We start from the raw sequence: 57,671 nt of genomic DNA, 5'->3' as shown, positions 1-57,671 counted from the left end.
TAGGATCCGGCATGTGTTCCCACACATATTGTTTTATGGCCATAGAAGGCCCCATATTGTCATTATTCATCAGTATAGGCCAGTGCGTGCTAAGGCAGGCAGCTTCTCCAAAAACAGCCGGGTATTCGCATATTGCGTAAATTGAAATTAACCCTCCCATAGAACTACCACAAATGGCTGTATTAGGGGCATCGGCCAGCGTGCGGTATTTACTGTCTATGTAAGGTTTTAGTTCTTTTACCAAAAACTCCAGGTATTCGTCGCCCAGAAGCTTTTCATCTTTAACCCCAAATTGCTTCATTGCCTTACTAAGGGCATCTTTATCGGCAGGGCTAAAATTAGCGGCAGCCTTTTCCGGGAAATACTCGTTTACCCTGGTATCTTCACCGTTCCATATTGCCACAATAATCATTGGTTTTACTGCTTTCTGCCCTATCAGCTTATCAGCAGTGGCATCGGCTTCCCAGGCTATATGGTTCATAGATGTTTCGGGGTTAAACACGTTTTGCCCGTCGTTCATGTAAAGCACCGGAAACTTTTGCTTTGGGTTAGCAAAATAAGCCGCCGGAAGGTACACCTCTACATTGCGCTTCTTTACATATTTCGATTTAAAATTATCTATCTTCTCTACTTTGCCCTGAGCAAAGGCAGTAAAGCTTATGACCAGCGAGAAAAGTAAAGCCGTTATCTTTTTCATAAAACAATGCGTTTTTTGGTTCAAAGCACTAAGATAATCTTTTTGGGATAAGTAATACTTAAATAAAATAACAAGCGGAAACCAATTCGTTATTTAAACCCAAATGAAATATTTACTCCATATTCATATTGTATGCATACGTAAAAAAGGGACGCAAACGTTTTAACAAAAATCAAAACCCAGAAGAAGCTTATATTTTACTTAAATTCAAATATTTAACATAAACCTGTAGCCAAATTCGGCTTTATTTGCTGTAAATTTGTCTTCCCATGAAAATAAAAATACTACACTTTACTCTTATCATAATCATTTCTGCGGGCTTTTCAGCTTCCGCACAAAATGTTGTTGTAGACAACACATATACAGCACAACAGCTTGTAGATGTGCTTACTGCAAATTCATGTGCACAGATTAGTAATATATCTGTAAAAGGTGCTCCGGGCAGCTCTCCCAGCTATGGGTATTTTAATGCAGGTACTTCATCGTTTCCTTTTAATGCAGGTATTGTACTCAGTTCGGGATTTGCTTCCTCAGTGCCGGGTCCTAATAATCAAAACCTTAGCGACACCACTAACAACTGGGATGGCGATAACGATCTGGAAAATGCATTAAACACTAATAACACTCAAAATGCCACTGTGTTAGAGTTTGACTTTGTGCCTATTACTAATAATATCAGCTTTGATTATATTTTTGCCTCAGAAGAATACATAGAGAATCCGCCAACACCTGCCTGGTGTAACTTTAGCGATGGTTTCGCCTTTCTTATAAAACCGGCAGGTTCTGCACAGCCTTACCAAAACCTTGCAGTAGTACCGGGAACCACTACCCCTGTAAAAGTAACCTCGGTACGTGGCCAGGGCGGCTGCACCGCCGCTAACGAAGAGTATTTTAACGGTTATAATGGTTTTACCAGCCCTACCGATTTTAACGGGCAAACCGTAATACTTACAGCATCTACTACAGTAGTTGCCGGAACAACCTACCACATAAAACTGGTAATTGCCGATCAGGGGGACACACAGTTTGACTCGGCTATTTTTCTGGGCGCAGGCACTTTTGCTGCAACGATAGATTTAGGAGCTGACAGGCTGTTAGCAAACGACAACCCGCTGTGTAATGGGGAGAGCCTACAGCTTGATGCCACCACACCTAATGCCGTAGCATACCAGTGGTATAAAGACGGGGATATATTAACCGGTGAAACAAGCGCTTTTTTAACCGTTACAACACCCGGCAGGTACAGCGCCGAAATACAACTAACAGGTACCTGCACCGCCCACGGGGAAATTACCCTGGAATATGCCGCGCCCATAAGCACCGCACCATATACATACTACCAATGCGATGAAAACAATGACGGACTTACGGCATATTACCTGCCGCAGGTTTCGGAACAAATAGCCGAAAACAACACAGGGATTAGTGTAGTGTCTTACCACAGCAGCCTTGCCGATGCCAACGCAGATATTAATAGTATACCTGCCTCTAACGACACACCTTTTTACAATACCGTAGCGGATGAAACCATATATGCACGTGTAAGGAATGAATACAGCTGTATAGTAAGTATGCCTGTAGTACTTTCTGTTCCGGTATTTGCAACATTACCGGTTACTCCTATCGGACTTTGTGATGACGATGGTACCGATGATGGTTATACAGCATTCAGCCTTGATAGTATTTCGGCATCAATACTTACCGGCTACCCTACCGGCACCACACTGTCATTTTTTACCACCGAAACAGAAGCAATTGCAAATATTAGCCCATTGGGTAGCAGTTTTATAAACACCACAAAAAACACACAAACATTGTATGCCCGGCTTGGCAATGCCCAGGGTTGTGCCGCCACAATACAGGTTCCGCTGATAGTATATAGTTTTGGCAATGCTATACTGCCTGAATCGGTTATTTTATGCGACAGCCACCCCTTAACGCTTGATGCCGGTACAGGCTATGTTTCGTATACATGGGATACTCTTCCGGTTCAGACTGGGCAAACCCTTACCGTAACTACTCCCGGAGACTATACCGTAACTTTTGTAAATACCCAGGGATGCCAGGGCAGTAAAACTTTTACTGTAGAACAATCAGGGGCGGCAGCAGATGTTACCTATGAAGTAAACGACTTTAGGGGTAGCCACAACAGCCTTATAGTAACTGCTGGTGGTTATGGAACCTACGAATACTCGCTTGATGGTGTAAACTGGCAGGATAGCAACGTGTTTGATGAGCTTGAAACCGGTCATTATACATTCTATGTACGCGATATAAATGGCTGTAGCCCCGTATATAGCAAATCTCTTTACATACTGGACTACCCTAAATACTTTACCCCAAATGCCGATGGCACGCAAGATACGTGGCGCATACGCTACTTAACCACTCGCCCGGGGGTATCGGTAAACATATTCGACCGTTTTGGAAAACTGATTACAAATATTGGCTACCGCTCTGAAGGCTGGGATGGTACGCTAAACGGTAAGCCCTTACCGGCTACTGATTACTGGTTTGTAATTAACCTGGAAAACGGCGATAATGTAAAAGGACACTTTGCCCTAATACGTTAGTCAAAATCTACCGAATATCATTTTAAAAACCTTTTTAGTACATCTTATAAAGATTAGCATCACTATCTACACTACAAAATGTAATTAATTGTAAGATAAACGTTAAAATAAACGTTTATTACACAAAAATATAACAGGTAGGTTATCTTTGCCGCTACAATGGACAAACGTAGATTACACCTCTTTTTTACTGCATTATCTGTACTTGTAAGTATTTCGGCTACAGCCCAAAACATACAGGTAGACGATACCTATACAGGAACGCAACTTATACAGAATGTATTGGTTCAAAACCAATGTATTTCGGTAAGCAATGTATCGGTTTCAGGAGGCTTCTTTGATGACGGCACCCACAGCTATGGTTATTTTAACAGTAATGGCAGTATTTTTCCGTTACAGGAAGGTGTAATACTAAGTACCGGACGTGCTATTAAAGCCATAGGCCCTAATACTACCCTACAGGATGACGGAGGCGGACTTAACTGGGGCGGCGATACCGACTTGCAGCAATCATTAGGCATTAACAACTCAGTAAACGCTACGGTACTTGAATTTGACTTTATTCCGCTGGCAAACAACATACATTTTAGCTACCTGCTGGCCAGTGAAGAATACCACGATACCGCCCCCTGTACCTATTCCGACGGTTTTGCCTTTTTATTAAAGGAAGCCGGCAGTGCAGCCCCCTATCAAAACCTGGCTATAGTTCCCGGTACTGATATTCCCGTAAAGGTTACATCGGTACACCCGAATATTCCCGGAGCCTGCCCGGCACAGAATGAACAATATTTTGATGCTTTTAACGGCACCGACTACCCTACTAACTTTAACGGGCAAACTAAGGTAATGGATGCCACAGCAACAGTGGTTCCGGGTACACAATACCATATAAAACTGGTTATTGCCGATGAGGGCAATTACCGTTATGATTCTGCCATATTTTTAGGCGGGGGCAGTTTTAACTCGCAAGCCGATTTAGGCCCCGACAGGCTTTTTGCAACCAATAATCCATTGTGTAACGGTGAAGCTTTTGTTATCGACGGTACAACACCAAGTGCTACGGGTTACCAGTGGTACAAAGACGGGGCTGCACTTAGTGGAGCTACATCGGCCACGTATACTGCCACTTCTACCGGAACATACAAAGTAGAAATAAGCTTTACCCCCAGCTGTGCTATAGAGGGAGAAATTACACTGGAATATAGTGCTCCCCTAACACTGGGCAGCTATACGCTACTACAATGTGATGATGATACCGACGGACTTTCTGCTTATAATCTGGAACAAGCCGGACAGGTAGCTGCAAACGGCAACACAAATTATCAGGCAGTGGGGTATTTCCTTACACAAAATGATGCCGATAATAATACCAATGCCATTGCTAACCCTTCATTATTTTATAACTCCACCTCGCTTCAGCCCATATATGTACGTATTCAGGATCAGTATGGTTGCCACGGTGTAGCTGTGGTTACGCTGGACACATCTAACAATACCCTTGCTACTCCAGCCCCTATGGAGGCCTGCGATACAGATGAAGACGGTTATTATACATTTGACCTCACTACACAAAACAGTGCAATTTTAAACGGGTTGCCATCCGGTGTTCAGCTTAAGTATTACCCATCGTATAACGATGCCCTGGTACTCAGTAATCCCATTACTACCCCGGAAGCGTACACAAATACCATAGTAAACAACCAAACCGTATATGCCCGCCTAACCCAGGGCAACGACTGTTATGGCATGGTACCGGTGCAGCTTATTGTATATACCTTTGGCAGTGCCATAGCGAATGAAGATATTACCCTATGCCAGGGCGACACCGTAACGCTCGATGCCGGTAGCGGTTTTACGTCGTACCTATGGGACACCACGCCTGCGCAAACCACGCAAACAATTTCTACAGCCGCGGCAGGTACTTATAAAGTTACGCTTACCAATATTCATGGATGCGTGGGTACAAAAACCTTTACCGTAAACGAATCGGGTATTGCCACGTCTATAAGCCTTGAAGTAAACGACTTTAACGGCGGCTATAACAGTATTAAGGTACTGGCACAGGGCCCCGGAGATTATGTATATTCTACAGACGGGATACAATGGCAAAACAGTAATGCGTTTACCGGGCTGGAAAGTGGTGAGTATACCATTTTTGTAAAAGATGAAAACGGTTGTGGTATAAAAACTAAAACCGCTTTTATACTTGATTACCCAAATTATTTCACCCCTAACGGCGACAGTGTACACGACACTTGGTACATCCGTCACCTTAACACCCGCCCTAATGTAACGGTAAAAATATTTGACCGTTACGGTAAGCTTTTATACGGATTCTTTGGTAATTCTACCGGGTGGGATGGGACACTAAACGGAAATCCGTTACCAGCATCAGACTACTGGTTTACCATAACTTTAGAGAATGGCAGGATTGTACGCGGGCATTTTTCACTTATCAGATAAGCAAAAACCTACTAAATTTTCTATAGTTTATAGTGTTTTAAAAAACATTTTCGGCTTTTCTTCTTTGGGCGAGTAAAAAATATTTAAAAATGTAAACTTTTGATTGTTAATATTTTATATCTTTACATTTCTAACAGGAAAACGACTACTGTATAAGAAAACCTTATCGTAACATTTGTTTTTATAGGGTTTTACCTATTTACTTTTGTACTTTAAGTTAGTAACTTTGTAATTACAATGCCCCCAAGAAGATGAAAAAAATAGTACTCCCCCTTACTATTGTGTGTCTGCTGTGCAGTTGTACTGCTGAAGACACCAACACTATTAGTGCTAAAACGTCTTATTATCAGTTTAATGATGACGACGTATTAAAATTAATTCCTACAAATTGCTACAATCCCGGCGATACCATTACTTATGTAAATGAGGATTTGGAAACATTACAATTTGTAGTCCGCCTTAATGAAATTACAAAACATTCTGAAGCTGAAAATACCAACTCTCAGGATTTTGTCAATTTTTATTATGACGAGCAATATATAGAAATGTATTCTACCTTATTTCGCAAAGAAGCTTATTTAGGAGAATCTTCCTTTTTTATCAGGCAGAAAAAATGGCCTACGTCTTTCAGCGGCATAAATGCAATACCATCTGATGATTCAGATTTTACAGTATCTATAGGACTAAAACCTTTTTCTGAGAAAATCCCCGAAACCGGTATCGATCTTTCTAAAAAAGAATATACGCTGCAAGCCCAGAATACAACCTACACCGGTGTTATTCGTACAACCATTAATGAAACCGGAGCGTCTGCTCAATGGCCTTTACCCACACTTAAGTACGTTTATTTTGTACAGGGAAAAGGCATAATGGGCTTTGACGACCTTGACGGACATACATGGCGAAGAAAATAATATTAAAATAGTCCCGCAAAACAAATGCCCACCCCAAAAAGGGTGGGCATTTGTTTTATATTACATACAATTACTTTACCTGCATTGTATTATCAGCCGGGGTAGTATCCATAAAAATACCGCCATTTATTTCTATTGAAGTGACTTTCTTTTTGGCACTAACGGTTACATTAACCTTGCCACTACCCGATTCCCATACAGAAGGTGTAAAATGCGTTTTCTCTTTAGAACCGTCCTCAAGGGTGGCAACTACATCAAACGGCACTGCAAAGCCTCCCATATTATCCAAACTAATATTTATATTGCTACCGTTAGCCGTGGCGGCAGTAACTTTCAGGTCAATATAGTTATTGCTAAAAAACCAGTTGTTCCAAAACCAGTTCAGGTCTTTCCCAGAACCGGTATTCATGCTATAAAAGAAATCCCATGGTATAGGGTGCTTGCCATTCCAGTTGTCCATATAATGGTGCAGCGCCTTTTTAAACAAAGCATCGCCCAGGTAATCTTTAAGGGCAAGGTACGCTAATGATGGCTTGGTATAGGCATTAAAGCCATAACCCGAGCCATTAACCTGGCTGCTCATACTTATTATGGGCTGGTCTACCTCGGTCATTACTAACTTAGAGTAACGGTCTACACGGAAGTTTTTATAAAACTGTTCGGCTTTTTCTATGCCATTTTCGTCAATTCCAATCAAGTATTCCAGTGTGGTGGCCCAGCCTTCGTCCATAAAGGCATAGCGGGTTTCGTTTATCCCCATATAAAACGGAAAGTACGTATGTGCTATTTCGTGGTCGGCAGTAAGGCGCGCATCCTGAAAATCATTAGGTATACTGCTGTCGTTAATCATCATAGGGTATTCCATATCTGCAAAACCCTGTATGGCAGTCATTACCGGATAAGGGTACTCTACACCCGGCCAATTATCAGTATACCACTTAAGGCTGTAGCGCATCCATCCGGTGTATTGTTCAAAATCCTTGGCACCGTTGTTATAGGCAGCCTGCACACTGGCACGTTTTGTTTTTAGCTGCACACTGGCGGCATCCCAAACGTAATGGTTGCTCAGGGCAAAACAGAAATCGGTAATATTATCAGCCTTAAACTTCCAGGTATTCCAGTCGGACTGTTTAGTAACCTTACCGGCTTTCATTTCGGCTTCAGTAGCCACGTGTACAATCTTGTCTTCTTTAAGCGACTTTTTAAAGCGCTTCAGGTGTTCGGGCTGCAATACGTCTTCCGGGTTCAGGAAATCGCCCGTAGCCCAAACCACGTAGTTTTTTGGTGCCGAAATTTCGAAATTATAATCGTTAAAGTCGTTATAAAACTCCTGCCCGTCAGTATGTGGCAACATATCCCAACCGTTGTAATCGTCATACACCGACACACGCGGATAAGAATAAGCTACATAAAACGTTTCGGGGTCCAGCTGCCCTTCCCTGCCGCTTTCTTTAGACAAAGGGTATTCCCATGAAATAGTAATCGTTGCAACAGATTTCGCTGACAGGGCTTTGTTCAGGCGCACGCCGCCTACAGTACCCCAGTTTTCGCTTTTTGCATCAATTTTCTCACCATTCACAGACAGTGCCGTAATCTTGAGCCCGGTGGTAAGAAAATCATCACTTGCATAATTGCTGCGCGGTGCATTGGGTTTATGTATGTTATTTACAAAACGGATGATAAGCCCACGCATTTCATCGGGGCTGTTGTTTGTATAAGCTATGGTTTCGGTGCCGGTAACCAATTTGGTTTTATCATCTACCTGCACCTTAACGTTGTATACACCTTTGTTTTGCCAGTAGTTAGGCCCCGGTGCACCCGTAATACTGCGCGTGCCATTGGCATAAGCTTGTTTTATATTACGCGGCATGTACAGCTCCTGCCCCTGTAGCTGGAATGCCATACCGGCAAGGGCTATACTAAAAAGTATTTTTTTCATGATGACGTTGTGTTTACGGCAAAAATAGCTAAAAACAATGATTGTGCATTAGTTCATTTTAACCCTCAACAAGCTATCCATTCACAATATCCCTTGCATCACTCATGTAAATCGTATCAGTACCGGAACGCATTACAAGCACGGTACCATATTCAGCCGGCAGCCCTACATCTTCCGCCTGTTTCCATTCGCCCAAACCTGCTACGGTTACCCTTTCGCCTTGTTCAAGTATGCCTTCTTTATATCGTATACTTTTATTAAAACCTAAAACACCTACGCTTTCGTGGCCACGATCGTTAAGATAAGCTTCTAACTGAGGGGTGGCATCATTAAAAGTACCGGAACTGTAATCCCTGTCCTGCACAATATAACTTTTAAGATTAGCATGCTTCATCAGTGCATAATGGTTACCATCCTGCAGTACCACTGTACCGGTAATTTCTTCTTCTACAAGGGTATTCCAACTATTGCTTTTACCCCCCGAACTTTCTTCGATATGCACATAGTAATGGCAGCATTCCCTACCGGATAAAGGAGCTTCAAGAATTTTGCCTGCATAAATTATCGTTCCTGTAATCCTTCCTCGTTCTCCTTCTTTAAAATTACCAATGCGTGTTACAGGAAATTTTTTAAGGCTACGCTTTACGACCGCTTTTTTGCTAAAAAAAAACTGATATATAATAATAGCGATAAAAACAATTCCGAAAAGTATAAACTGAAAAAAACCTTTGACCATAAATAGTTAGTTGATTAAAATGTGCTAAGATAAATATTTGGTTATTGCCTTATTGCCTGCATTAAACAAAAAACTCCCGCCAAGTGGCAGGAGTTTCATATATCACAGTGATAGTGCAGGCTAACAACTGTTAACCAACAACCATCAACTAACTAAGCAATTTTAAAACGCTTACGGTCGTTCTCGTTAAGGTAGATTTTACGCAGGCGAAGGCTCTTAGGCGTTACCTCTACGTACTCATCTTTCTGGATGTACTCCAGTGCCTCTTCAAGTGAGAATTTAATAGCAGGGATAATCCTTGCCTTATCATCTGCACCAGACGAACGAACGTTAGTAAGTTTTTTAGTTTTGGTTACGTTTACAACCATATCATCGCCACGGCTGTTTTCACCAATTACCTGGCCTTCGTAGATGTCCTCGTTAGGGTCTACAAAGAATTTACCACGTTCCTGTAGTTTGTCAATTGAGTAAGGGATAGCCTTACCGTTTTCCATAGAAATAAGCGATCCGCTAAGACGTCCTGGAATTTCACCTTTAAACGGCTGGTATTCAAGGAAACGGTGAGCCATAATAGCCTCACCTGCAGTAGCAGTAAGTAGCTGGTTCCTAAGACCGATGATACCACGAGAAGGAATATTGAACTGTATAATCATACGCTCACCTTTTGGCTCCATGCTTAGCATTTCACCTTTACGAAGCGTTACAAATTCTACTGCACGGCCCGATAGGTTTTCAGGTAGGTCAATTGTAAGCTCTTCGATTGGCTCACATTTAACACCGTCAATTTCTTTGATGATAACCTGCGGCTGACCGATTTGAAGTTCGTAACCTTCACGACGCATTGTTTCGATAAGTACAGACAAGTGAAGTACACCACGGCCGAAAACCATGAATTTATCAGCACTGTCCGTTTCGTTTACACGTAGGGCAAGGTTTTTTTCAAGCTCTTTTGTTAACCTGTCTTTAATGTGGCGAGAGGTAACAAATTTACCTTCTTTACCAAAGAAAGGAGAATCATTAATGGTGAAAAGCATACTCATTGTAGGCTCATCAATAGCAATTGTAGCAAGTGCTTCAGGGTTTTCAAAATCAGCAACAGTATCACCAATTTCAAAACCTTCAAGACCTACAATAGCACAGATATCACCAGCCTGAACTTCATCAGTTTTTCTACGGCCAATACCTTCAAAAACGTGAAGTTCTTTTATTTTAGTCTTTATTACTTTACCATCGCGCTTAACAAGGCTTACGTTTTGGCCTTCTTTAAGCGTACCACGCTGAAGACGACCAATAGCTATACGGCCTGTAAAGCTACTAAAGTCTAGAGACGTGATAAGCAGCTGCGGCGTACCTTCAGATACTTTTGGTTCCGGTATGTGCTCCAGTACCATATCCAGTAGCGGCTCTATGTTTTCAGTTTTAATTTTGTGGTCTACGCTCATCCAGTTCTGCTTAGCCGAACCGTATACAGCAGGGAAATCAAGCTGCCACTCCTCTGCACCAAGCTCAAACATAAGGTCGAATACTTTTTCGTGTACTTCTTCAGGTGTACAGTTTTCCTTATCTACCTTGTTTATAACCACACATGGCTTAAGGCCAAGCGCAATTGCTTTTTGAAGTACAAAACGCGTTTGAGGCATTGGGCCTTCAAAAGCATCTACAAGTAGTAGTACACCGTCGGCCATGTTTAGTACACGCTCTACCTCGCCACCAAAGTCGGCGTGGCCCGGAGTATCTATAATGTTGATTTTTGTGCCTTTGTAAGTTACCGATACGTTTTTAGATGTAATGGTAATACCGCGTTCGCGCTCCAGGTCGTTGTTGTCCAGGATAAGGTCGCCTGTGTTCTCGTTATCACGGAACAGTTGGCAGTGGTACATAATTTTGTCTACCAGGGTAGTCTTACCGTGGTCAACGTGGGCAATAATTGCAATGTTTCTGATAGCAGCCATCTTCCTTTTTTTTGAAGGTGCAAAGGTACACTTTATTTTGACAAAAAAAACATTAGTTATGAGCATGTTAGCCCCAATGCATTAAAATTTACACCTGCATAACACCTGCTTAAGGATTATAGTACAATTACGGGCTATAAACTCCTGTCATTCTACTGCACCATATTACCTATACTGTTAATAACTATCCGGTTATTAGTTAAAATTTAAGAACTGTTTAAGCAAGAAGACAAATTGTTTAACCTAAATTTGTTTAACGTTTTTACAAAAAACATGAACAAAATAAAAAACACCTTTACAATAAAAGACCTTGAAAACCTTAGCGGTATTAAAGCGCATACCATAAGGATTTGGGAAAAACGCTATGGCGTATTGCAGCCCATGCGTACCGATACTAACGTAAGGGTGTATGACACGCGTAACCTTCAAAAGTTACTTAACATAAACACGCTGAACAACTTTGGCTACAAAATAAGCAACATAGCCAAACTGCCCGAAGAGCGCATACCGGAAATGGTAAAAGAAATTATTACCAGCAAAACGGTAAACGACCACGTATTGCGCAACTTTAAGTTTTCTATGATGAACTTTGACACCAAGCTGTTCCTGGATACCTATAACGAACTGCTTGCGTCGCGCCCGTTCAGGGAAATATTTTACAACTGTTTTATACCCCTGCTGGAAGAAGTGGGCAACCTGTGGCAAACCGATACCATAACTCCTGCGCACGAGCATTTTATAAGCAACCTGGTAAAACAGAAAATAATGGTAAACATAGAACCATTACAACAGGGTAAACCACTTAAGGGCGAACGCACGTATGTATTGTATCTGCCTGAAGGCGAAATACACGAAATAGGCCTGATGCTTATTAACTATGAATTACTATACAATGGCTATCATACTGTTTACCTGGGCGAAAGCGTGCCTATGGAGGATTTAGGGGAGATAAAAAAATTGTTTGACAACATATCGTTTATAACCTATATGACTGTAGAACCCCGCCCGGGCGGGACAAACGATTATGTCTCCGAAACAAAAAAACAATTGTTAAAGGATTCCCAAAACGAATTTATACTCTGTGGGCGCTGTGCCGGCTTTGTAGACAGCAAGCAGTTGCAAAACAATATAAAAACGTACCGGTCTGTAAAGGAGTTTGCCGATACGATGCAGTAATTTCAAAGAGAGGCTTTATTAAACAAACTCACCAATAAAAGGTAACTGAACAAAATGCAAAAAGATATAAAAATAATAGGCTCAGGGTTTTCGTCGTTAGCGGCAGCCTGCTACTTGGCACAAGAAGGCCATAAGGTTACCGTATACGAAAAAAACGCCACTCCCGGTGGGCGTGCCCGCAGGCTCGTAAAAGATGGTTTTACCTTTGATATGGGACCTACCTGGTACTGGATGCCCGACGTTTTTGAGCGCTTTTTTGCAGACTTTGGGAAGAAACCTTCTGACTACTATAGCATAGAAAAGCTATCTCCGGCATATAGGGTATATTTCGGGGAAAATGATTTTGTAGACATAGCCGATAACCTTACAGATATAGCCAAAACTTTTGATGCCATAGAACCCGGTAGCGGCAAAGAGCTACTTGATTTTATGGCCGAAGCCCGCAGTAATTATGACATTGCCATAAAAAACCTGGTGTACCGTCCGGGCGAATCACCTCTGGAACTAGTAACCCCACAAACCATTACGCGTTTGTCTCAGTTTATAGGCAACATATCTCGAGATATACGCAAGCGGTTTAAAAACCCTAAACTGGTACAGATACTGGAATTCCCGGTGCTGTTCCTGGGTGCCAAGCCAAGCGACACACCATCGTTTTACAGCTTTATGAACTTTGCCGATTTTGGATTGGGCACCTGGCATCCTAAAAATGGTATGTACAGCGTAATTGAAGGTATGGTAAAACTGGCTACCGAACTGGGCGTAACCATAGTTACAAATTCTCCTGTAAATAAAATAGGTGTAGAAAACGCAGAGGCAAGCTATCTTGAAATTAACGGTAGCCGTTTTAGCGCCGATACCATAATATGTGGTGCCGATTATCATCATGGTGAAACCCTGCTGGAACCACACTACCGCAAGTACAGCGAAAAGTACTGGGATACCCGCACCTTTGCCCCTTCTTCCCTCCTATTTTATGTAGGGTTTGATAAGAAAATACAGAATGTACAGCACCACACGCTGTTTTTTGATACCGACTTTGATGTACATGCCAAGGATATATATGACAATCCACGCTGGCCCGATGAACCTTTGTTTTATGCAAGTTTTACTTCGAAAACCGATAAAAGCGCAGCCCCAGAGGGTAAAGAAGCAGGAACATTCTTAATACCTCTGGCACCGGGTATTGAAGATACACAGGAACTTCGCAATAAGTATTTTGACATGATTATAACCCGACTGGAAAACCTTACAGGGCAATTAGTGCGAGAAAACATACTATTTGCAGAGTCATTTTGCCTGAACGATTTTATAAACGATTATAACTCTTACAAAGGTAACGCGTACGGCCTGGCCAATACGCTATGGCAAACCGCCTTTTTGCGCCCCAAACTCCGCAGCCCCAAAGTACAACACCTATACTTTACCGGGCAGCTTACTGTACCGGGACCAGGTGTACCCCCTGCCCTGATTTCGGGTAAGCTGGTAGCCGATCTTGTAAAAAAACAACTTGCTAAACATACAACAGAAACCTCACCCACATGAAAAGTATATTCGACAACGTATCATTTGCCTGTGCACGCATCATTACCCGTGCCTACAGCACGTCGTTTTCTACGGCGGTAAAAATGCTTGCCCCAAGCATACGGCAAGACATTTATAATATTTATGGCTTTGTGCGCCTTGCCGACGAAATTGTAGACAGCTTTCACGACTACAATAAAGAGATCCTGTTTGCCCGTTTTGAACAGGATCTTGAAAACGCACTTACCGATGGCATTAGCCTTAATCCGGTACTGAATGGTTTTCAGCATACTGTAAAGAAGTATGAAATACCACACCACCTGATTGATGCTTTTATGAAAAGTATGAAACAGGATTTGGTTAAAAAAGATTACACGTCTTTCGCCGAATATAATGAGTACATTTACGGTAGCGCCGATGTGGTAGGGCTTATGTGCCTGAAAGTGTTTGTAAACAAAAACGACGCCCGTTATGAAGAATTAAAACCAAGTGCCATGAGGCTGGGTTCGGCGTTCCAGAAGGTAAACTTTCTGCGCGACCTTAAAGCCGATACCGAGGAGCTGGACAGAAGTTACTTTCCTTCGTTGAACCTTAACGACATGACCGATGCTACCAAACAGGCCATTATAAACGAAATAGAAGCCGACCTGGCGGCAGGTTACGCCGGCATAGTACAACTGCCTAAAGAAGCGCGTTTTGGTGTATATACCGCTTATGTATATTACAGAAAACTGCTTACCAAACTGAAAAATACACCACCGCTGGAAATTAAAAACCGACGCATCCGTGTACCTGATTACCAAAAAATTACACTGCTGGCACGCTGCTACGTAAACTATAGGCTAAACATTCTTTAAAACGCACATTATGGCTATCTGGATATACATACTGGTTTTTTTCCTCACCTTTGGCATTATGGAATTTATGGCGTGGTTTACACACAAATACGTAATGCATGGCTTTTTGTGGAGCCTGCACAAAGACCATCATCACAAAGACCACGAATCGTGGTTTGAACGAAACGACACCTTTTTTGTCTTCTATGCATTGGTAAGCATAGGCTTCTTCCTGCTTTGGCGAAACGGCATCCTGGAAATAGGCCTTGCCATAGGGCTAGGAATTTTTGCTTATGGATTTGCTTACTTTATGGTACATGATATTTTTATCCACCAGCGGTTTAAACTGTTCCGAAAAGCAGAAAGCCGATATGGGAAAGCGGTACGCCGCGCCCACAAAATGCACCACAAGCATCTGGGTAAAGAACACGGCGAATGTTTTGGGATGTTACTGTTTCCGTTTAAATATTGGCGGGAAGCAAAATAGTTTTATTTTGAAAATACTTTACTACCCAAGCTCCACTTTCCTAAACCTGTTTATCTTATCCAGGTACAATATGGTTTTACTTTGGTCATCGTTTTCATCGTACATCATTTCAAATTTAGCACCGTAAACCACCTCGTCAAAGGTATAACTGGTGCTTATGGCTACGGTATTGCTGTACAGGTCGTCAAATGCCTTAACGTACAATATTAACTCCCCTTCTATCAAGCCAAAATCGTCTTCGGTAAAACCGTGTAACGGGCTGTTTTCATCTATGGGGTGAACCAGCGTCCAGCTCAGCGACATGGAACTAATTTTACTCATTTCCAGCGGTAACTGATAAAACTTATTTACCGGTATACCGTTTTCCTCTAATACTATACCCAGGGTTACACGTACTTCGGCATCGAGCAGGTTAGTGTTTTTGTGCGATGCTAAACGCATCATAAGTCCTCTCCCTCCTTTATACGGAGCAACCAGTGCATTGTGCGAAAATATAAGGTGTGCCTTTGGCCTGCTGAAACGTCCGTAAAACAAACCGGTAGCAATAGCAAAGCTAAGCAGCCCCGTAAGGGCTTCGGTAGCAGCCACAGCACTGGTAATAACACCCGATGGGCTTATGTGCCCATACCCTACCGTAGTAAAGGTTTGCGCACTGAAAAAATAAGCTTTGCCAAACTTTACCCACTCCGAACCTGTATCGCCTATACCACTAAGGTTTTCTACCCCAATGATATAATACAGCAACGCAAAAATGAAGTTGATAACAGCATAGAACAGAAAAATGATACCCAGAAACTTCCACCCGGACATGTTTACCAGTGTATGAAACCAACTGATGCGCCCAAAAAATGAAAGACCTCGTTTTTCTATATTAGCCGACCCGTCTTTGTTTATAAAACGCCCGCCATAGCTCCCTGCGTTAGAACCAAAACCCGTTGTAGTACTGGCTTCGGCATTTTTATTGATGTTTTTAAAAAGATTCATTTACAGTCCCTGATTTACTGTCTCAAAAGTATCAATAATACAGCAACAAAAAAAGGCTGCGCTCAACTGTGAGGCAGCCTTTCTTAAACAAATGTATTTTTCTTTTTATTGTTTTATTATCTTATGGCTTACAGCCCCTGCATCATTTTTTAGTTTAAGCAGGTATACCCCCGAAGAAAGTTTGGCTATACTTACACTAAATGCAGAGGTATTAGTATTCCCCTTAAACATAAGGGCTCCGTATATATTGTATACTTCATAGCTGCTTATCACTTCGTTAGAGCGCACATTCAACACCTCAGTGGCAGGGTTAGGATACACTGTAACACTTGCCAAAACCTGATGGTTTTCTGTAGAAAGAGCGGCATCACTTACTGCTTCCCAGCTTACTGCAAGGCTGTTATCTGAGGCATCGTTAATAAGTGAAAGATAGTTGCCGTTACCATCGGCATCGGGCCATGGGCTGCTGTCTGAATATTCTACCGTGTCTATTATATTCCCCATACCATCGGCAAGTACGATTTTTTGGGTACTGTTAGACAGCGTACGTTGAAATTCGCCAAACGGGGCAAAACCGTATTTCTGGGTAAACACAGCGGTATTACCTGCTATATAGTATGTAGCTCCTGCTGCTATGGTACTATTAGCCGGGAACTGGTAAGAAACACCCAGCTCGCGCAGGTATACACCTGTTAAATCTACTGTAGTAGTACCGGTATTTTTTACTGCAAAAAACTCCTGGTCATCAGATACAGGGAAGGCATCGGTTTCTCCGGGGTGGTAATTTATTTTTGTAATAACCAATGAAGGCAAAACCGGATCCTGGCACGCAGCATAAGAACCTGCGTGGTTTGTAATCCACGCAATGCGCTGCGAAAGCCAGTTTTTCATATTATAAATATCCCCTTCAAAATTAGGTACAGTACCCCAACGTTGCTGTTCCCTTACCGATGCATCATAAATAAGATCTACGGTTTGGTTTATAAAATCCACTATAGAATCATAACTAAGCGGTTGCCCGGGCTGTGTTAGCTCATTCCACCTGCGTGAAAAGTAGCATTTAAATTCGGGGCTGCTAAACAGGTCTTTCCAAAACTTAGGACCATTATTATCACTATTATCAAACTGCCACACATCGGTATGGCTTCGGTCAAAGCCGTACATAAAAAGGTCGTTACCATAGGTAAGGTTAAAATCCCAAATAGGTCCCGCTCTCAGCTTACCGCCAATATCCTTATGGAAAAATGTACTCACCTGATAAGAGTCGACATTACTGGTAAGCTCGCCCATTATCATAAAATCTACAAACGTAGGAATGTCAATTATGGCGGGATAGCCTGTAGCAAAATCCGTATTATTAATATGTGAAGTAATAGCAAGGCTATTAAACTTCTGGTGTATGTAATCGTTTTGCGCCGTAGTAATATCATCAGGTTTAGGCAACTCATGTATAAAATCTGTTGTACCGGAATAAGAAGACATACTCCATGCCACAGGGTCGCCACCGGTAGTTTTATCAGCTTTGGTAATATAACCGCCTGTTAAAGCCATGCCTTCCGATGCATTTTCGTCTATGGCTTCTATATTTATGCGATTGGCATCGTCTTTTAATTTTTCCTGTAAAATATACAGGCCTTTATAATCGCCGTTAATTACAAGTTCACAATATTGTGTACGTGTGGTATAAAAACCTATCTGGCGCGAAAGGTTGTAAGAAATATAATCGCGAATAAGAGACGAGTCAAAAGCAAGACCATTTAAAATCCAGTCGTTTTGCTTAGGCATCCCCATTATACTCACTTTCTTTTTAGTAGTATTATCATTTTCATAGGTTGTCCACCCGTATTGCTTTTTAGGCAAATCCTGAGATGTAGAGCCACGCAGCTCTATTTTTATACGCCCATTATAATTAAGTAACGATGGGGTATCCTGGTCGGCTACATAATTTGTACCACCGTCTGTATGATAAATAATTTTCATACTTGCAGGAATTTTAGGATCATCCGGAATCTCGGCGTTATTATCGGTAGTGATAATAACAATAGGCAGGTTACTCTCCGTAAAATCAACCTGAGCAAAACCGGAGTACCCGATTAACAGCAGCAGGATAAGCCTAAAATGGCTTACGGTTTTTGTTAGTGGTTTCATAGTGTGGGTTATCGTGTTTACCGCAAACATATAACATTAATTTAACACAAAGAGCCTAAACACAGTTATGAAGCACGGAAAAAAGGTGACATTTAAGCAAAAATAGCTTTTACACTACATTTACCCTAAAAACAGCAACCCCCGCAGAGTATGCAGGGGTTGACAAAGATATAAAAGATACAAGTACTTACTTGCTAAGATACATTTTACGACGGCTGTATAGTTCGTAGAACTGGTCGTCTTTAAGGTCGTCTATAAACAGGATGCTTTCACCTGTCGATTTCATTTCTGGCCCCAGTTTTTTGTTCACCTTAGGGAACTTGTTAAACGAGAACACCGGTTGTTTTATAGCAAAACCTTTTAGTTGCGGGTTAAAGGTAAAGTCTTTAATCTTCTTCTCTCCCAGCATTACTTTGGTAGCAAAGTTTACATAAGGCTCACCATACGCTTTTGCTATGAATGGTACAGTACGGCTCGCCCTTGGGTTTGCCTCAATAATGTATACGGTATCATCTTTTATTGCAAACTGTATGTTTATAAGACCTACCGTTTTTAGCGCAAGTGCTATCTTTTTGGTATGGTCTTTTATTTGCTGCATTACAAACTCACCCAGGTTAAACGGTGGCAGTGTAGCATTACTATCACCACTGTGTACACCACATGGCTCTATGTGCTCCATAATACCGATGATGTAAACATCCTCACCATCGCATATTGCATCGGCCTCAGCCTCTATGGCGCCATCAAGGTAGTGGTCCAGCAATAGTTTGTTGCCCGGGATACTCTTAAGCAGGTCTATAACGTGCTCTTCAAGCTCCTGCTTGTTGATTACAATTTTCATACCCTGGCCACCCAGTACATAACTTGGCCTTACCAATAGTGGGAAATCAAGGGTTTCTGCAAGCTTACTGGCTTCATCAGCGCTTTCTGCAATACCGAATTTAGGGAATGGAATGCCCAGGTCTGTAAGCAGGTCTGAGAAACGTCCGCGGTCTTCCGCAAGATCCAGCGCATCAAAGCTGGTACCTATGATTTTTATTCCGTAACGGTCTAGCTTTTCAGCAAGCTTAAGCGCTGTTTGTCCGCCAAGCTGAACGATAACACCCTCAGGCTTCTCGTGGCGGATAATGTCGTATATATGTTCCCAAAACACCGGTTCAAAGTACAGCTTATCAGCCGTATCAAAGTCTGTTGAAACCGTTTCAGGGTTACAGTTTATCATAATGGTTTCATAACCACACTCGGCAGCAGCAAGTACACCGTGCACACAAGAGTAGTCAAACTCTATACCCTGACCGATACGGTTAGGACCAGAACCAAGAACAATAACCTTCTTCTTGTCTGTTACTATACTTTCGTTATGAACGTACTTAGTACCGTCTGCCTTTTCTATCTCAGCCTCAAATGTTGAGTAGTAGTAAGGCGTTTTAGCTGTAAACTCGGCCGCACAGGTATCTACCAGTTTGTAAACACGTTTTACACCCAGCTCATCACGCTTGTTGTACACATCACTTTCTTTACAGCCCAGCATATGCGCTATCTGCCTGTCGGCAAAACCTTTTTGTTTGGCTTCAAGCAGCAGGTCTTTAGGAAGCGTATCTATTGTAGAAGTAGAAATCTCTTTTTCCAACAGGTACAGTTCCTCGTATTGTTTAAGGAACCACATGTCTATCTGGGTAATTTCGTGAATGCGGCTTAGTGGTATACCCATTTGTATAGCATCATAAATCACAAACACCCTATCCCAACTGGCATGTGTAAGTTTTTCAATGATTTGCTCATAGTTGGTATAACCTTTACCATCAGCACCAAGGCCATTACGCTTAATTTCAAGCGATTGTGTAGCCTTATGTAGCGCCTCCTGGAATGAACGGCCTATACCCATAACCTCACCTACTGATTTCATCTGTAGGCCAAGGGTGCGGTCTGCGCCTTCAAACTTGTCAAAGTTCCAGCGTGGTATTTTCACTATTACGTAGTCAAGGGTCGGTTCGAATAGCGCCGAAGTCGACTTGGTAATCTGGTTTTGTAATTCGTCTAGGTGATAACCCAGTGCCAGTTTGGCAGCAATTTTAGCAATTGGGTAACCGGTAGCTTTAGAAGCCAGTGCCGATGAACGCGATACCCTTGGGTTAATTTCAATAGCAACTATATCTTCTTTTTCGTCAGGGCTTACAGCAAACTGTACGTTACAACCACCGGCAAAGTTACCAATGCTGCGCATCATCAGTATGGCCATATCCCTCATTTTCTGGAAGGTAGTATCACTTAGCGTCATTGCAGGCGCTACAGTAATACTATCACCCGTATGGATACCCATAGGGTCCATGTTTTCTATAGAACAGATAATAACTACGTTATCATTCTTATCCCTAAGCAGCTCCAGCTCGTATTCTTTCCAGCCGAAAAGCGCTTTATCTATAAGTACTTCGTGTATTGGCGAAGCCTCAAGGCCACGTGTAAGCAGCTCATCAAAATCTTCTTTTTTGTGTACAAAAGCAGCCCCTGTACCACCCAGCGTAAACGACGGGCGTATTACAAGCGGAAAACCAAATTCCTGAGCTATTTCTTTACCTTTAAGGAAAGAGTTAGCCGTTTTGGCCGGTGCAGCAGGTATACCTATTTTTTCAAGTAGTTGTTTAAACTGCTCGCGGTCTTCGGTAACATTAATAGCATTTACATCAACCCCTATAAGGCGCACATTAAAATCGGCCCATATACCTTTCTCCTCAGCCTCAAGACAAAGGTTAAGTGCGGTTTGCCCACCCATAGTAGGTAGTACGGCATCGATATTCGGGTGTGCTTTTAAAATCTCTATGATCGACTTGGTAGTAAGCGGCTTCAGGTAGATATGATCGGCCATAGAAGGGTCGGTCATAATCGTTGCCGGGTTAGAGTTAATAAGGATAACTTCTATCCCTTCTTCCTTCAGCGAGCGCGCCGACTGCGAACCCGAGTAGTCAAACTCACAGGCCTGGCCGATGATGATGGGACCAGAACCAATGATCAGTACAGATTTAATAGAATTGTCTTTTGGCATTGTGTGTTGTTGTTGTGTTTTAGTATTAGCCGGTACGGCTGTACAAAATTATGCAATATTTCAATTAGGCTTCCCTTTTTAGCAAACTACTTTATCAACAGTGTTTTAAAGCAGTACGGCTCGTTAGGGTATAAAAAAAGGCGTTACCAAAAAAAAGTAACACCTTTATGTATGTTTAATACAAACATTATTTCTTATGCCTTGGTTCGCTAGACACAGTTAGTTTATGACGGCCTTTAGCCCTTCTGCGAGCAAGCACTTTTCTACCGTTGGCAGATGCCATTCTTTCCATAAAACCGTGCTTGTTTCTCCTTTTTCTTTGTGATGGTTGAAAAGTTCTCTTACTCATTGTTTTGTATCTTTAAAATCTTTGAAATATCTTTATTCGGGACTCCGGAATGCTTTTTCCAAAACCGAGTGCAAATATACAAAGGTTTTTTTTTCTCACAAGTGCTTTTATAAAAATTATTTAAATCCAAAATTATTACCTTTGCCACCGCAAATTTATACTATAATATATGTTCAATAAAAATATAAAGCTGGTTATTGCCGGCCTTATCCTTGCAACAGCCGTATGGCAGTTTACCGAGAACAATATAGGCAACGGTATTTTCCTTATACTTATTGCGGCTTTGGTAGTAGTTACCTACTTCCGCAACGAGGTAATTATTATGGCATTTTTTAAGCTTAGGAAACAAGACCTGGACGGTGCCGATAAAATACTGGATAAAATAAAAGACCCACACGGCGCACTGGTACGTAAGCAGGAAGGCTACTATAACTACCTTAAAGGTATTATTACCAGCCAAACAAACCTTAATACTGCCGAAAAGTACCTGCGCAAGGCTATAGAACTGGGTCTTAACATGGATCAGGACCTGGCTATGGCAAAACTACAGCTGGCAGGTATATCGTTTACTAAAAACAAAAAGATAGAAGCAGAAAAGCTACTTGCTGATGCTAAAAAACTGGACAAGCAAGGCATGCTAAAGGACCAGATAGCAATGATGAAAGCCAATATGAAAAAGGCTCCGGCGCAACAAATGAGGAGATATTAATTTTCATATACTAATAATATTAACCGCCTTTAGGCGGTTTTTTTGTATCTCTTGCTGTCAAACCAAGACGGTTTATAGCTTTAGTCTGAATATTTATTTTTTAAATAAAACTCTAAAAAGCTTCATTAAACAGACTACTGTTCAATCATATTTTTACTACAAAATTTCATTTTAAGAAGATTTTATGGTTAAAATGCCTTTAAAGCACTTTTTAGGGTATTTATAAAATGTAAGAAATACGGCAGTTTCATTAAAACACGGCATAAAATCATTGGCAATACTGACAAAAAGCAAAAATCAGCCTATTGTGTTAAAATTAATTTTCTCAAACGTTTTCAACAGATTTAAATACTCCAGAAAACAAATTTTAACATTTCATCAAGGTTTAACCCCATAACCTTAAAAAAACGCAAGAACACGCCTCACTATCAATATCTTAATATCTGCAAAAATCACAACATACTCATAATCAGTGATATTTATATGTAATTTTACTATACCCCAAGAATGAAACAAAAAGATGAAAGGTTTAGTAAAATATATTATTCTGTTTTTATTTCCACTGATGGTTTCAGCGCAAGTTGATACCACCTCTTTTTCCAATGCCCTACGTATTAAATTCAAAAAATACCAAACCATTGCCGAGCATGCTTACCGCACCGGCGATGCCGAAAGGGGCGACTATCTTTTTGATTCTTTAGTCCAGTACAGATTAAGGTCTACCACTTTTGATGATTATACCTTTAAAAAAGTAAACGGGGGTAAACTAGAGCTCTCAAAAATTAAAAAGCCTATTGTACTTATTACATTTTCATCGAGTATGGTTACAGGCCTGGGAGAAATTCCTGCTATAAACAAGCTGGCACATAAGTATCGTAAGGATGTACAATACGTAGCACTGTTTTGGGACCGCAGGCATAACATGAAAAAAATAGCAGCCAAATTCAATAGCAATGTAATAGTATGCTACGCGCACGAATCATACAAAAACGATGCGCCTATTGTAGCAACCATGAAGCATAAAATAGGCTACCTGGCATCTTATTATCTTGATGAAAACCGCAAGGTAATAGATATAAAACGTTGTTTTGTAAAAGCTCCTATAAAGAAAAACCAATATCAACGGGGTTTTGCTTTGTACTACAACAATTACCTGAAGCAGCTTCACGGTTTAATTGTGAACTTTGAGCTTAAAAAAGAAATGCTGGCAGTAAAATAAATTTATTTGTGGATTTGTTTATTGGTTAATTTAGGAATGCAATCCGCAAATAAATGCTGCCAGTTTTTTATACCAACAAATTCAGCAAATAAGGCTGGTTGTTCAGGTAATCTACAAAAAAACCACGCTCTTTCATATTGGTAATCAAGCTCTCAAACTCGGCAGCCTGTTTTAGCTCTATACCCACTACAGCTGTTCCTTTTTCTTTGCTGTTCTTTTTGGTGTATTCAAAATGGGTAATATCGTCAGTTGGCCCAAGTACGTTCATTACAAATTCACGCAGGGCACCCGGCCTTTGCGGGAATTTCACCAGGAAATAATGCTTTAAGCCCGCATATAACAATGCGCGCTCCTTTATTTCCTCCATACGGGTAATGTCGTTATTGCTGCCCGATATCACGCATACCACATTTTTACCCTCAATTTCTTTGGCATAATAACCCAGTGCCGCCACCGATAAGGCTCCGGCGGGCTCCACTACTATAGCATCTTTATTATACAGGCTAAGGATAACCTGGCATATACGGCCTTCGTCTACCGTATGCATATCGTGCAGGGTTTGCTTGCAAATATCAAACGTATATTCGCCCACGCGCTGTACAGCGGCTCCATCTACAAACTTATTAATACGTTCCAGCAACACGGTCTCCCCTTTTTCAAGGGCTTTTTTCATACTTGGTGCGCCTGCAGGCTCCACCCCTATTATTTTGGTTTCGGGTGAAAGCTGTTGCAATACGCTACTCAACCCTGAGGCAAGTCCGCCACCACCTATGGGCACAAACACATAGTCTATCTTTTCGGGCAACTGTTCCAATAGCTCCAATCCTATAGTTGCCTGACCTTCTATAATTTGCGGATCATCAAACGGGTGTATAAACATAGCCCCTCTTGATGCACAAAAATCAAGTGCGGCGTCTTTGGCTTCGTCAAACGTATCACCTGCCAAAACCACATTTACAAACTCGCCCCCAAACATACGTACCTGTTCCAGCTTTTGTCCCGGTGTGGGTGTGGGCATAAAAATAGTACCGCGAACTTCCATCTTATTACACGCAAAAGCTACGCCCTGTGCATGGTTACCCGCACTGGCACACACTACACCTTTGGCAAGTTCATCAGTGCTTAGTGTAGCCATTTTGTTATAAGCTCCGCGCAACTTGTACGAACGTACGGGCTGTAAATCTTCTCGCTTAAAATAAATATTAGCGCCATACATTTCGCTTGCAGTACGGTTTAATGTAAGCGGTGTACGGTTTACCACGCCTTGCAGGCGCTGTGCAGCCTGCTGCACACTTTCTATAGATGGGAAGTAAGTAGTATGAGTATTCATGGTGTTTTTTACTCCTGCAAGGTTTTAGTAACCTTGTAGGTATTTGCGTTAAAAATACCGTTCGTCATTGCGAGCGCAGAGAAACGGAGCGTGGCAATCTAAAAACAGATTGCTTCGTCGTACCTCCTCGCAATGACAGAACGGTTTTAAGCTATTCTAGTGAAATGATTAGTTGTTTTCAGGGCGTAAACCACGTACAGTTTTACCTGCCTGCCACATTTCGCTGTTACGTAGTTCGGCAAGTTCTTCTTCAAGCTTCACGCGGTAATCCGGCTTACTGTTGCTTGATATAGAGTATCCTGCTTCTTTACCGGTTTCTACACTTTCGTAAAGCTCTTCAAATACCGGCTTGGTAGCATCGCGGAATTTCTTCCACCAGTCCAGCGCACCACGTTGTGCAGTTGTAGAACAGTTGGCATACATCCAGTCCATACCGTTTTCGGCTACAAGTGGCATAAGCGATTGTGTAAGTTCTTCTACGGTTTCGTTAAACGCCTCACTTGGAGTGTGACCTTTAGAACGAAGCACCTCGTACTGAGCCGCAAAAATACCCTGAATAGCCCCCATAAGCGTACCGCGCTCTCCGGTAAGGTCGCTGAATACTTCACGTTGGAAATCCGTTTCAAACAGGTAGCCCGAACCGATAGCGATACCCAATGATACCACACGCTCCCAAGCCTTTCCTGTAGCATCCTGGAAAATAGCGAAACTACTGTTTAGTCCGCGGTTTTGCAGGAACATACGGCGTAATGATGTACCTGAACCTTTAGGAGCTACAAGGAACACGTCTACATTTTCCGGCGGAACAATGCCTGTTTGCTCATTAAACGTTACACCAAAACCGTGTGAAAAATATAATGCTTTGCCTGCGGTTAGGTTTTCCTTAACCTTAGGCCATACTTCAATCTGGGCTGCATCACTAAGCAGGTAGCAAATGATTGTTCCTTTTTCAAGGGCTTCTTCAATATCAAAAAGGGTTTCGCCGGGTACAAAACCATCGGCAACAGCCTTATCCCATGATGCTGAGTTTTGACGCTGCCCTACAATAACGCTGATACCGTTATCGCGCAGGTTTAGCGCCTGGCCTGGGCCTTGTACACCGTAGCCTATAACTGCTACTACTTCATCTTTTAATACCTGTTGTGCTTTTTGTAACGGGAATTCGTCGCGGGTTACCACGTTTTCTTCAACCCCGCCAAAATTTAATTTTGCCATTTTCTTCTGTTTGTTTATTATTTTAAGTTTCTTAGCTACTGAGCCGCTGGGCTTCATAGACAGCCACTCTCAGTCATAATTATTTTGATTTTAAAATTGATTTGTTCCAACATTCCTAAGCCTCTTTACCATCTGAGTGGCAACTTTAAACCTGAAACTTGAAACAAAAAATATTACATACTAAACACTCCGTCCCTTTTATCAAGGAATTCATTTTCTACAGCCGGTTCACTGGGCTGTTCTGCTTCAAATTCCAGTGTAGCGTCGTGTATGCCCTCACTGGCTTTTATAATTGCTACACGGGCACTACGCACAAATTCGATTAGCCCCCACGGTTGCAGGGCTTCTGCCAAAGCATCAATTTCTTCGCGATGCCCTGTGGTTTCGAACACTGTGTAGTCGTTACGTATCACTACCGTATTTGCACCATACTGACGCAACAGGCGTTCTACCTTTACCTGTTCGGCAATGACTTTGGTAGGCACTTTGTACATTGCCATTTCCTGCCAAACGATTTCATCATCGGTGTTGTAAAATACTTTAAGTACCTCAACCTGCTTCTCCAACTGGCGGGCTACTTTTTGTACCACATCTTCCGATTCTTCTATGACAATGGTAAAACGGCTGATACCCTTTACCTCGGTAGGGCCTACGTTAATACTCTCGATATTGATTTTCCTTCTCGAAAAAACAATCGCTATGCGGGTCATCAGACCCACATGGTTTTCGGTATACACCGTTATGGTAAACTCCTGTTTCATTTTTTTTAAGTTTCTGAGCTGCTTAGCAACTGAGTTTCAGGGTTTAGCTTCACTCTGTTTTGTTTAGGCCTGAGTGAAGCTATTCCCCTCTTGAGAGGGGTTAGGGGTGTGTCCCTTCAAATTCTATTATATATTGTTCAATAGCCCTAATAACATTCTCAATATCATTCATTACCTGATAATCTGAAAATCTTAATACTGCTATACCAAATTCATTCATCTTGGCTTCTTTAACTACATCTTTATTATAGACCTCTAAAAATTCATGCGAATATCCATCTACCTCTATACCCAACATTAATTCGTAACAGAAAAAGTCAAGTATGTAATTGTCAATTGGTTTTTGCCTGTGAAAATCATATCCATACATCTGCTTATTTTTAAGCTTTTGCCAAAGGGTTACCTCAGACTTTGTACTTCCGTTACGAAGCTGCCTCGCTAACTCCTTAAGTGCAGGATTATATGGAATTATTATTCTTTTCATTTTTTGACACACCCCTAGCCCCTCTCAAGAGGGGAATAGCTTCACTCAAACCTTTGTACGCAAGAGTGGCGACTTTATGACTTTACAAACTTTCGACTTTTGACTAAATCACATTTCGTCCCTTCCTAATACAATTTCGCTTACACTCTTACCTTGCGGCACCATAGGGAATACGTTGTTTTCCTTGCCGGTCATTACCTCAAGCAGGTAGCTACCATCATGTTGCAGCATGGTTTGCAGTGCATCCTTAAGGTTTTCGCGTTGGTTAACGCTTTGTCCCGGTATGCCGTAAGCACTGGCCAACTTTACAAAATCCGGACTCTGTATGTCTACAAATGAATAACGCTTTTCGTGGAACAGCTGCTGCCACTGGCGTACCATCCCCAAGAATGAGTTGTTCAGTATCAGTATTTTTACATTGGGTTTAAACTGCATAATAGTGCCCAGTTCCTGTAATGTCATCTGAAAACCGCCATCGCCTATAACCGCTACTGTGGTACGTGTAGGGTCGCCATACGCAGCACCAATTGCCGCCGGAAGCGCAAAGCCCATAGTACCAAGTCCACCGCTGGTTATATTACTTTTGCTATGGTTATATTCGGCATAGCGGCAGGCTACCATTTGGTGCTGCCCTACATCGGTTACTATAATAGCATTACCCTCAGTAAGTTCATTTACCAGACGGATAACCTCACCCATAGTTAGTACCTCATCAGTAGGATATACTTCAGGGGTAATGACTTTCTTCTGCTCGCGCTCGTTACATTCTTTAAACTTTTGGTGCCAATCGGTATGTTTACGTTCGTTAATAGCTGCGGTAAGTAGTGGTAATGTTTCCTTACAATCACCCCACACCGGCACATCGGCTTTTACGTTTTTGTCAATCTCAGCCGGGTCTATATCCAGGTGGATTACTTTGGCCTGTTTGGCATACATGTCCAGCCTGCCTGTAACCCGGTCGTCAAAACGCATACCGATAGCAATAAGTACATCGCATTCGTTAGTGAGCTTATTAGGACCGTAATTACCGTGCATACCCACCATACCCACACCCAGCGGATGGTTTGTAGGAATGGCGCTCATCCCCATAATGGTCCATGCCGCAGGTACTCCTGATTTCTCAAGAAAGGCTTTAAACTCGGCTTCAGCCTTACCAAGAATAACACCCTGCCCGAACACTATAAACGGACGCTCCGCCTTGTTTATCAGTTCGGCTGCCTGTTGTATATATTCGGTACGTACCAAAGGTTTTGGCCTGTAACTACGAATGAAATCGCATTTTTCATACCCTTTAAAAGCAATCTTTTGCAATTGGGCGTTTTTGGTAATATCTACCAAAACAGGCCCCGGCCTACCCGAGCCTGCTATATAAAAGGCTTTTGCCAATACCGCAGGAAGCTCCTCGGCATCGGTAACCTGATAATTCCATTTGGTAACGGGAGTGGTAATATTAATTACGTCTGTTTCCTGAAAGGCATCGGTACCCAAAAGGTGCGCAAACACCTGCCCCGTGATAGCCACCAGCGGCGTGCTGTCTATCATGGCATCGGCAAGTCCGGTAACAAGGTTAGTAGCCCCCGGGCCACTGGTAGCAAACACTACCCCGGTTTTACCCGAAGCACGTGCAAAGCCCTGCGCAGCGTGTATACCGCCCTGTTCATGGCGTACCAGTATGTGCTTCAGCTTATCGTTATAATGATACAACTCATCATAAATAGGCATTATAGCCCCACCGGGATAACCAAAAATGGTGGTTACCCCTTCGGCAAGCAACGCTTCAAGCACTACCTGCCCCCCACTGTGGGTTTTGGGTTCGTCTGCCGTTTGGGTAGCAGCCGATTTTTCAATTGTCTTTTCCATACAATTAAATTTATTTTTTTCCAATGAACTGGCTATTTTCTGCTAAAAAGAATAATTCCCACCCCGGCTTTCAGCCACCCCTCCGGAGGAGGGGAATACCACTCTGCTTATTTGACATCACTATTCCCCTCCTCCGGAGGGGTGCCCGTAGGGCGGGGTGGATAACTAATCCCTTTACTTATTCTTTATCAAATTATCAAAACTCATCGGTAACACAGCCTTCAGCAGCTGATGAAACCGTACGGGCATATTTGTATAATAATCCGCTTTTCACTTTCAGTTCGGGTTGTTGCCATGCAGCTCTGCGCTTGGCTAACTCCTCCTCACTGACCAGCAGGTTTAGCGTGTTGTTTACTGCGTCAATCTCTATCAGGTCGTCATTCTCCACAAGGGCAATGGTGCCACCTTCATAAGATTCTGGGGTAATGTGCCCCACCACAAAACCGTGCGTACCACCACTAAAACGTCCGTCTGTTATCAGGGCAACGCTTTTACCAAGGCCGGCACCAATAAGCGCGCTGGTAGGCTTCAGCATTTCGGGCATACCCGGTGCACCCTTAGGGCCTTCGTTCTTTATCACAATAACGTCGCCATGCTGTACCGTACCGTTGGCAATACCTTCAATAAGGTGTTTTTCCCCATCGAATACACGGGCAGGGCCTTTAAAGCGCTCCCCTTCCTTACCGGTTATCTTGGCTACGCTGCCGCCGGTGGCAAGGTTGCCATACAGTATACGCAGGTGACCGTCTGGTTTAATCGGGTCGGCAAGCGGACGGATTATCTTTTGGGTTTCAAATTCAAGTGAAGGAACATCAGCCAGGTTTTCGGCTATGGTTTTACCGGTAACAGTAAGGCAGTCGCCGTGTAGTAACCCCTGTTCAAGCAAGTATTTCATAACAAGCGGAATACCGCCTATGTTGTGTAAATCCTGCCACAGGTACTTGCCGCTTGGCTTAAAGTCGGCCAAAACCGGCGTGGTATCGCTCATCTTCTGGAAATCATCCTGCGTAACCGATACACCTACGCTTTTGCCCATTGCTATTAAGTGCAGTACGGCATTGGTACTACCACCCAGTATCACGATAAGGCGCATGGCGTTTTCAAATGCCTTACGTGTCATGATATCCGCTGGCTTTATATCTTTTTCAAGGAGCAGTTTCAGGTATTTACCGGCATCCAGACATTCCTGTTTCTTTTCAGGGCTTAGCGCCGGGTTACTTGACGAATACGGTAAACTCATACCCAATGCCTCTATAGCCGAAGCCATGGTGTTAGCCGTGTACATACCGCCACAGGCACCCGCGCCGGGACACGCATTGCGTATTACACCTTTAAAATCTTCATCGTTCATGGTACCGGCTATTTTTTGACCCAATGCCTCAAACGCCGATACTATATTTAAATCCTGGCCTTTATAGCAGCCCGGGGCTATAGTACCACCATACACCATTATAGAGGGGCGGTTCAGCCTGCCCATAGCCATAATACAGCCGGGCATGTTCTTGTCGCAGCCCGGTATGGTTATAAGCCCGTCATAGTATTGCCCTCCCGAAATAGCCTCTATACTGTCGGCTATTACATCGCGGCTTACAAGGCTGTAACGCATACCATCGGTACCGTTACTCATACCGTCGCTTACGCCTATGGTATTAAAAATCAGTCCGGCAAGGCCTTCATTCCATGTACCTTCCTTAACCAGTTTGGCAAGGTCGTTAAGGTGCATGTTACAGGTATTTCCGTCAAAGCCCATACTGGCTATGCCCACCTGTGCCTTATCCATATCTTCGTCGGTAAATCCTATACCGTACAGCATGGCCTTGGCAGCCGGCTGTGTATCATCTTGCGTAAAAATACGCGAGTATTTGTTTAAAGTCATTTGTTCAAAGTTTCAGGTTTCAGGTTTAAAGTTGCTTACTCTACACCAAAAACCGAATTTTATCCGTTCCGTTTTAAAGTTGATTACTTTGACCCGAAAACTATGTTTAGTTTGTTTGTGTTTGTTTTATGCTTCTGCTTCAAGCTGAAGGCTGTCTTCTTCCTGTTTAAACTCTTCAATCCCTTTGTTTAAAACAAGATTCCTGTAAGCTTTTTGTATGGTAGCGCAAAGGCTGTCGTCCCAGTTTTTGGTAAACGGTACATCGTCCAGCGATTCCAGTGCTACCACCTCAGCAGCGGTACCACAAAAGAAAGCTGCATCGGCACCGCGCATTTCATCAGGGGTAAAGAATTTTTCCTCTACAGGAATATCCAACTCATGGCAAATATCTATAACAGTAGCCCTGGTTATCCCCGGAAGTATGCTGCCCTTAGCGGGAGTATATAGTTTGCCGTCTTTTTCGTAAAATACATTGGCTCCACTGCTTTCGGCTACATAACCGTTTGCATCAAGCACCAGAGCCTCATCATAACCGGCATCTTTGGCTTCCTGGCACGCCAAAATAGAGTTTACATAGTGTCCGCTTACCTTAGCTTCTACTTTAAACGCCTGTGGATTTGGCCTCTGGAAACTGCTGGTTTTAATACGCATTTTGTTAGCAAGGTAACCTCCGGTCCACTCCCATGCTTCTATGGCAAGGAAACTCTGAAGCCCTTTACTCAGTGCCATATTGGGCGAACAAAAAACAATCGGGCGAATGTAAGCGTTGGTAAAACCATTACGCTCCAGCACCTCATAGGTAAGCGCGGTTAGCTGTTCTGTAGTGTAATTAAACGGCATGTGCATTAATTCGGCACTGCGGCGCAGGCGGTCATAATGTTCTTCTGCCTTAAATATCTTGGTACCGTTTTCGGTTTCGTAGGACTTAATCCCCTCAAAAACTGCATATCCGTAGTGAAGTGACTGTCCGTAAAGGTTTGTGGAAGCCTCCGATGCTTTCACGAATTCCCCGTTGTAATAAATAATGGTTTTGTCTGTAAAATACATATTCTGTTTGCTACTGTTTGTTCAGTTTAGAGCCAAAAAAAACCGTTCCTTTATGAGGGAACGGCTTGTATATGGCTATATCAATTCAAGGCAGTATCCCTCAGGCTTTGTTGCTAATGACAACAATGCTGAGAATGCTAACTGCTATGATGATGTTTGTGTTCATAATCTTATTCGATATAGCGAAGGTATGAATTAATATTAAACGACAAAACATTTAACTGATAATTATCATACAAAAAACAATTTTATAACGTATTTTAATCAATAAAAAAGCTAAAAAATTACACTATATATAATTTTAATTTGCTTTCAAAAAAAATACAGCAACGTTCTGTTAAAAAACCAATGTTGATTTTGTGTTATGATAAAAATTTCTTTTTCAAGCTGCTGAGTTTCTGAGCTACTTAGCTGCTTAGATATTTTTAAGAGATTAGGCCGTGAGAACCACTACCCTACCATCGATAAAAACATTGGTAAAACCAAATTCATTGGCTATCCAACCAAACGATTCATCGCTGTAAAGAAATACATGTGTAGGATCGGTTTTATAAAACCAGGCACCAAAATCACGATTTGGGTCAAAGCGGTCGGTCATTATATAGAGTTTACCCCCAGGTTTCAGTAGTTTTCGGAGTTGGGCAAACTCGGTGTGCGGATCTTTAAAGTGCTCGGCGGTTTCACTACACGCTATGTAATCGTACTTATTTTCTAAAATTTCAGGATAATTATGGAAATACAAATCGTATTGGCACATATCATATCCTTTATCAGTAAGTACCTTTAATATGGGCGACCCCGTTCCGGAGCCAAAATCAAGTCCCCTATGCTGCGTACTAAAATCAGCCAATATACGGTTGGTTACCGGGCTGGTAAAGTTTTGGTACCGCACATCCTCAGGGTCGTTGTTGTGGTTTAGGTAATGTTTTTGCTCTGCCTCGGGCGAAAGGTAATCTTTCGGGTGCAGGAAAACAGAAAGGCAAAGGGAGCAGTATAAAAACTCCCTTTGCCCCTGTATATAATATGTTTGGGAACTGCCGCTGCACAGCGGGCATTTCAAATCACCCATATATTAAGGATTTGTTGACCAAATGCTGCTTTCTTTTATAAACACACGCTTATTCAGCTTTAGTTGTGCTACAATCAGCTCAGCAAAGTCTTCGGCCTGCATTACTTTTTCAGGGTTGCCATCGGTAAGGTTCAAGTCTTTTGCCATATCGGTAGCAATAGTACTCGGAGCCAGCGCTGTAACGCGAATATTGTGTTTGCGCACTTCCTGCATTAACGATTCAGTAAGCCCCATTACGGCAAACTTACTTGCGCTGTACGCACTGGTAGCTGCTGCTCCACGCAGACCCGCAGTAGATGATATGTTTACAATATCGCCGCTTTGCTGCTCTATCATACCCGGCAGTACGGCACGCGTAGCGTAGTAGGTACCAAACAGGTTTACTTTAATAATATTTTCAAATTCATCGGGAGTCAGGTCAAGGAACTTACCAAATTTGCCCACACCGGCATTGTTAATCAGTATGTCTATCTGCCCGAATTCAGCTACCGCCTTTTCAATAGCAGTAGTAATTGAAACAATTTCAGCTACATCGGCAGCAAGTGCCAGGGCTTTTACGCCTTTAGCTTCTACTTCTTTGGCGACAGCCTCTATATCGGCAGCCGTACGGGCTATAAGCACTACATTAGCACCTTCCTCAGCCAGTGCCAGTGCCACAGCTTTACCAATTCCTTTTCCTGCACCGGTAATCAGTGCATTTTTTCCTTTTAAACTTTGCATTGTGTTATGATAGGTTATTATTGTTTAACTCTTAATCTCAAAATACCTCAGCACTGCCTTATAACTATCCTGGGCGCTAAGGCAGGTATCCAGCAGGTATACTTTTATGTGCGGCCATTCCTGCAAGCCCCTGTAATAATAGAGCTTTATGTCTTCGCCAATGATAAATGGCACTATGTTGTTTGCAAGACACTCCTTGAATAAAATTAGCCTGCCTACACGTCCGTTACCGTCCTGGAACGGGTGGATGATTTCAAACCTGTAATGAAAATCAATAATATCTTCAAAAGTCTTCTTTTCAATATTATGGTAAGTAGCAAGTAACTCCTTCATCTTTGAAGCGACCTCTTTTGGCGGACAGGTTTCATTTCCTCCCACTTCGTTAGGTAGTTTTTTATACGCCCCTACATTAAACCAATCCTTCCTGCTATCTGAAGTACCCGATTTTAAAAGATAATGCAGCTCCTTAATAAATGATTCTGTCAGCTTAGCCTTGGCTTTATCAATAATTACATCAATACACCTAAAATGGTTTGTGGTTTCAATGATGTCGTCCACATTCACGCTTTCCGTTGACACACCTATGGTATTCGTTTCAAATATATACCGGGTTTGGTCGTGGGTAAGCCTGCTGCCTTCTATACGATTTGAGTTGTACGTTAGGTCAATTTGGGTACGGTGATAAATCCCCCCCTTCAGCTTCATGTCCCTTTGCTCTTTCAGGTGATTGAGCAACGTATTGTTACTAAATTTTTTCTTATTTACTTTTTCAGGCAAAGCAGCTTCAGCGGGTATATTCCATGTTTTGCCAACAAGGTAAGCCCCTTTAACCTTTCCGGTCGCACAATAATTACGGACTGTCCTTTCGGGAACATTCCATTTTTTTGCAAATTCACTTACCGAAATATAGTCCATAGCTTGTTTACAATTGCCGTTATCGGCAAATATACAACAAAATCAACATCTCTTTTCTTTAAAATCTTGCCGATAACGGCAAAAATAAGACATTTAAATCCTGATACCCGGTGGTAGCATGTCCTTATAGCCCGGATTTTTTTTAAAGAAAGTCACCACCTTAGGGTGTATGGGCATTACGCGCAGGCGTTTTTCTTCTGCTGTTTCCAGTATCTGCTTCAGCATATCGTTTATAACGGTATCGTCTTCGGCACCTTCAGGCTGGTATATCTTGGTTAAAAACAGTTTGCGTTCCTGCACACTGTATTCTATGGCATAAATGTTTCCGTTTACTTCTGCTTCAAACTGGCGGGTAAATACATTATCTTTAACTTCCATGGTTAATTATTGAATTGCATTGGTACTTCTATGATCAATATCTTCGATGGCGCTTTGGTAGTTATCGTTATGGTTTCAAACTCTACAGCACCATAGGCATCACGGGCGTTTACTTCCTGCCCATTGATTTCCAGTTGCCCTTCAAGTAAAAACAGGTACATACCATTCCCTTCCAGATGAATCGGATACTCTATCGTTTGCCCGGCATCAAACACTCCCAGGTGCAACCAAGCCTGCTGATAAATCCACAGGGCGTCGCCATCGTTTTTGTCGTGTGGTGAAACAACATTCACCAGTGAGTTCCTTTTTTCCTCAGGGTCAAAGCCTTTTTGGTCGTAACGCGGTTCTACATCCTGCAATTCGGGAAATATCCATAACTGAAGTGTTTTGGCCTGTTCCGTTTGGCTGGCATTCATTTCGCTGTGGTAAATACCCGTACCGGCACTCATAACCTGTACTTCGCCAAAACGAACGGTAGCCTCGTTCCCCATACTGTCGCGATGGGTAAGCCCGCCTTCCATAGGTATGGTTATAATCTCCATGTTGTCATGTGGGTGGGTACCAAAACCCATACCCGCAGCTATGGTATCGTCATTCAGTACGCGCAGCATACCAAACTGTACCATTTCGGGATTGTAGTAGTTACCAAACGAAAAAGAAAAATTAGCCTGGAGCCAGCCATGATTGGCGGTACCCCTCTGGTTCTTAGGGAAAAGTCGTGTCCTCATAGAAAATTTACAGATAAATTAAATCAGGCCGCAGTTGCTTTGGCGCAAAAACTTTAATTTTATACAAATTTCGGAATAAATTTTGATAATAGCCCGTTAAGCGGCGTTAAAACTCAATATGGAGAAAATACCCGTATATTATATGCCAGGGCTGGCTGCAAGCCCAGCAATCTTTGAGAATATAAAGCTGCCCGAAGACCGGTACGAATGCTACTACCTGGAATGGCTGCTGCCCGAAACGCCTGACGAACCCTTAGTCCACTATGCTGAGCGCATTTGCAAAGGTATAAAGCACGAAAACCCGGTGCTGATAGGTGTATCATTCGGGGGGATTATAGTTCAGGAAATTGCAAAGATTGTAAAGGCGCGTAAGGTGGTTATTATATCGAGTGTACGGAGCAATACGGAGTTTCCTAAACGGATGCACTTTGCAAAACGTACGCGTGCCTACCGTTTTTTCCCTACGGGGTTAATGCAGAAAATAGGCTGGCTGGCACGTGTATTTACGGGAAACAATGCCATAACGAAGCGGCTAAGCCTTTACGACAAATTTATGTCGGTACGGGATAAGAAATACCTGGATTGGGCGTTTAAAACGATAATAAACTGGGATTGTACCGAACCCGATATGAACGTGGTACACATACACGGTGATGCAGACGAGGTATTTCCTCCGAAGTTTTTAAAAAGCTTTATCCCTGTTAAAGACGGTACCCATGTAATGATACTTACCAAAGGGAAATGGCTTACGGAGCATTTGCCCGAATTGATAGAAAAACAGATAACCTAATATAACGAGCGAGGAATTATGGAATGGATTAAAAATACAGGTATTGCGGCATCATTAGTGCTGCTGGGCGGCGTAGCGGTAAATACTACCTACAACAAGAAACAGGATAGCGTAAGCGCTATTGCAGAGAATAAACGTGCTTTTCCGAGCCAGATTGACTTTGCAGGAGAGCAGGCACCACTGAATATTAGTGATGTAAAGGAAAGACTGGACAGGGAACTGCTGGTTAATGCAAACCTTGACGCTACTACCCTACTGATTATAAAACGTGCCAACAGGGCTTTCCCTGTAGTAGAACCAATACTGAAACAATATGGCGTGCCTGACGACTTTAAGTACCTGGCCGTGATAGAGAGCGGACTGGTAAACGCAGTTTCGCCTGCGGGTGCGCGCGGTGTATGGCAGTTTATGCCTGAGACCGGAAAACAATATGGCCTTGAAATAAACGAACTGGTAGATGAGCGTTATCATTTAGCCAAGAGTACCGAAGCTGCCTGCAAGTACCTGCTTTGGGCCAAGTCGAAATTTGGGTCGTGGACACTGGCAGCGGCATCATACAATGCAGGCGTGGCGGGTGTAAACAAGCAAATGACTTTTCAGGGTGTAGAAAGCTATTATGACCTGATGCTGAATGACGAAACCAGCCGCTACGTATTCCGTATACTGGCACTGAAAGAGATAATGCAGCACCCGGCACAATACGGCTTTAGCCTTACCCCTACAGAACTTTACAACCTTATACCTACCAAACAGGTACCGGTAACAGCATCTGTAACCGATCTTTCTGTTTGGGCTAAGGAGCAGGGTATTAACTATAAAATACTAAAAATACACAACCCATGGCTGCGCGACCGCAAGCTCGATGTCGCTGCCGGAAAGCAGTACACACTGGAAATCCCGCTTTCGGGGTATTAAAAATATTGTGCATTTCGTACCCGCGTTAGCCATATGAAATGCACAGTATTATTGAAATATTAAATCATCCTTTTCTACGCAGACATTAAAAGAAAAGGGTTAGTTTTACAACCAACGAATCACAATTATTAACCAATGAAAAAAATCATTTTTACTGCAGCAATACTTGCCGCTATGTGCTTTAGTGCCAATGCCCAAAAAATAAAACTTGGGGTAAAAGCAGGGCTTAACATTTCCCAATTTACCGGTGATGTTTTAGAAAACAACTTTACACCCGGAGTAAACGCAGGATTTGTAGCAGAATTTAAACTTACCAATTGGTTTTCACTTCAGCCTGAATTGCTTTATAACCGCCAGGGAAACAAAACCATAATTAACGAATATTATGGCACGGAAGTTTCTCACGAAAAATACTTTGATAAGCTTGATTATATTTCATTACCCGTACTGGCAAAGTTTTATATCTATAAGGGACTAAGTATTGAAGCAGGCCCACAAATAGCATATCTTACAGGAGCCAAGAGAAAAGTGGAATATAGTGGATATTATGGTGACGGATCATTAGAAACACCCGTAAATTCTGAGTTTGAAAAAGCAGACATAGGGTTTGTTAGCGGGATTGCTTACGACCTTCCTATGGGCCTATTTTTTCAGGCACGTTATATAAGCGGTATTTTAGATATTAGCGCGACACCGGATATCATGCTTAACAACGAAACAATAGCATTTTCAGCAGGGTATAAATTTTAAAATAAATATTCAATAAACAATAAACAAAAAACTCAGGCAATGCCTGAGTTTTTTTATGCTAACACCGGTTCGTTTACAAAATCAAAACGTACCAGTCCGTCTTCGTCTATTTTGGTAAGTGTTACCTCGTGCAGGGTATTTACCAGTTCCGGATTCCACGGCGCTTTTACCTTCACATAGTTTTCTGTAAAGCCATGAATGTAGCCTTCCTTGTTTTCGCCTTCAAATAACACAGTACGCGTAGTACCTATTTGGCTTTCGTAAAACGCACGGCGCTTTTTAACCGAAAGCCCACGAAGCATTTTACTGCGTTTGGCACGTACATTTGCAGGCACCGCCCCTTCCATTTCGGCAGCAGGCGTATTATCGCGCTCACTGTACGTAAACACGTGCAGGTAGCTTATTTCAAGTTCGTTTAAGAAATTATATGTTTCCAGGAAATGCTCGTCGGTTTCGCCAGGGAATCCTACAATAACATCTACCCCTATACAGGCATGCGGCATTACCTCACGGATTTTAGCCACACGCTCGGTATACACATTGCGCAGATAACGGCGACGCATCAGCTTAAGAATATCATCGCTACCACTTTGCAGCGGTATATGAAAATGCGGTACAAAAGTACGGCTTTGGCTCACGAACTCTATGGTTTCGTTACGCAGCAGGTTAGGCTCTATAGATGAGATACGCAAACGCTCTATTCCTTCTACCTTATCCAGTTCCTGTACCAGTTCGTAAAAAGTATGCTCGTGTTTTTTATTACCGAACTCACCTTTACCATAATCACCTATGTTCACCCCGGTAAGTACTATTTCCTTAATGTTTTGTGCAGAGATTTCGGCTGCGTTTTTCAATACATTTTCTAAAGTATCACTGCGTGAAATACCACGTGCCAATGGAATGGTACAGTAGGTACACTTGTAGTCACAACCATCCTGAACTTTCAGGAAAGCACGGGTACGGTCGCCTATAGAGTAGCTTCCCACATAAAAATCGGCCTCGGCAATTTCGCACGAGTGCACCTCACCCATATCGTTTTTGCTCAGATCGTTTATGTAGTCGGTAATTTTAAATTTTTCGGTAGCGCCAAGTACAAGGTCTACGCCATCTACAGCGGCAAGTTCTTCCGGCTTCAGCTGGGCATAGCAGCCCACGGCAGCAATAAAGGCTTTATCATTAGTCTTCAGGGCCTTCTTTACAATCTGCTTAAACTGTTTATCGGCATTATCTGTAACCGAACACGTGTTGATTACATAAATATCGGCAGGATCTTCAAAATCCACCCTGTCAAAACCATCTTCAGCAAAACTGCGTGCAATAGTACTGGTTTCAGAGAAATTCAGTTTGCAACCCAGCGTGTAAAAAGCGACTTTTTTCCTGTTTTCCATAATCATTAGCCCTAAAGCCTTATAAATAAGGGCGCAAAGGTACAAACAAAAGTTGAGTTATAAAACTTTGCCCGATTAAACCCTTAAGGCATTTTATTGCACTTATTTAACCAAATGTGCAGCTATCCACTCCCTGATTGAATCAATGGTATGTTTACCTTCGGTCACCTCAATTACAAACCTATATTTTTCTTCCTGAGATGCCATTATATCCTGCCCTTCCTTTAACAAAAACATACGCATCATTACATAACCTGTGCGTTTATTTCCATCTATAAATGGGGTTAATAAGAATACTTTCGAGAACAGCTGCGGCTTTATCAACTGCGGCTGGATATAAGTCTTCACCTCCGAAGGTAGCAAAAGGACGATTCAGTGCAGCATCGAGTCCGTTCATGTCGCGAACACCCTGCGAACCACCAAATTTATCTATTAATACAGCATGTGCCTGTAGTACTTGCTGCAGTGTCATTGCGCCAGTTTATGTAAAAGCTCACTATCTTCTTCTATTATCTTTCTTAGGTTTTCAGAAAAAAGCACATCTTCTTTTTTAGCAACCGCAACACCTTTAAGATACTCAAGCACACTACTAAGAGTATCTTCAGGAATGGTATCCAGTACCTTTTCTATTTCCAGTTTTATTTCTGCCGTACTCATAATCAACGTTCTTATTACAAAGCTACAAATTCCATCGCTACATTAAGCAATTATTACATTGCTCCATTAACCAAAAGCCCTTGTTTCAAGATTTGCATCTTTATTCTCCAGCACAGAGGCCTCTTTGGTAAGAAACTCGTCTACATTACGGGCACACTCACGTCCTTCGCTTATGGCCCACACTACAAGGCTCTGCCCGCGGCGCATATCGCCACAAGAGAACATTTTGTTGTGTGAGGTCTTATACGTAACCTCATTTGCTAATACATTACCTTTGGCGTCTTTGGCCAGGTTATAGCGGTCTAAAAGTAATTGTTCAGGTTTAGAGAAACCTATGGCTATCAGAGCAATGTCACAAGGAAGTATGCGCTCTGAACCCGGATTTTCTACCGAACGTAAACGACGACCGTCCGGGGTAAACTCCCAATGCAGGTCGGCTACCTTAATGCCAGTAAGATTCCCGTTTTCATCGCCAATGAACTCTTTGGTAGCGGTAGCAAACAAACGCTCGCACCCCTCCTCCTGAGATGACGATGTTCTGTACACATCCGGGTAATCAGGCCAAGGCGTGTACGGCGGACGCTCAGTCCCCAGTTGGTGCATCAGTGCCAACTGCGTAACACTCTTTGCCCCCTGGCGGATGCTGGTACCTATGCAGTCGCTGCCTGTATCGCCACTACCTATAATAACTACGTGTTTGTCTTTGGCAATAATATCAAAATCAACAATATTACTTTCTATGCCGGCACCTGCCAATGGGTCTTTGCCTGCCACACGCTTATTTTGCTGTTTCAGGTATTCCATGGCATAATGCACCCCGTTCAGCTCCCTGCCCGGAACCTCAACATCACGTGGAATCATAGCGCCACCAGCAAGTACCAGTGCATCAAACTCGTGCAGTATATCCGACAGGAACACATTTACTCCTACATTGGCGTGGTACTGAAACTGCACACCGCTTTGCTCCATAAGGGCGATACGGCGGTCTATTATACTCTTTTCCAGTTTAAAATCCGGGATACCGTAGCGTAGTAATCCTCCTGCGGCATCATCTTTCTCAAACACGGTAACACTGTGGCCTACCGCATTCAGTTGGTCTGCCGCAGCAAGCCCTGCCGGGCCACTACCCACAATAGCTACACGTTTTCCGGTACGGTTTTCGGGCAAAAAGGGTTTTACAAAGCCTTTTTCAAAAGCAATTTCGATAATATGCTTTTCAATAGCCTCAATAGCCACAGCCGGACGGTTAATATTAAGCACACAAGACGACTCACAAGGAGCAGGGCAAATCCTTCCGGTAAATTCCGGGAAGTTATTGGTACTGCTCAATATCTCGTAGGCTTCCTCCCATTTTTCATGGAATACCGCGTCGTTAAACTCCGGTATTACGTTGCCCAGCGGACAGCCGCTATGGCAAAACGGTACACCACAATCCATACACCGTGCCGACTGCTGTTGCAGTTTTTCATCAGTATAGGGCTTGGTAAATTCTTTATAATGTGTAATGCGCTGCTCTACAGGTTCTCCCTGAGGCAGTTCGCGCTCGTATAGTTTAAATCCTGTTATTTTTTCCTGCTTCATTTTTTGTCAATTTAGCGACGTTCTCAACCTGCAAGGTTTTATTTTCCCACCCCGGCTTTCAGCCACCCCTCCGAAGGAGGGGAATACCACTCTGCTTGTCCAGCGCTTCAATTCCCCTCCTTCGGAGGGGCGCCCGTAGGGCGGGGTGGTCAACCATTTATTTTAACACCTACAAGGTTATTGAGACCTTGCAGGAGCACCACTTCTTAATACTTGATACTTTGTACTTACCACCTTAAAACTACTTCACCTTTGCGGCTTCAGCCTGCTTTTGCAGCGCCTTTTTGTACTCTTTAGGGAATACTTTTACAAAGCTGCCCACCTGGTTATCAAAATCTTTCAGTATAAAGTTGGCCGTAGCACTGTTAGTATACTCATAGTGTTTTTGCAGCAATCCGTGCAGTTCTTCCTTATCGGCATCGTTGCACTGTTCCAGGTCTATCATTTCGGGGTTGCAACGCTCGGCAAAATCCTTATGAATGTCATAGATGTACGCAATACCACCGCTCATACCCGCCCCGAAGTTGCGGCCTATTTTACCCAGTACTACTACACGCCCACCGGTCATATACTCGCAACCGTGGTCACCAATACCTTCTACAACCACCGTAGCACCCGAGTTCCGTACTGCAAAACGCTCACCGGCACGTCCGTAGATATACGCCTCGCCACTGGTAGCGCCATACAGCACCACATTACCTGCCACGCTATTAGCTTCTGGTTTAAAGCCTGCATTGGCCGGAGGGCAAATAATCAGCTTACCGCCACTTAGGCCTTTGCCTACATAGTCGTTAGAATCGCCCTCTATACGCAGGGTAAGCCCTTTGGCAGCAAATGCTCCAAAGCTCTGCCCTGCTGCACCGTAAAACTTGAAGTTTATGGTATCATCGGGTAATCCTGCGCTTTTGTACACTTTGCTAATCTCGTTACTCAGCAGCGTACCTACCGCACGGTTTATATTCCGTATGTTGAATTCTGCCTCCACTTTTTCGCCTTTGGTAAGCGCGGGTTGGGCTTTTTCAAGCAATTGCCAGTCGAGTATACCATCAAGACCGTGATCCTGCTCTTCGGTTTTGTAAAGGCTTACATTATCCGGATTCGGTTCTTTATACAGTACCCTGCCCAGGTCGATGTTTTTATGTTTCCAGTATTCAATATCCTCACGTTGTTTCAGGTTATCTACCTGACCTATCATTTCGTCTACAGTACGGAAACCAAGCTCCGCCATGATTTCACGCAATTCTTCGGTAATGAACTTAAACAGGTTCACCACGTGGTCTACTTCGCCGGTAAAACGCTTACGCAATTCCTTATCCTGCGTGGCAACCCCTACAGGGCAACTGTTCAGGTGGCATTTGCGCATTAGTATACAGCCTTCAACTACAAGGGCAGCCGTGGCTACACCCCATTCTTCGGCACCAAGCAGTGCCGCTATGGCTATATCGCGTCCGGTTTTCATTTGCCCATCGACCTGAACGGTAACACGCGGACGCAATTTATTTTTAATAAGGGTTTGGTGGGTTTCGGCAAGGCCAAGTTCCCACGGAAGCCCCGCATGCTTAATAGAACTTATAGGTGAAGCACCGGTACCACCATCAAATCCTGATACCAGCACTACATCGGCCTTAGCCTTTGTAACCCCCGAAGCTATGGTCCCCACACCTGCTTTACTTACCAGCTTCACGCTGATACGCGCGGCACGGTTGGCATTCTTAAGGTCGAAGATAAGTTGTGCCAAATCTTCAATAGAATAAATATCGTGGTGCGGTGGCGGCGATATAAGCCCTACACCCGGCGTAGCATGGCGTGTACGGCCTATCCATTCGTCTACCTTTTCACCCGGAAGCTGACCGCCTTCGCCCGGTTTGGCTCCCTGCGCCATTTTTATTTGCAGTTCATCGGCTTCGGTAAGGTAACGGCTTGTTACGCCAAAACGCCCACTGGCTACCTGCTTAATGCTCGAACGCATACTGGCACCATCGGCAAGCGGCTCGTAGCGGGTTTCGTCTTCCCCACCCTCACCGGTATTGCTGCGGGCTCCTAATTTATTCATGGCTAATGCCAATGTAGTATGCGCCTCCCACGAAATGGAACCAAAACTCATGGCCCCGGTAGAGAAGCGTTTGTAAATATTCTCGGCAGGTTCTACCTCTTCAATAGCAATCGATTTACGTTGTTTATTAAATTCTAACAGGCTACGGAGCGTACAGGCTTTTTCACCCTGCTCGTTTACCAGTCGGCTATATTTCTTAAACAGCTCATAATTATCGGTACGCGTGCTCAGTTGCAGCAGGTGAATGGTCTGCGGGTTAAACAGGTGAAACTCACCCTTACGTTTCCATTGCAGCTCACCACCTACCGGCAGCCTGTCGCTTGGTATTTGTTTATTACTAAATGCGAAGCGGTGTTTTATAAGGGCTTCTTCGGCTATATCATCCAGTTTAAGCCCTTCAATATTGCTTACCGTACCGCTAAAATAGGTATCTACCACCTGGCGGCTGATGCCCAGTATTTCAAATATCTGCGCTCCCTGATAACTCTGGAAGGTAGAAATTCCCATTTTAGAAAATACCTTAAGCAGACCGCCTTTCATGGCATCTATATAATTTTCTTTTAATTCTTCTGCACTAAGATTGGTGTCGGTTTTTCCTTCCTCTACCCTGTCGCGTATGGTAGCAAATGCCATGTATGGGTTAATAGCCGTAGCACCGTAAGCAATAAGGCAGGCGGCATGGTGTACTTCCCAAACGTCGCCGGCTTCGGAAATGATGCCCACCTCCCCACGAATACCCTTACGGATAAGGTGGTGGTGTACCGCTGCTACCAATAATAACGACGGTATGGGTGCATGGCGCGAGTCTATAGCCCTGTCTTGCAGGATAAGCATACGGTAACCGTCTTCTACAGCATCTACCGCATATCGGCATACACGATCCAACGCTTTTTTAAGCGCATCAGGACTTCCATCGGCACGGAAATACCCTTGTATGGTTTTGCTCTGGAACGTTCCGGTATCCATACTGCGGATTTTTTCCAGGTAATGGTTATCCAGTATAGGATGACGCAGTATAATGCTGTGTGCCGCCAATGGGTCTTCTGCCAGAATGTTACCACTGGTTCCGGCAAAACTTGCCAATGACATTACCAGTTTTTCACGAATCGGGTCAATCGGTGGATTGGTTACCTGAGCAAAAAGCTGTTTAAAATAATTGGCTAAATGCTGCGGCTCCTGGCTTAGTACTGCCAGCGGCGTATCAGTACCCATAGAACCCACCGGTTCCTTACCGGTAAGCGCCATAGGCATAATGATGTCCTCTATAGCCTCGGTTGTATACCCGAAGGTTTTTTGGTACTTAAACACCTGATGGTGTGCCAGGGGCGTAAACGTAATACGCGGCTCAGGCACCTTGCTCATGGTAATTTTATATGTCTCAAGCCATTCGCCATACGGCTTTTGGCTGCATATTCCTTTTTTAAGCTTGTCGTTAGTTATCAGTTCGCCTTGTTCCAAGTCTACCACCAGCATTTTGCCAGGGCGCAAACGACCTTTCTTTACCACCTCAGAAGCATGAAGTCCGAGTACTCCCGTTTCAGAAGCCAGTATCATACGGCCATCTTTGGTTATGCTATAGCGTATCGGTCTCAGTCCGTTACGGTCCAGGGTAGCACCTATCATTTTACCATCGCTAAAGCACACGGCAGCCGGGCCATCCCAAGGCTCCATAAGGCATGAGTGGTATTCGTAGAAAGCTTTCTGAACAGGATCCAGTGCTTCATTTTCGTCCCAGGCTTCCGGTATCAGCATCATGAGTACGTGCGGAAGGCTGCGACCACTAAGCATCAGCATCTCCACCATATTATCAAGGCTTGCCGAATCGGATTGCTTACCTGGAACTAACGGCAGCAACATATTAATTTCCTCCTGTGTAAAATGTGGAGAAGCAAAGTTTTTTTCATTCGTACGCAGCCAGTTAAGGTTGCCCTGAAGCGTATTGATTTCGCCGTTGTGCGCTATGTAGCGAAACGGCTGCGCCAATGCCCACGACGGGAACGTATTGGTAGCAAAACGCGAGTGTACCAAGGCATAGGCACTTGTCATGCGCTTGCTTTGCAAATCCGGGAAATAATGGCGTACCTGCTCGCTTGTGAGCTGTCCTTTATATACAATAGTCTGCGACGAAAGTGAAGCTATATAATAGCCCGTTTCGTTTTTACGAATAATCGAATTAATAGTGTGCGACGCATAATTGCGCAGTACAAACAGCTTTCGCTCAAAAGCAATATCCTCGGTAATGTGTTCCGGGCGCTTAATAAACACCTGCTCTATTTCGGGCTCTACACTCAGTGCGGTATCGCCTATCCCATGGCGGTTTACCGGCACCTTACGATAGCCTAAAATATCAAGTCCAAGCTGTTCGGCAGTTTCGGCGAAGATTTCCTTGCAGTCTTCCACTAATCCCTTTGGGAAGAATACCATACCTACACCGTACTGACCTGCTTCGGGTAATTTAATACCCAGTTGTACACACTCGCTTACCAAAAAAGCATGGGGCACCTGAAACGAAATACCCGCTCCGTCGCCCGTGTTGTTCTCACAGCCGCAAGCACCGCGGTGCTCCAGGTTTTCCAGTATGGTAAGCGCATCCGAAATGTGCTGGTGGCTTTTGCGCCCCTTAATACTGGCCACAAATCCTATACCGCAGGCATCATGCTCATGCCGGGGGTCATAGAGCCCTTTGTGTTCATTCTCCATTAAAATATCCATGTCTCCTGTTTGTTACGTAAAATCCGTTTATCTTTATACCCGCGTGGTAAACCGGTGTTAAGAAAACGGGCGGTTAAATTATGAAAAATTTACACAATAAATGTTAAAACAAGACAGCATAACAAGCCCTACAACCGAAAACACCTTATAAAACGCAATCAATTTTGCCTTAGGGTAAAGAAAATTTAATAATAAAATCACAAATAGCACCTAATCGTTACATTATTAATTATTGATGGGCAATTTTTTGAAATATCTATATATCGGAGCAATTTTGTTAATCTTTTTTTCATGCTCTGATAAGACAAAAACCAATCAGGACAAACAAGTATTTCGATATAACGAAAACGCCGCAGTAAACTCGCTGGATCCTGCATTTGCCAAAATACGCCCCAGTATATGGGTATGCAACCAGCTTTTTAACGGACTGGTACAACTGGACGACAGCCTGCGCGTGCAGCCCGATATAGCCAAATCGTGGACGATTTCGCCCGACGGAAAAACCTATACGTTTACCCTGCGAAACGATGTATACTTCCACAAGAATGCCATTTTCGGGAAAGACAGTACCCGTACCGTAAATGCGCGCGACTTTGCATACAGCCTGAACCGCCTGCGCGATGAAAAAGTGGCCTCACCCGGCGGGTGGATATTGCAAAGCGTTGAAGACTTTAAAGCTGTAAACGACTGTATTTTTGAAATAAAACTAAACAAAACCTTCCCTGCCTTCCTGGGGCTGCTTACCATGAAGTACGCTTCGGTAGTGCCGCACGAAGCTTTTGAAAAACAAGGTTACGATTTCCGTTCGAATCCCATAGGTACCGGGCCGTTCCGGTTTAAATTATGGGAGGAAAATGTAAAGCTGGTGCTCCGCAAAAACCCGCTGTACTACGAGCACGATGAAAAAGGTGTGCAGTTACCATACATGGAAGCCGTAGCAATTACCTTTTTACCTGATAAGCAAAGCGGTTTCCTGCAATTTGTACAAGGCAAGCTGGACTTTGTATCGGGGCTGGATCCCAGCTATAAGGATGAGATACTTACCCCTAAAGGCGAACTGCAACCAAAATACAAGGATAAGGTAACCATGATTACCGGCCCTTACCTAAATACCGAGTATATGGGCTTTAGGATGGATGGCGACAATGCAGCCCTGAAAGATAAAAGGCTGAGGCAGGCGCTTAACTATGGCTTTGACAAAGAAAAGATGATAAAGTACCTGCGAAACGGCATGGGTACAGGAGCATCGCACGGAATAATTCCTACCGGGCTAGGTGGATATGGTGCCAAAGGTTACGAATATGACCCACAAAGAGCCCGCGAACTGGTAGCAGAATACAAAAAAGCTACCGGCGATAACAATCCAAAAATACAAATGAGCACTACCGCCAGTTATGCCGACCTGGGTGAATATGCCCAACGCGAGTGGCAAAAAATAGGACTTACGGTAGAAGTGGATATTAACCCTCCTACTACCCTTACACAAAGTATTGCTACTGGTAAAGCTCCTTTCTTTAAGGCAACCTGGATAGCCGACTACCCCGATGCAGAGAACTACCTGAGCCTGTTTTACAGTAAAAACTTTGCGCCGGGCGGGCCAAACTATACGCACTTCAGCAGCCCGAAATTTGATGCGCTGTACGAAGCCGCTTTCCTGGAAACGGATGATACAAAGCGCTTTGAGCTGTACCGCCAAATGGATGAACTTGTAATGGAAGAAGCCCCTATTATTCCGTTGTTTTATGACAAGGCATCGCGCTTTACACAAAAAAACGTAACAGGATTAGGCATTAACCCACTAAACCTACTGGTATTAAAACGAGTGAAAAAACTGTAAGTTGTGGATGCAAAATCATTACAGGTAAAAGAATGGGTAAATGAGTATGGCGATGCGCTGTATTCATGGGCGTACTATAAAACCCATGATAGGGAAACAGCCGAAGACCTGGTTCAGGAAACCTACATCTCTGCATTTAACAGCTACGAGAATTACAATGGCAGCAGTAGCCCCAAGACCTGGCTTTTTACCATACTAAACAATAAAATTATTGATTACTACCGCAAGAAAGCAAGGGAGGAAAATTTGTTTTCGCGAGAAAACAATGCCTGGATAAACGCAAGCGACGACCTGTTTGATGAAAAAGACCACTGGAAAAAAGGCGAATATGCCACCGGTAGTGACAACTGGCTTGACAACCCCGACTTTAATAACATACTGGCCCTTTGCATAAAAAAGTTGCCCGAAAACTGGAGTCTTATAATACAGGCAAAATATATACTGGATAAGGACAGTAAAGAAATATGTAAGGAACTGAATATTTCTACGTCTAATTACTGGCAGGTAACACACAGGGCCAAATTGCTGTTGAAAAAATGTATAGAACTAAACTGGATACGATAGAAAATGATTACGACGCTGAAAATATCCTGTAAAAAAGCCACCGGCCTGATTGATAAAAGGCAATTAGTTTCGCTTACCGTAAGTGAAACCATACAACTGCGCATACACACTACCATCTGCTCCATTTGCCGCCGCTATGAAAAGCAAAGTGCATGGATAGAACAGGCCGTAAAACACCTTCAAGAGCAAAAACCGAAAGACCTAAAACTCTCGGAAACAGCCAGAAACACTATCCTTGAAAAAATAATTGAAAAAAAATAGATTTTTTTTGTCAGGTAGGAAAGTTTTAAACGTATATACATTCAAATAACGTTTAATAAAAACTTTTAACCATGAAAAATTTAAAGAAATCTTCACTGTTAACCGGTACACTTGTAGCCGGTGCCCTATTTGCTACAACTGCCGATGCAACAGCAAAAACTTCGTTAGACTTTAACACACTTGGAACAGGGTCGCAGCTGCGTGCACGCCTTATGACTGATGGTTTTACAAGCAACCTTGTAAATGCTGAAAATGCGCTTAAAACCATAGAAGGTGCATGCGGAGAGAAAAAAGCCGACACAAAAACCGAAGCCAAAGCCAAAGACGCAAAATGCGGCGAAGGAAAATGTGGTGAGGGAAAATGCGGTGACAGCAAAGACAAAAAAACTGAAAAGAAAGCCGCCAAAAAAACTTCGAAAAAAGCTGCCAAAAAAACCGCTGAGGCTAAATCTACTGAAGCCAGCTGCGGAGAAAAAAAAGCATCTAACTAAGTAAAAAAGCATTTTGAGCCGGCAGCATATAACTGCCGGCTTACTACTAAAAAACAACAGTTATGGTAGGCATAGGATACAGGAAAGATTTTGCAGAGGAATTTGCAAACAGCAATGCACTTGCTCCGTCGTTTGTGGAAGTAGCACCTGAGAACTGGATAAATGTGGGCGGATATTACAAAAAAATGTTTCGGAAGGTATTAGAAAAATACCCGCTGTATACCCATGGGCTTTCGCTATCACTGGGTAGTCCGGAACCGCTGGACCTAAGCTTCCTTAAACAGGTAAAGGAGTTTCTTAACGAAACGGGCGCCGTGCTGTATTCTGAACACCTTAGTTTCAGCAAATGCGACAACGCACATTTGTTTGACCTGCTGCCCATACCCTTTACGGAAGATGCCATAAAACATGTTTCAAAAAAAATAAGGCAGGCGCAGGATATACTGGAAAGAAAAATAGCAATAGAAATTGTGAGTTACTACACACCCGTAGCTCCCGAACTTACCGAAGCAGCATTTATAAACGGTGTCCTTTCGGAATCAGGATGCAACCTGTTACTGGATGTAAACAATGTTTATGTAAACGGCTTTAACCATAAATACAATCCTGAAGTTTTTTTACGTCAGCTCGATCTTTCAAACGTAAGCTACATCCACATGGCCGGGCACACACAGGTAAGCCCTGACTTGATTATCGATACCCATGGCGAGGAGATCATTGACCCGGTATATAATCTTTTTGAATACACAATGGAGTTATTAGGTCGCGATGTACCTGTTTTATTAGAACGCGACTTTAACATCCCCGAGCTTGGCTTGCTCCAGCAGGAGTTGCACAACCTGCAACAGATAAAAAACAAAAGTATAAAACGTGCTGTGCCATGCTAAAAGATACTACTCATACTAATATGTCGCTGCTGGCGGAGTATTGCCGTACGGGCGACTATGAAGCCATTACAGGTGTAAACCATGAAAACGTACACCATTACAGACGATTGGTTTTTAACAACGTGCTGGACAGCATTACGGCAGCATACCCACTGGCAAGAAAACTACTAAAAAGAAAAAAATGGGAGCAACTTGTTCAGCGTTTTTTTGCATCGCATAAAGTGCAGCATCCACAGATATGGATGATGCCCGAGGAATTTAAAGACTATGTAATTCAAACCGAAAAAGAACTGACAGACCGTTTTTTTTGCCTACCGGATTTGCTGGAACTGGAATGGCAGGAAGTAGCCGTTTTTATGATGCCTGATGCGGCACTTCCGTCAAACAGGGTAACAGGATATTATTACCTGAATCCCGAAATCAGGCTGCTAAGAACAGAATATCCGCTACACCTAAAAAAAGCATCCATGATTTCTACTGAAGATAAAGGCGTATACTTTGTATCGTTACACCGTCATCCCGAAACCGGTGCTGTGCATTTTACCAATTTATCCATACCCTTTGTGGCAGTATTAGAGCAGATGGATGAACAACCACTTACAAAAGAAAACATTACAGCAATACTCAGCACCTATACCGATACTGAAACAGCACTATTTGCTACTGACAATTTTATAGAACAATCGGTACACAATCACCTAATCTTTATATAACATGAAAAAACTTATTGATTTAAACCGGTGGGCAGCCGAAAAGCTGCTTACCCTGAAAGAAGCGCCCTTATTTTTCATCAGGCTGGTTTTGGCCTATGGCTTTATGAACCCTGCATTGATGAAAATAAAAAACATAAATGATATAGCCGAATGGTTTAGCGGAATGGACATACCATTCCCTCTGATTAATGCATACCTGGCGGCATATACTGAACTTGTAGGATTTATTTTCCTGGCATTAGGGTTTGCCACCCGGATAATAACCGTTCCCTTACTATTTGTAATGCTTGTAGCCATAAAAACCGTACACTGGGAAAATGGTTTTGAAGCGGGTAACAACGGCTATGAAATACCGCTATATTACATTTTAATGCTTTTTACACTGCTGGTATATGGCCCAGGCAAATGGAGCCTTGATTATTTAATAAGCAAAAAAGCCGCATAAACTGCGGCACTTTCTATCTCTTTGTACGTTTACTTTTTCGGTAATCCCAGGGTGGTGTAGGGTTATTATCTGCCCACAAGCCCAGGCGCTGTTCTCGTGCCTGTTGCTCGTATTCATCAAGCTGAGGATTTTGGCTGTATTGTTTGTAGTGCCATGCAAAACCTGCCTTAACCAGTTCCTCATTTACATTGGTACCGTCTTCGGTGGTAATCTTACCTACAATACGCCCATAACGGTCTCGACCGGTATTTACCACGGTTACGGTTTTACCAAAACAAAGATCTGATGCAAATTGTTTTGCACGCATCCCGAAAGCCTGCTTCTTTTCGGGGCAGTCTATCTCAGCAAGGCGCACACGCTCGGGTATGCTATCATACAACACCTCAAAGGTATCGCCGTCTTTTATGCCTATAACTTTTCCGGTAAAGGTAGAAAGCTCGCGCAGCTCTTTCGGCTTTGCTGTTTTCTTCTCTTTAGTTTCCTTATATGGCTTTTGCCCGTACGGATAGGGCGCTTTATCGTCGTTGCCTTTGCTAAGCCTGCCCAGGTTAAACACCAGCAGAATTATAGCAATACCAATGGTAACTAAACCAAGTCCAGTTTTTTTATTATTCCGCTTTGCCATTGCTTACAGTTTGCGCAGCATTTCGGTTTGCTCGTATACTTCGCGCAGTATGGCGGCATCTTCTTCGGTAAAAGTTACATGGCGGCGTGCCATAACTTCCTCAGCTGTCTGGAATGCTTTTTCCAGCTGGTACGTTACCATACCGGCAGCGCCACCCCAAGAATAACTCGGTATAAAATTACGCGGGTAGCCACCCCCAAAAATATTAGCGCATACCCCTACTACAGTACCGGTATTAAACATGGTATTGATACCGCTCTTACTATGGTCGCCCATAAAAAGCCCGCAAAACTGAAGTCCGGTTTTTACAAAACTGTTTTTCTCATAGCTCCATAGTTTTACTTCGTCGTAGTTGTTTTTCAGGTTTGAGTTGTTAGTATCGGCACCCAGGTTACACCACTCACCTAATACAGAGTTGCCCAAAAAACCGTCATGCCCCTTGTTACTGTAGCCAAACATAACCGAATTACTCACCTCACCCCCTACACGGCACTCCGGCCCCACAGTAGTAGCTCCATAAATTTTGGCACCCATTTTTACCACCGCGCCTTCGCATAGTGCAAACGGCCCGCGTATAATAGAGCCTTCCATAATTTCGGTATTCTTGCCTATGTATATAGGCCCGGTAGAAGCGTTAAGGGTTACATACTCCAGTTTGGCACCTTCCTCTATAAAAATATTATGGGGTGCTATGGTATTTACACTGGCCGGTATGTCCTGCGACTCGCGGCCTTCGGTAAGCATTTCAAAATCTTCGCGCAGGGCTGCATCGTTCTTTTTAAAGATGTCCCATACGTGCTCTATTTTTAAAACGTCGTCTGAAATTTCCAGTATCTCATAACTATCAAAATCTACTTCATCCTGGGTATCATTGGCATAAAAAGCCACAACCTCATCAGCACAAAATATAGCCTGATTAGGCTCTAAAGAGCGTACCATTTCGGCAAGTACCTCATTTGGCAGATAGGCGCTGTTTATAAGCACATTCTCTTCCATTTCTACCATAGGATATTTTTCACCAAGGTACTCTTCGGTAACAGTTGTGGTGGTGTACCCTAAAACCCTTTCCCACTTTTCGCGAATGGTAAGTATGCCTACACGAATATCGGCTACAGGGCGGGTAAAGGTAAATGGCAGCAGGGCATTGCGTACAGGCCCGTCAAAAAGTATGTAGTTCATTTCTGGTTCAGGTTTAAGTTTCAAAGGTAGGGAAAAGTTTGTTAGCTAATAAGTTTCTTAGCCACTGGGCAAAATCGCTTAGTGGCTAAGAAACCCTGCTAAACCAACTCTTTAAAATATTGTAGCAGTATATGGTCGTTTTCACGCATTGGGGTAAAAATTTCCAGTATTTTAGGTTTGCCCGTAAGGTCATAGAAACCATTAAGGCCAGTATTTAATGAAGCCTCATCGGTTGCAGTGATGTAATCAAACCCAAACATACGTGCCAAATGTTCGGCAGTATGGTGGTGTGTGGTTTCAAAGAAGGTATTAAACACGGCATTTTCGGTATGCCCCGGTAAAATACGGAAAATACCGCCACCTGCATTGTTTATGAGTATCACCCTGAAGCTTTCGGGTACATAGCTGTTCCAAAAGGCATTGCTGTCATACAAAAAGCTAATATCTCCGGTAAGTAATACGGTTTGTTTGCCACTGGCTACAGCTGCACCTACAGCAGTACTGCTGCTGCCGTCTATACCACTGGTGCCGCGGTTACAAAACACCTCTACCCCGGCGTGTATATCAAACAGCTGTGCATAACGAATAGCCGAACTGTTACTTATTTGTAACTGGCTACCCACAGGCAATGTAGGCAGCAGGGAGCCAAATACCTTATGATCTGAAAATGGTATTTTTTCCTGGTAAATATCGTGCTTAACCTTACGGTACGCTTTCAGCGATAGGGCTGTTTCTTTATAGGTACCCGTTCCCGGAGTAACAAGAGGCAAAAACGCCCCGAAGAACTCACTTGGGGTTACGGTAAAATGTTTTGTAAGTGCACTATAGGTATCATAAGCCCTTAACGGGTCTACGTGCCAGTGGTGCTGTGGCTTGTATTTGCGTAGCCATGCCTTTACCCTTTTACTCACCACCATACCACCAAAGGTAAGCAGCACATCGGGTTTCCAGGCTTCAAAATCATCTGCTGTAAACGGGGTTATTATGGTATCTATACTGTTCAGGAAACTATCGTGGTGCAGGTTGCTGGTTGTTTCGGTCATTACCACAACTGTAGGGTCTGTAGCAAGGTAATTTATAATCTCAGCATCTATGGTGCCGGGCTCATTTACCCCTACAAGGACCAACTTTTTAGCCGCTGTATTCCAAATTGCAGCATTCTCCGGCACTTCATCAAGCTGGTATACCGGTGGCGAAATAAGCTGTACATCTACCTGTACTGTAGGCATATTAGTAGTTTCATATAAAGGCTCTTCAAACGGGGCATTTATATGCACCGGACCTTTGTCATAGCGTGCTACTGCAATGGCTTTGTTTATAAGGGCATCATTTTCGGGAGATGCATCTTCCTCTAAATTAGCGCTAAGTAATATATGGTTTGCATACACATTTTCCTGGCGTATGGTTTGTCCGTCGCCAATGTCTATCTTGCTTTTAGGCCTGTCGGCAGAAATAACAATAAGAGGAATCTGGCTGTAAAAAGCCTCAGAAACCGCCGGGTAGTAGTTAAGCAATGCCGACCCCGATGTACACACCAGTGCCACAGGCTTTTTTAGCTGCTGTGCCAGTCCCAGCCCAAAAAAGGCAGCGCTGCGCTCATCAGCTATACTATAACAGTTGAACTCAGGATTACTGGCAAAGCCAATGGTAAGGGGAGCATTTCGCGACCCCGGGGAAATTACAATATCAGTAACCCCTTTAGCCAGGCATATTTGTATAATGCTCTGCGCCAGGGGTATTTTTGGGTAAATCATAGTACGCCCCCTACCCCCAAAGGGGGAATTTCTAACAATACCTTATAAAAGGCATGAGTGAGAATGCCCCCTTTGGGGGTTGGGGGCCTTATATGTTACTTATTAATCCAGTTTACAATTTCGGCATCTGTAGGCAGTGTCCTTGGGCTTACTACCTTTTCCAGTTCGCCTCTTTCGTTAATAAGGTATTTCTGGAAATTCCATTCTACCTCGCTATCCTGCAGGCCGTTTTTAGACTTTTCGGTAAGGAAATGATATACCGGAGCCATGTCCTTGCCCTTAACCGATATTTTTTCCATCATAGGGAAGGTAACCCCGTAATTCTGCTCGCAAAACGTAGCAATTTCCAGATTAGTACCCGGCTCCTGGCCTGCAAAGTTGTTTGCCGGGAAGCCTACAATAACAAGCCCTTTATCCTTATATTTTTCGTATAAAGCCTCAAGCTCTTTGTACTGCGGGGTAAGGCCACACTTAGAGGCCGTATTTACTATAATTACTTTTTTGCCTTTCAGGGAGGCAAAGTCGAAGGCATTACCATACAGGTCTGTTACCTTAAACTGGTATATAGTTTGTTTTTCCATAGGGGTTTGCGTTGTGTTTGCGGCTTTTTTCTTAGATTGAGCCATTGCCGGGGCTGTGCAGCTTAAAAGCAGCCCACAGGCTATGAAAAGCATTTTTTTCATGTGAAATAATTTGAGATAAAATTACAGAAATTTCTACTTTTACTACTATTAATTAGCATTAAAAAAGCCTATGCACTTTTTTGGCACCATACTCTCTTTCCTTAAAAACAAAGAATACCGCGAACTGCTTTATACAACGGCAGTTATACTGGCTATAGGCACGGTAGGGTATCACTTTATAGAGGGCTGGCGCTACCTTGACGCACTATACTTTAGCATAGTAACTTTAACCACTATAGGACTGGGCGATATGGCACCTGTAACAGACACCGGGAAAATTTTTACAATACTGTATATTATAATGGGTGTAGGTGTAATTCTCCATTTTATAAACACTCTACAAAATCACTATAAGAATACCCGACGTAGTTCTAAAAAAGACAAAGACCCTGACATAACTGACAGGGCCTGATATTTCTTTGCATTAATCCAGCTCTTCAAAATCTATATACTCCCCCACTACAGGCTTGTCTTTAGGTTTTTCCTGCTGTTGTTGATGCTGTTGTTGCTGATACTGCTGCTGGGTATATTGCTGATTTCTTTGTTCTTCGTAATTCCTGCGCTGGTTTTCCATATCCTGCTGTGCCTTACGTACTACCTGCTGTGCCATGGCAGGTAAAAATAGCCTCATTAAAAACTTGGCTATATAATAAATGACCATTATAGTAAATATAGCTTTTACCAAGCCGGTGAATGATGCTGTTTCCATTATCATAAAGTTTTTGTAAAAGTACGCATTAAGCCGTTTAAAAATGGGCTATACGCCTTAAAATAATAATAAATTATACTACATTTGAAAATCGTAACATTGCTAAATCAATAAACGAGCCAAAGACAATGACCTTTAAAACACAACTCATTTTTACTGCCCTTTTGGCACTTGGCTTACAGGCTAACGCACAATATACTGACGAAATTAACTCAAACCGCCCCGGCCAGTCGCAATCGGCCTTCGCCGTGGGTAAATCAGTTTTTCAGGTAGAAACAGGCGTAAACGGCGTGTATGAAAAACACAATATACTAAATAATACTGCCAAAGGTGTTACTACAGACCTGGCCCTGCGCTACGGCGCTTTTGACGAAAGCCTGGAGTTTATGGCAGATATGCAATATCGATTCGATTTGTATGAAGATGCCATATACAGCTACAACCGTAACGACTTTAGTAAGTTTGTATTGGGTGCAAAATACCTAGCTTACGATCCGGATAAAAACTATAACCCAAAACCAGACCTAAAAAGCTGGTGGGCTAACCGC

53 protein-coding genes (2 of these 53 cut by a window edge) are annotated in these 57,671 nt (G+C 43.1%); 22 read left to right on the top strand and 31 right to left on the bottom strand.

Annotated elements, in window-relative coordinates; all coding sequences use genetic code 11:
• Positions 1 to 697 carry the 5' portion of an alpha/beta hydrolase gene (locus ACLI1A_RS06740; RefSeq protein WP_411407424.1) on the bottom strand. 236 nt of this gene lie to the left of the window's left edge, so only the first 697 of its 933 coding nucleotides appear in the window; its start codon is at positions 695 to 697; its stop codon lies off the left edge, out of view.
• 269 nt (positions 698 to 966) lie between these two features.
• On the opposite strand from ACLI1A_RS06740, the gene ACLI1A_RS06735 reads away from it, so the two are divergent.
• The 3 genes from ACLI1A_RS06735 to ACLI1A_RS06725 all read left to right on the top strand — a co-directional run bounded on the left by ACLI1A_RS06735 (position 967) and on the right by ACLI1A_RS06725 (position 6,647).
• The gene (locus tag ACLI1A_RS06735) at positions 967 to 3,270 is read left to right on the top strand and encodes a choice-of-anchor L domain-containing protein (RefSeq protein WP_411407422.1); all 2,304 of its coding nucleotides are present in this window, start codon (positions 967 to 969) and stop codon (positions 3,268 to 3,270) included.
• A gap of 159 nt (positions 3,271 to 3,429) precedes the next feature.
• Positions 3,430 to 5,733 carry a choice-of-anchor L domain-containing protein gene (locus ACLI1A_RS06730; RefSeq protein ID WP_411407420.1) on the top strand — a complete coding sequence of 768 codons (2,304 nt, stop codon included), beginning with the start codon at positions 3,430 to 3,432 and terminating at the stop codon, positions 5,731 to 5,733.
• A gap of 251 nt (positions 5,734 to 5,984) precedes the next feature.
• Complete coding sequence (locus ACLI1A_RS06725) at positions 5,985 to 6,647, top strand: hypothetical protein (RefSeq protein WP_411407418.1); 663 nt, start codon at positions 5,985 to 5,987, stop codon at positions 6,645 to 6,647.
• Between the two features lie 70 nt (positions 6,648 to 6,717).
• On the opposite strand, the gene ACLI1A_RS06720 is transcribed toward ACLI1A_RS06725, so the two are convergent.
• The 3 genes from ACLI1A_RS06720 to typA form a co-directional block, all read right to left on the bottom strand.
• Positions 6,718 to 8,586, bottom strand: a complete 1,869-nt coding sequence (locus ACLI1A_RS06720; protein ID WP_411407416.1) for a M1 family metallopeptidase — start codon at positions 8,584 to 8,586, stop codon at positions 6,718 to 6,720.
• A 73-nt stretch (positions 8,587 to 8,659) separates the two neighbouring features.
• The gene (locus tag ACLI1A_RS06715; protein WP_411407414.1) at positions 8,660 to 9,322 is read right to left on the bottom strand and encodes a hypothetical protein; all 663 of its coding nucleotides are present in this window, start codon (positions 9,320 to 9,322) and stop codon (positions 8,660 to 8,662) included.
• Positions 9,323 to 9,474: 152 nt separating this feature from the next.
• Positions 9,475 to 11,274, bottom strand: a complete 1,800-nt coding sequence (gene typA / locus ACLI1A_RS06710; RefSeq protein ID WP_411407412.1) for a translational GTPase TypA — start codon at positions 11,272 to 11,274, stop codon at positions 9,475 to 9,477.
• 273 nt (positions 11,275 to 11,547) lie between these two features.
• Between typA and ACLI1A_RS06705 the strand changes: the two genes are divergently transcribed.
• The 4 genes from ACLI1A_RS06705 to ACLI1A_RS06690 are packed head-to-tail and all read left to right on the top strand — an operon-like array spanning position 11,548 to position 15,297.
• Complete coding sequence (locus ACLI1A_RS06705; protein ID WP_411407410.1) at positions 11,548 to 12,450, top strand: MerR family transcriptional regulator; 903 nt, start codon at positions 11,548 to 11,550, stop codon at positions 12,448 to 12,450.
• Between the two features lie 54 nt (positions 12,451 to 12,504).
• Positions 12,505 to 13,995, top strand: coding sequence for a phytoene desaturase family protein (locus ACLI1A_RS06700; RefSeq protein ID WP_411407408.1), 1,491 nt, complete (start codon positions 12,505 to 12,507; stop codon positions 13,993 to 13,995).
• Positions 13,992 to 14,831: a phytoene/squalene synthase family protein gene (locus ACLI1A_RS06695; protein ID WP_411407406.1), complete on the top strand. Its 840-nt coding sequence runs from the start codon at positions 13,992 to 13,994 to the stop codon at positions 14,829 to 14,831. The genes ACLI1A_RS06700 and ACLI1A_RS06695 overlap by 4 nt, the downstream gene beginning before the upstream one ends.
• Positions 14,832 to 14,841: 10 nt before the next feature.
• Positions 14,842 to 15,297, top strand: coding sequence for a beta-carotene hydroxylase (locus ACLI1A_RS06690; RefSeq protein WP_411407404.1), 456 nt, complete (start codon positions 14,842 to 14,844; stop codon positions 15,295 to 15,297).
• 21 nt (positions 15,298 to 15,318) lie between these two features.
• Here ACLI1A_RS06690 and ACLI1A_RS06685 read toward each other — a convergent pair whose 3' ends face one another.
• The 4 genes from ACLI1A_RS06685 to rpmH all read right to left on the bottom strand — a co-directional run bounded on the left by ACLI1A_RS06685 (position 15,319) and on the right by rpmH (position 21,818).
• The gene (locus tag ACLI1A_RS06685) at positions 15,319 to 16,281 is read right to left on the bottom strand and encodes an ion channel (RefSeq protein WP_411407402.1); all 963 of its coding nucleotides are present in this window, start codon (positions 16,279 to 16,281) and stop codon (positions 15,319 to 15,321) included.
• Positions 16,282 to 16,386: 105 nt separating this feature from the next.
• Entirely contained in the window at positions 16,387 to 18,429 is a 2,043-nt protein-coding gene (locus tag ACLI1A_RS06680; RefSeq protein WP_411407400.1) for a CotH kinase family protein, read from the bottom strand.
• Between the two features lie 187 nt (positions 18,430 to 18,616).
• Positions 18,617 to 21,469, bottom strand: a complete 2,853-nt coding sequence (gene carB, locus ACLI1A_RS06675) for a carbamoyl-phosphate synthase large subunit (protein ID WP_411407398.1) — start codon at positions 21,467 to 21,469, stop codon at positions 18,617 to 18,619.
• A 187-nt stretch (positions 21,470 to 21,656) separates the two neighbouring features.
• Positions 21,657 to 21,818: a 50S ribosomal protein L34 gene (rpmH, locus tag ACLI1A_RS06670; RefSeq protein ID WP_411407396.1), complete on the bottom strand. Its 162-nt coding sequence runs from the start codon at positions 21,816 to 21,818 to the stop codon at positions 21,657 to 21,659.
• A 169-nt stretch (positions 21,819 to 21,987) separates the two neighbouring features.
• Here rpmH and ACLI1A_RS06665 point away from each other — a divergent pair, with 169 nt between their 5' ends.
• Entirely contained in the window at positions 21,988 to 22,527 is a 540-nt protein-coding gene (locus tag ACLI1A_RS06665) for a DUF2892 domain-containing protein (protein ID WP_411407394.1), read from the top strand.
• Between the two features lie 565 nt (positions 22,528 to 23,092).
• Complete coding sequence (locus ACLI1A_RS06660) at positions 23,093 to 23,746, top strand: hypothetical protein (protein WP_411407392.1); 654 nt, start codon at positions 23,093 to 23,095, stop codon at positions 23,744 to 23,746.
• A gap of 67 nt (positions 23,747 to 23,813) precedes the next feature.
• On the opposite strand, the gene ilvA is transcribed toward ACLI1A_RS06660, so the two are convergent.
• From ilvA to ACLI1A_RS06625, 7 genes are all read right to left on the bottom strand, one after another.
• Positions 23,814 to 25,076, bottom strand: coding sequence for a threonine ammonia-lyase IlvA (ilvA, locus tag ACLI1A_RS06655; RefSeq protein ID WP_411407390.1), 1,263 nt, complete (start codon positions 25,074 to 25,076; stop codon positions 23,814 to 23,816).
• Positions 25,077 to 25,244: 168 nt separating this feature from the next.
• Positions 25,245 to 26,291 carry a ketol-acid reductoisomerase gene (gene ilvC, locus ACLI1A_RS06650; protein ID WP_411407388.1) on the bottom strand — a complete coding sequence of 349 codons (1,047 nt, stop codon included), beginning with the start codon at positions 26,289 to 26,291 and terminating at the stop codon, positions 25,245 to 25,247.
• Positions 26,292 to 26,464: 173 nt separating this feature from the next.
• On the bottom strand, positions 26,465 to 27,052 hold the full coding sequence (gene ilvN, locus ACLI1A_RS06645; RefSeq protein ID WP_411407386.1) for an acetolactate synthase small subunit: 588 nt from the start codon (positions 27,050 to 27,052) through the stop codon (positions 26,465 to 26,467).
• Positions 27,053 to 27,152: 100 nt separating this feature from the next.
• A complete protein-coding gene (locus tag ACLI1A_RS06640; RefSeq protein ID WP_411407384.1) occupies positions 27,153 to 27,536 on the bottom strand; it encodes an endonuclease domain-containing protein in 384 nt (127 codons plus the stop codon).
• A 108-nt stretch (positions 27,537 to 27,644) separates the two neighbouring features.
• Entirely contained in the window at positions 27,645 to 29,396 is a 1,752-nt protein-coding gene (ilvB, locus tag ACLI1A_RS06635) for a biosynthetic-type acetolactate synthase large subunit (protein ID WP_411407382.1), read from the bottom strand.
• A gap of 196 nt (positions 29,397 to 29,592) precedes the next feature.
• Complete coding sequence (gene ilvD, locus ACLI1A_RS06630) at positions 29,593 to 31,272, bottom strand: dihydroxy-acid dehydratase (RefSeq protein WP_411407380.1); 1,680 nt, start codon at positions 31,270 to 31,272, stop codon at positions 29,593 to 29,595.
• A 126-nt stretch (positions 31,273 to 31,398) separates the two neighbouring features.
• Positions 31,399 to 32,319 (bottom strand): branched-chain amino acid transaminase, encoded by a 921-nt coding sequence (locus ACLI1A_RS06625; protein WP_411407378.1) that lies wholly within the window; start codon positions 32,317 to 32,319, stop codon positions 31,399 to 31,401.
• Between the two features lie 52 nt (positions 32,320 to 32,371).
• On the opposite strand from ACLI1A_RS06625, the gene ACLI1A_RS06620 reads away from it, so the two are divergent.
• Positions 32,372 to 32,518, top strand: a complete 147-nt coding sequence (locus ACLI1A_RS06620) for a hypothetical protein (RefSeq protein ID WP_411407376.1) — start codon at positions 32,372 to 32,374, stop codon at positions 32,516 to 32,518.
• Between the two features lie 234 nt (positions 32,519 to 32,752).
• Here ACLI1A_RS06620 and ACLI1A_RS06615 read toward each other — a convergent pair whose 3' ends face one another.
• From ACLI1A_RS06615 to ACLI1A_RS06595, 5 genes are all read right to left on the bottom strand, one after another.
• Positions 32,753 to 33,388, bottom strand: coding sequence for a class I SAM-dependent methyltransferase (locus ACLI1A_RS06615; protein WP_411407374.1), 636 nt, complete (start codon positions 33,386 to 33,388; stop codon positions 32,753 to 32,755).
• Positions 33,389 to 33,391: 3 nt separating this feature from the next.
• Entirely contained in the window at positions 33,392 to 34,108 is a 717-nt protein-coding gene (locus tag ACLI1A_RS06610; protein ID WP_411407372.1) for a 3-ketoacyl-ACP reductase, read from the bottom strand.
• A 24-nt stretch (positions 34,109 to 34,132) separates the two neighbouring features.
• Positions 34,133 to 35,023: a Fic family protein gene (locus ACLI1A_RS06605; RefSeq protein WP_411407370.1), complete on the bottom strand. Its 891-nt coding sequence runs from the start codon at positions 35,021 to 35,023 to the stop codon at positions 34,133 to 34,135.
• 93 nt (positions 35,024 to 35,116) lie between these two features.
• On the bottom strand, positions 35,117 to 35,401 hold the full coding sequence (locus tag ACLI1A_RS06600; protein ID WP_411407368.1) for a GNAT family N-acetyltransferase: 285 nt from the start codon (positions 35,399 to 35,401) through the stop codon (positions 35,117 to 35,119).
• 2 nt (positions 35,402 to 35,403) lie between these two features.
• The gene (locus tag ACLI1A_RS06595) at positions 35,404 to 36,129 is read right to left on the bottom strand and encodes a pirin family protein (RefSeq protein ID WP_411407366.1); all 726 of its coding nucleotides are present in this window, start codon (positions 36,127 to 36,129) and stop codon (positions 35,404 to 35,406) included.
• Positions 36,130 to 36,247: 118 nt separating this feature from the next.
• On the opposite strand from ACLI1A_RS06595, the gene ACLI1A_RS06590 reads away from it, so the two are divergent.
• From ACLI1A_RS06590 to ACLI1A_RS06580, 3 genes are all read left to right on the top strand, one after another.
• Positions 36,248 to 36,919, top strand: a complete 672-nt coding sequence (locus ACLI1A_RS06590) for an alpha/beta hydrolase (RefSeq protein ID WP_411407364.1) — start codon at positions 36,248 to 36,250, stop codon at positions 36,917 to 36,919.
• 18 nt (positions 36,920 to 36,937) lie between these two features.
• On the top strand, positions 36,938 to 37,834 hold the full coding sequence (locus ACLI1A_RS06585; protein WP_411407362.1) for a lytic transglycosylase domain-containing protein: 897 nt from the start codon (positions 36,938 to 36,940) through the stop codon (positions 37,832 to 37,834).
• A gap of 135 nt (positions 37,835 to 37,969) precedes the next feature.
• Complete coding sequence (locus tag ACLI1A_RS06580; RefSeq protein WP_411407360.1) at positions 37,970 to 38,584, top strand: porin family protein; 615 nt, start codon at positions 37,970 to 37,972, stop codon at positions 38,582 to 38,584.
• Between the two features lie 53 nt (positions 38,585 to 38,637).
• On the opposite strand, the gene mtaB is transcribed toward ACLI1A_RS06580, so the two are convergent.
• The 6 genes from mtaB to gltB all read right to left on the bottom strand — a co-directional run bounded on the left by mtaB (position 38,638) and on the right by gltB (position 46,975).
• Complete coding sequence (gene mtaB / locus ACLI1A_RS06575; protein ID WP_411407358.1) at positions 38,638 to 39,972, bottom strand: tRNA (N(6)-L-threonylcarbamoyladenosine(37)-C(2))-methylthiotransferase MtaB; 1,335 nt, start codon at positions 39,970 to 39,972, stop codon at positions 38,638 to 38,640.
• Positions 39,973 to 40,074: 102 nt separating this feature from the next.
• On the bottom strand, positions 40,075 to 40,218 hold the full coding sequence (locus ACLI1A_RS06570; protein WP_411407356.1) for a hypothetical protein: 144 nt from the start codon (positions 40,216 to 40,218) through the stop codon (positions 40,075 to 40,077).
• A 16-nt stretch (positions 40,219 to 40,234) separates the two neighbouring features.
• The gene (locus ACLI1A_RS06565; protein WP_411407354.1) at positions 40,235 to 40,444 is read right to left on the bottom strand and encodes a Fic family protein; all 210 of its coding nucleotides are present in this window, start codon (positions 40,442 to 40,444) and stop codon (positions 40,235 to 40,237) included.
• Positions 40,441 to 40,629 carry a hypothetical protein gene (locus ACLI1A_RS06560; RefSeq protein ID WP_411407352.1) on the bottom strand — a complete coding sequence of 63 codons (189 nt, stop codon included), beginning with the start codon at positions 40,627 to 40,629 and terminating at the stop codon, positions 40,441 to 40,443. Before ACLI1A_RS06560 ends, ACLI1A_RS06565 begins: the two co-directional genes overlap by 4 nt.
• 66 nt (positions 40,630 to 40,695) lie before the next feature.
• Positions 40,696 to 42,210, bottom strand: coding sequence for a glutamate synthase subunit beta (locus tag ACLI1A_RS06555; RefSeq protein ID WP_411407350.1), 1,515 nt, complete (start codon positions 42,208 to 42,210; stop codon positions 40,696 to 40,698).
• A 241-nt stretch (positions 42,211 to 42,451) separates the two neighbouring features.
• Complete coding sequence (gene gltB, locus ACLI1A_RS06550) at positions 42,452 to 46,975, bottom strand: glutamate synthase large subunit (RefSeq protein WP_411407348.1); 4,524 nt, start codon at positions 46,973 to 46,975, stop codon at positions 42,452 to 42,454.
• A gap of 235 nt (positions 46,976 to 47,210) precedes the next feature.
• On the opposite strand from gltB, the gene ACLI1A_RS06545 reads away from it, so the two are divergent.
• The 7 genes from ACLI1A_RS06545 to ACLI1A_RS06515 all read left to right on the top strand — a co-directional run bounded on the left by ACLI1A_RS06545 (position 47,211) and on the right by ACLI1A_RS06515 (position 52,173).
• On the top strand, positions 47,211 to 48,812 hold the full coding sequence (locus tag ACLI1A_RS06545; protein WP_411407346.1) for an ABC transporter substrate-binding protein: 1,602 nt from the start codon (positions 47,211 to 47,213) through the stop codon (positions 48,810 to 48,812).
• Between the two features lie 3 nt (positions 48,813 to 48,815).
• On the top strand, positions 48,816 to 49,376 hold the full coding sequence (locus tag ACLI1A_RS06540) for a sigma-70 family RNA polymerase sigma factor (RefSeq protein ID WP_411407344.1): 561 nt from the start codon (positions 48,816 to 48,818) through the stop codon (positions 49,374 to 49,376).
• Between the two features lie 3 nt (positions 49,377 to 49,379).
• Positions 49,380 to 49,637: a hypothetical protein gene (locus ACLI1A_RS06535; protein ID WP_411407342.1), complete on the top strand. Its 258-nt coding sequence runs from the start codon at positions 49,380 to 49,382 to the stop codon at positions 49,635 to 49,637.
• A 71-nt stretch (positions 49,638 to 49,708) separates the two neighbouring features.
• Positions 49,709 to 50,128, top strand: a complete 420-nt coding sequence (locus tag ACLI1A_RS06530; RefSeq protein ID WP_411407340.1) for a hypothetical protein — start codon at positions 49,709 to 49,711, stop codon at positions 50,126 to 50,128.
• A 62-nt stretch (positions 50,129 to 50,190) separates the two neighbouring features.
• Entirely contained in the window at positions 50,191 to 51,015 is an 825-nt protein-coding gene (locus ACLI1A_RS06525) for a DUF692 domain-containing protein (protein WP_411407338.1), read from the top strand.
• Complete coding sequence (locus tag ACLI1A_RS06520; RefSeq protein ID WP_411407336.1) at positions 51,009 to 51,728, top strand: DUF2063 domain-containing protein; 720 nt, start codon at positions 51,009 to 51,011, stop codon at positions 51,726 to 51,728. The genes ACLI1A_RS06525 and ACLI1A_RS06520 overlap by 7 nt, the downstream gene beginning before the upstream one ends.
• A gap of 1 nt (position 51,729) precedes the next feature.
• Entirely contained in the window at positions 51,730 to 52,173 is a 444-nt protein-coding gene (locus ACLI1A_RS06515; protein ID WP_411407334.1) for a DoxX family protein, read from the top strand.
• Between the two features lie 13 nt (positions 52,174 to 52,186).
• On the opposite strand, the gene ACLI1A_RS06510 is transcribed toward ACLI1A_RS06515, so the two are convergent.
• The 4 genes from ACLI1A_RS06510 to ACLI1A_RS06495 form a co-directional block, all read right to left on the bottom strand.
• The gene (locus ACLI1A_RS06510) at positions 52,187 to 52,798 is read right to left on the bottom strand and encodes a thermonuclease family protein (protein WP_411407332.1); all 612 of its coding nucleotides are present in this window, start codon (positions 52,796 to 52,798) and stop codon (positions 52,187 to 52,189) included.
• A 3-nt stretch (positions 52,799 to 52,801) separates the two neighbouring features.
• Positions 52,802 to 53,977, bottom strand: coding sequence for a GlmU family protein (locus ACLI1A_RS06505; protein ID WP_411407330.1), 1,176 nt, complete (start codon positions 53,975 to 53,977; stop codon positions 52,802 to 52,804).
• A gap of 98 nt (positions 53,978 to 54,075) precedes the next feature.
• Positions 54,076 to 55,731, bottom strand: a complete 1,656-nt coding sequence (gene menD / locus ACLI1A_RS06500; protein WP_411407328.1) for a 2-succinyl-5-enolpyruvyl-6-hydroxy-3-cyclohexene-1-carboxylic-acid synthase — start codon at positions 55,729 to 55,731, stop codon at positions 54,076 to 54,078.
• A gap of 95 nt (positions 55,732 to 55,826) precedes the next feature.
• Complete coding sequence (locus ACLI1A_RS06495; RefSeq protein WP_411407326.1) at positions 55,827 to 56,414, bottom strand: glutathione peroxidase; 588 nt, start codon at positions 56,412 to 56,414, stop codon at positions 55,827 to 55,829.
• A 70-nt stretch (positions 56,415 to 56,484) separates the two neighbouring features.
• Here ACLI1A_RS06495 and ACLI1A_RS06490 point away from each other — a divergent pair, with 70 nt between their 5' ends.
• A complete protein-coding gene (locus ACLI1A_RS06490; protein WP_411407324.1) occupies positions 56,485 to 56,826 on the top strand; it encodes a potassium channel family protein in 342 nt (113 codons plus the stop codon).
• Between the two features lie 12 nt (positions 56,827 to 56,838).
• Here ACLI1A_RS06490 and ACLI1A_RS06485 read toward each other — a convergent pair whose 3' ends face one another.
• Positions 56,839 to 57,123 carry a DUF4834 family protein gene (locus ACLI1A_RS06485; protein ID WP_411407322.1) on the bottom strand — a complete coding sequence of 95 codons (285 nt, stop codon included), beginning with the start codon at positions 57,121 to 57,123 and terminating at the stop codon, positions 56,839 to 56,841.
• Between the two features lie 128 nt (positions 57,124 to 57,251).
• Here ACLI1A_RS06485 and ACLI1A_RS06480 point away from each other — a divergent pair, with 128 nt between their 5' ends.
• Positions 57,252 to 57,671, top strand: partial view of a transporter gene (locus ACLI1A_RS06480; RefSeq protein WP_411407320.1) — the 5' end (the start) only. The gene runs 585 nt beyond the window's last position; 420 of the gene's 1,005 nt are visible here — the first part of the coding sequence; its start codon is at positions 57,252 to 57,254; its stop codon lies off the right edge, out of view.

The organism is Flavobacterium sp. RHBU_3, from assembly GCF_046613565.1.
Taxonomy (GTDB): Bacteria; Bacteroidota; Bacteroidia; order Flavobacteriales; family Flavobacteriaceae; genus Flavobacterium.
The sequence above is the reverse complement of the archived record's forward strand: the minus strand, read 5'-3'. Positions and strand labels throughout refer to the sequence as shown.

Excerpts from the sequence above, each read along its gene's own strand:
- ACLI1A_RS06735 (WP_411407422.1), top strand. The coding sequence starts at position 967 with ATGAAAATAAAAATACTACACTTTACTCTTATCATAATCATTTCTGCG.
- ACLI1A_RS06730 (WP_411407420.1), top strand. The coding sequence starts at position 3,430 with ATGGACAAACGTAGATTACACCTCTTTTTTACTGCATTATCTGTACTT.
- ACLI1A_RS06725 (WP_411407418.1), top strand. The coding sequence starts at position 5,985 with ATGAAAAAAATAGTACTCCCCCTTACTATTGTGTGTCTGCTGTGCAGT.
- ACLI1A_RS06720 (WP_411407416.1), bottom strand. The coding sequence starts at position 8,586 with ATGAAAAAAATACTTTTTAGTATAGCCCTTGCCGGTATGGCATTCCAG.
- ACLI1A_RS06715 (WP_411407414.1), bottom strand. The coding sequence starts at position 9,322 with ATGGTCAAAGGTTTTTTTCAGTTTATACTTTTCGGAATTGTTTTTATC.
- typA (WP_411407412.1), bottom strand. The coding sequence starts at position 11,274 with ATGGCTGCTATCAGAAACATTGCAATTATTGCCCACGTTGACCACGGT.
- ACLI1A_RS06705 (WP_411407410.1), top strand. The coding sequence starts at position 11,548 with ATGAACAAAATAAAAAACACCTTTACAATAAAAGACCTTGAAAACCTT.
- ACLI1A_RS06700 (WP_411407408.1), top strand. The coding sequence starts at position 12,505 with ATGCAAAAAGATATAAAAATAATAGGCTCAGGGTTTTCGTCGTTAGCG.
- ACLI1A_RS06695 (WP_411407406.1), top strand. The coding sequence starts at position 13,992 with ATGAAAAGTATATTCGACAACGTATCATTTGCCTGTGCACGCATCATT.
- ACLI1A_RS06690 (WP_411407404.1), top strand. The coding sequence starts at position 14,842 with ATGGCTATCTGGATATACATACTGGTTTTTTTCCTCACCTTTGGCATT.
- ACLI1A_RS06685 (WP_411407402.1), bottom strand. The coding sequence starts at position 16,281 with ATGAATCTTTTTAAAAACATCAATAAAAATGCCGAAGCCAGTACTACA.
- ACLI1A_RS06680 (WP_411407400.1), bottom strand. The coding sequence starts at position 18,429 with ATGAAACCACTAACAAAAACCGTAAGCCATTTTAGGCTTATCCTGCTG.
- carB (WP_411407398.1), bottom strand. The coding sequence starts at position 21,469 with ATGCCAAAAGACAATTCTATTAAATCTGTACTGATCATTGGTTCTGGT.
- rpmH (WP_411407396.1), bottom strand. The coding sequence starts at position 21,818 with ATGAGTAAGAGAACTTTTCAACCATCACAAAGAAAAAGGAGAAACAAG.
- ACLI1A_RS06665 (WP_411407394.1), top strand. The coding sequence starts at position 21,988 with ATGTTCAATAAAAATATAAAGCTGGTTATTGCCGGCCTTATCCTTGCA.
- ACLI1A_RS06660 (WP_411407392.1), top strand. The coding sequence starts at position 23,093 with ATGGTTTCAGCGCAAGTTGATACCACCTCTTTTTCCAATGCCCTACGT.
- ilvA (WP_411407390.1), bottom strand. The coding sequence starts at position 25,076 with ATGAATACTCATACTACTTACTTCCCATCTATAGAAAGTGTGCAGCAG.
- ilvC (WP_411407388.1), bottom strand. The coding sequence starts at position 26,291 with ATGGCAAAATTAAATTTTGGCGGGGTTGAAGAAAACGTGGTAACCCGC.
- ilvN (WP_411407386.1), bottom strand. The coding sequence starts at position 27,052 with ATGAAACAGGAGTTTACCATAACGGTGTATACCGAAAACCATGTGGGT.
- ACLI1A_RS06640 (WP_411407384.1), bottom strand. The coding sequence starts at position 27,536 with ATGAAAAGAATAATAATTCCATATAATCCTGCACTTAAGGAGTTAGCG.
- ilvB (WP_411407382.1), bottom strand. The coding sequence starts at position 29,396 with ATGGAAAAGACAATTGAAAAATCGGCTGCTACCCAAACGGCAGACGAA.
- ilvD (WP_411407380.1), bottom strand. The coding sequence starts at position 31,272 with ATGACTTTAAACAAATACTCGCGTATTTTTACGCAAGATGATACACAG.
- ACLI1A_RS06625 (WP_411407378.1), bottom strand. The coding sequence starts at position 32,319 with ATGTATTTTACAGACAAAACCATTATTTATTACAACGGGGAATTCGTG.
- ACLI1A_RS06620 (WP_411407376.1), top strand. The coding sequence starts at position 32,372 with ATGAGGGAACGGCTTGTATATGGCTATATCAATTCAAGGCAGTATCCC.
- ACLI1A_RS06615 (WP_411407374.1), bottom strand. The coding sequence starts at position 33,388 with ATGGGTGATTTGAAATGCCCGCTGTGCAGCGGCAGTTCCCAAACATAT.
- ACLI1A_RS06610 (WP_411407372.1), bottom strand. The coding sequence starts at position 34,108 with ATGCAAAGTTTAAAAGGAAAAAATGCACTGATTACCGGTGCAGGAAAA.
- ACLI1A_RS06605 (WP_411407370.1), bottom strand. The coding sequence starts at position 35,023 with ATGGACTATATTTCGGTAAGTGAATTTGCAAAAAAATGGAATGTTCCC.
- ACLI1A_RS06600 (WP_411407368.1), bottom strand. The coding sequence starts at position 35,401 with ATGGAAGTTAAAGATAATGTATTTACCCGCCAGTTTGAAGCAGAAGTA.
- ACLI1A_RS06595 (WP_411407366.1), bottom strand. The coding sequence starts at position 36,129 with ATGAGGACACGACTTTTCCCTAAGAACCAGAGGGGTACCGCCAATCAT.
- ACLI1A_RS06590 (WP_411407364.1), top strand. The coding sequence starts at position 36,248 with ATGGAGAAAATACCCGTATATTATATGCCAGGGCTGGCTGCAAGCCCA.
- ACLI1A_RS06585 (WP_411407362.1), top strand. The coding sequence starts at position 36,938 with ATGGAATGGATTAAAAATACAGGTATTGCGGCATCATTAGTGCTGCTG.
- ACLI1A_RS06580 (WP_411407360.1), top strand. The coding sequence starts at position 37,970 with ATGAAAAAAATCATTTTTACTGCAGCAATACTTGCCGCTATGTGCTTT.
- mtaB (WP_411407358.1), bottom strand. The coding sequence starts at position 39,972 with ATGGAAAACAGGAAAAAAGTCGCTTTTTACACGCTGGGTTGCAAACTG.
- ACLI1A_RS06570 (WP_411407356.1), bottom strand. The coding sequence starts at position 40,218 with ATGATGCGTATGTTTTTGTTAAAGGAAGGGCAGGATATAATGGCATCT.
- ACLI1A_RS06565 (WP_411407354.1), bottom strand. The coding sequence starts at position 40,444 with ATGACACTGCAGCAAGTACTACAGGCACATGCTGTATTAATAGATAAA.
- ACLI1A_RS06560 (WP_411407352.1), bottom strand. The coding sequence starts at position 40,629 with ATGAGTACGGCAGAAATAAAACTGGAAATAGAAAAGGTACTGGATACC.
- ACLI1A_RS06555 (WP_411407350.1), bottom strand. The coding sequence starts at position 42,210 with ATGAAGCAGGAAAAAATAACAGGATTTAAACTATACGAGCGCGAACTG.
- gltB (WP_411407348.1), bottom strand. The coding sequence starts at position 46,975 with ATGGATATTTTAATGGAGAATGAACACAAAGGGCTCTATGACCCCCGG.
- ACLI1A_RS06545 (WP_411407346.1), top strand. The coding sequence starts at position 47,211 with ATGGGCAATTTTTTGAAATATCTATATATCGGAGCAATTTTGTTAATC.
- ACLI1A_RS06535 (WP_411407342.1), top strand. The coding sequence starts at position 49,380 with ATGATTACGACGCTGAAAATATCCTGTAAAAAAGCCACCGGCCTGATT.
- ACLI1A_RS06530 (WP_411407340.1), top strand. The coding sequence starts at position 49,709 with ATGAAAAATTTAAAGAAATCTTCACTGTTAACCGGTACACTTGTAGCC.
- ACLI1A_RS06525 (WP_411407338.1), top strand. The coding sequence starts at position 50,191 with ATGGTAGGCATAGGATACAGGAAAGATTTTGCAGAGGAATTTGCAAAC.
- ACLI1A_RS06520 (WP_411407336.1), top strand. The coding sequence starts at position 51,009 with ATGCTAAAAGATACTACTCATACTAATATGTCGCTGCTGGCGGAGTAT.
- ACLI1A_RS06515 (WP_411407334.1), top strand. The coding sequence starts at position 51,730 with ATGAAAAAACTTATTGATTTAAACCGGTGGGCAGCCGAAAAGCTGCTT.
- ACLI1A_RS06510 (WP_411407332.1), bottom strand. The coding sequence starts at position 52,798 with ATGGCAAAGCGGAATAATAAAAAAACTGGACTTGGTTTAGTTACCATT.
- ACLI1A_RS06505 (WP_411407330.1), bottom strand. The coding sequence starts at position 53,977 with ATGAACTACATACTTTTTGACGGGCCTGTACGCAATGCCCTGCTGCCA.
- menD (WP_411407328.1), bottom strand. The coding sequence starts at position 55,731 with ATGATTTACCCAAAAATACCCCTGGCGCAGAGCATTATACAAATATGC.
- ACLI1A_RS06495 (WP_411407326.1), bottom strand. The coding sequence starts at position 56,414 with ATGAAAAAAATGCTTTTCATAGCCTGTGGGCTGCTTTTAAGCTGCACA.
- ACLI1A_RS06490 (WP_411407324.1), top strand. The coding sequence starts at position 56,485 with ATGCACTTTTTTGGCACCATACTCTCTTTCCTTAAAAACAAAGAATAC.
- ACLI1A_RS06485 (WP_411407322.1), bottom strand. The coding sequence starts at position 57,123 with ATGGAAACAGCATCATTCACCGGCTTGGTAAAAGCTATATTTACTATA.